Genomic DNA, 56,345 nt, shown 5'->3' with positions numbered 1-56,345 from the left:
ACGAACAATATCGCCATTGCGGATTTTTCCAATCGCGCCACCGTCGAGAGCTTCCGGTGTCACATGGATGGCCGACGGCACCTTGCCGGATGCGCCGGAAAGACGGCCGTCGGTAACGAGTGCAACACGCTGTCCGCGATCCTGCAAAATGCCAAGCACAGTCATCAGCTTGTGCAGTTCGGGCATACCATTGGCTTTCGGCCCCTGATAGCGAACAACTGCGATAAAGTCGCCGGTGAGGTCGCCAGCCTTGAAGGCTGCCTGCAATTCGGCCTGATCGTTGAAGACTTTCGCTGGTGCTTCAATGACATGGCGGTCAGGCTTCACGGCGGAAACTTTGATGATCGCATTGCCGATATTGCCGGTCAGAACTTTGATGCCGCCTGTCGGTTGGAAAGGCGAATGGATCTTCGCCAGAACCTTGTCGTCGCCACTCTTTTCCGGAACCGGTTCTCGAATAACAGTGCCATTCGCACCGAGTTTTGGTTCAATCGCATAAGGGCGCAAACCTTCACCCCAGACGGTGCGGACATCTTCGTGCAAAATTCCGCCGTCGAGCAATTCGCGGATCAGGAAGCCCATGCCGCCAGCAGCATGAAAATGGTTCACATCGGCAAGGCCGTTCGGATAGACCCGTGCCAGAAGTGGAACGACATCCGATATTTCCGAAATATCCTGCCATGTGAGCTTAATGCCTGCGGATGCCGCCATTGCGATCAGATGGATCGTATGGTTGGTCGAGCCGCCCGTGGCGTTTAACCCGATGATACCATTGACGAAAGACCGCTCGTCCAGCATCTCGCCAACAGGCGTGTATTCATTGCCGCAAGCCGTAATCGCCAGCGCGCGCTTGGCAGCTTCGCGGGTGAGGGCATCGCGCAATGGCGTGCCGGGATTGACGAAGGATGAGCCGGGCAAATGCAGGCCCATGATTTCCATCAGCATCTGATTGGAATTGGCAGTGCCATAGAAGGTGCATGTGCCGGGGCCATGATAGGATTTTGATTCAGAGATCAGCAATTCTGCGCGCCCGACTTTGCCTTCGGCATAAAGCTGACGGGTCTTTGCCTTTTCGTCATTTGGCAGGCCGCTCGTCATCGGACCGGCAGGAATGAAGACCGCTGGCAGATGCCCGAAGGTCAGTGCGCCGACGATCAGCCCTGGTACGATCTTGTCACAGACGCCGAGATAGACTGCAGCATCGAACATATCATGCGAGAGGCCGACGGCTGCTGCCATGGCAATCACTTCGCGCGAAAACAGCGAAAGCTCCATTCCGGCAAAGCCTTGTGTAACGCCATCGCACATTGCAGGCACACCGCCTGCAACCTGTGCTACACCGCCTGCTTCGCGCGCGGCTTTGCGGATCAGTTCAGGATAGGTTTCAAACGGCTGATGCGCCGAAAGCATGTCATTGTAAGCGGTAATGATGCCGAGGTTAGGCACGACGTCGGCGGTGAGAGCCGCCTTGTCATTCGGGCCGCAGGCTGCAAAACCGTGGGCTAGATTGGCGCATCCAAGGATTGAGCGATGCGGCTTGCGGGAAGCCGCCTCGCGCACGCGCCCAATATAGGCTTCGCGGGTCGGTTTCGAGCGCTCAATGATACGCTCGGTGATGGCCTTGATATGGGTATGCGCAGTCTGCGTCGTCATGGGTATCACCTGCTGTAATATTGCCAGGCTTGCCTGTGGCTAATTATAAAACCCACAGTCCCAAACGCAAACTGCTGCGTTCGATGGGACTGTTAGCTCGTCCAGTAGAGTTGTATCGGCTTGCGGGCGTGGTGGAACACGGCGCGAACCGGCATTTCATTTTCGTCGTCGTTGGCGAGTGCTTTCTCAAGCGTTGCCTGCTTGGCAGCGCCTTCGATATGCAGAACAAGCATGTCTGCTTCGACCAGCAGCGGCAAAGTCAGTGTCAGACGCTTTTCGCCTGCGCCTTCCGCATGAATTGGCAGAACGACGGCCTTGGTCTTTGGATCGATGGCCTGATCGAGCCTGTCAGCATTCGGGAAGAACGAGGCCGTATGGCCATCATTACCCATGCCGAGCACAACGACATCGAAAGGACGGCGCAATGCGTCGATGCGATTTGCTGCTGCAAGTGCAGCGGTTTCTGCGGTCGCTGCCGGATTATAGAGGCCCACAAACTTCGCAACGCCTGCGTGATCGCGCAACAGGTGGTCGCGCACCAGCTTTTCGTTGGAACGCTCGCTGGTCGGTGCCACAAAACGCTCATCGACGAGCGTGATTGTAACAAGCGTCCAGTCGATCATCTTGCGAGACAGGATGTCGAACAGCTTGAGCGGCGTTGTGCCGCCGGAAACAGCGAGCGTCGCTTGCCCCCGATCAGCAATAGCGGCAGCCAGCTTGTCCGCAATCGCTTCAGAAAGCGACTGTGCCAATTCCGTTCCGCTGGTAAAATCGTGCCGTTCGATGCTCATGCCATACCTTTCAAGTCAGGACAGAGCGAGCACCCCCTACCAGGTATTCGCGCTCGCTCTTTCTTTTTGGCACAAAGACTGATCCGGAAATGTCTGTCAACGTCTCCGGGTCTTTGCTTTATCAGCTTTCGTGCCAGGTCCGTCCATCACGCTCGATAAGAGCGATCGAAGACGACGGACCCCATGTGCCTGACGTGTAGCCCTGAACCTGCTGGTTGTTCACATCCCAACCCTTGAGAATAGGGTCAACCCAGCGCCATGCAGCTTCAACTTCGTCGCGGCGCATGAACAGGGTCTGGTTGCCACGAACAACGTCCATGATCAGGCGTTCATAGGCATCCGGGTTACGTTCATTGAACGACTCGGCGAAGCTCATGTCGAGCGGAACGTGACGAAGACGCATTCCGCCCGGACCTGGATCCTTAATCATCAGCCACTGCTTCACACCTTCATCAGGCTGCAGACGGATGACGAGCTGGTTGGCGACGACCTTGCCAGCATTTTCGCCGAAGATCGAATGCGGGATCGGCTTGAAGGTGACGACGATCTCCGAAACGCGCGATGCAAGACGCTTGCCCGTGCGCATATAGAAAGGAACGCCAGCCCAACGCCAGTTGTCGATTTCAGCCTTCAGCGCAACAAAGGTTTCGGTGTTGCTGTCGTCGCTGCCGAGATCTTCGAGGTAGCCCTTAACAGGGCCGCCTGCGGATGCACCGGCGCGGTACTGACCGCGAACCGTAACGTCTTCGACATTGGCCGTGGTGATTGGCTTCAGCGAACGCAGCACCTTGACCTTTTCGTCATGCACGGCATCTGCTTCGAGCGACGAAGGCGGCTCCATGGCGACGAGGCAGAGAAGCTGCAGAATATGGTTCTGCACCATATCGCGAAGCGCGCCTGCGGTGTTGTAATAGCCTGCACGGCCTTCAAGGCCGACGGCTTCGGCAACCGTGATCTGCACATGATCGATATGCGCGGAATTCCACAGTGGCTCATAAAGAGCATTGGCAAAGCGCAGAGCCATCAGGTTCTGAACGGTTTCCTTGCCCAGATAATGGTCGATACGGAAAATCTGGTCTTCGCGGAAAACGCTGCCGATCGTGTCGTTAAGCGCGTTGGCGGATTCAAGATCGCGGCCAATCGGCTTTTCAACGATGATGCGCGTGTCGCGGGTGATAAGGCCATGCGACTTGAGACGGTTAGCAATGTCACCAAACAGTGTTGGGCTTACAGCAAGATAGAAAGCGCGGATCTTCTCCGGCTTTTTGCCAATAGCTTCCTTGAGAGCGGCCCAACCATCTTCGGATTTCGCATCAACTGCGACATAGGTAAGGCGCGCAATAAATGCTTCGACTTCCTTGGCGTCGATTTCTGAAGCCTTCACATGCTCGTTGATCGCATCCCGTGCAAACTTGCGATATTCCTCATCTGTCATAGCGCTACGCGACGCGCCGATGATGCGTGTCGGCTCACTGAGCTGACCTGCACGCTGACGTTGATACAGCGCAGGAATCAGTTTGCGTTCGGCAAGATCGCCGGAACCGCCAAAAACGATGCAATCGAAGGGCTCTACCGGTATTATCTGGCTGGTCATATATTGCTCTCTTCCACTTCTGACGCAAATCACTTCGCTAATAGCAGATTGCGATTTTCGTGCAGCCTTTGTCTATAATCTAATCGATTTAAATTCAACCATCCAATGTAACATTCTCGCGAATGTTGCCAATTACAGCTGTCATTGCATCTCGGTTAACCGCATATGCATAGATGACATGTTCAACATAGAGCCATATTCAGGCATGAACACAGCAGTGCTGAACAAAGTTTTTACTGATTTGACGGGCGGATCATATCCCACATCCGCAAAGGAGAATGACATGAAGAGGCTGCAGGACAAGGTTGCGATTATCACAGGCGCTGGATCGGGTTTCGGTTCAGCCATAGCGCGCCGATTTGCAGCCGAGGGTGCCAAGGTCGTGCTGGCCGATGTGAATGTGAAACGTCTGGAAGACGAACTTGCCGATATCGGTAAAGATGCGTTGTCCGTGCAGGCCGATGTGTCACGCAAGGACGATATGGAGCGGCTGGCACGTGCGGCATTCGACAAGTTCGGTCGCATCGATATCATGGTCAACAATGCCGGTTTCACGCATCGCAACATGCCGTTGACGGAAGTAGATGAGCATAGTTTTGATCTCATCAATGCGGTTAACATGAAGGCGATTTATTATTCGACATTGCTTGTCGCGCCGATCATGGAACATCAGGGCAGCGGCGTGATCATCAACACGGCATCTGCAATGGCCAATCGTCCGCGCAAAGGTCTTACGTGGTTTGCAGCTTCCAAAGGCTGGGTTGTGAGCGCGACCAAGGCGATGGCGCTTGAGCTGGCCGAAAAGAACATTCGCGTCAACTGTATCTGCCCTGCTGAAAGTGACGGCGAAGCTTTGGGGATGTTTCTCGCAGAAGACACCCCCGAGGCACGCGAGAGCCTGAAAGGCTCAATCCCGCTCGGACGGTTTTCCAAACCGGAAGATATTGCGGAAGCCGCACTCTTTTTGGCGTCGGACGCATCATCGATGGTGACCGGAACCGCACTCAGCGTCGATGGCGGTTATTCAATCTAATAACCCGCTTCGCTCAGGAAGTCGTTGAATATGGCTTCCAGTCTTTCGTGGCGTTCCGCCGCCATCTGTCTTCCGGTTTCAGTTTTGAAACCGGAGGCAAGTTTGAAAAGCTTGGTGCGGAAGTGATCCAGCGCATAGCGTTTGTCGTCAAGAGGGCGGTTTTCGGCCTTTGGGTCTTGCCAATCATAAAGTGCGCTGCCCATGCGGCCTGCAATGTAAAAGCAGCGTGCGGCCCCAATGACGCCGATTGCATCGAGCCGGTCCGCATCTTGTAAAATCTTAGCTTCAACAGTACGTGGTTCAATATTGGCTGAGAAGCTATGTGCCTCGATTGCATGAGCTGTTGCTGCGATCCGTTCTTCATTCCATCCAAGCTCACGCAGGAGATTGGCGGCTTTTTCTGCGGCTAATCCTGATGCGCGATGGCGATCCGGTGAGTTCTTTTCGACGCTGACGCAATCATGGAGCAGGGCTGCTGCGCATAATATTTCGGCGTCTCCGCCCTCAGTCTGCTGAATGAGGGCCGCATTTTTCCATACGCGAGCAAGATGGGACAGATCATGTGATCCGTCCTCATGGCTGTCGATTGCGTGTGGCAAAAGCTTGGCTGCAAGAGCATCGTAGGGCGCAAAAATATGTGTCGTCATGGCTTGTCTCAAAGAATCGGGGAATGAGGGTAATTATCGCCCTCATGCATCAATTCTGTGAAGCTTTTCTCAGAACACCCCAGTTATAAATTGCTCCCGCACCCATGAGCGCGCATGTGCAGAGGAATACTGCGGGCATTCCAAAGCGACCGCCAATAAACCCGCCAGCAACGGGACCTGCGACCTGACCCACATACTGCGCCGAAACTGAAAGCCCGAGCACACTGCCTGCGACCCGGTCGGGAACATTGTGGCGGATGACGCTGCTGATACAGGGTAAAAGGCCCCCCAATGCCAGCCCCATCAGAAAGCGCAGGCCAATCAGCTGCCAGGCTTGCGTGACAAAGGCTTGCGGGATCAGCAGGAGCGCTGCAACGGTCAATGCGCCGATGATAACGCGGGTATGGCCGATACGGTCTGCGAGACGGCCAAGTCTGGAGGCAGACAGTATGCTGCCGAGCGCTGCAACAGCCATTACAACGCCGGAAATCAGCGTCACTTTGGTTTGGTCATCCATCAGTTGCATGACATAAACGGTGATGATCGGTTCAATAGACATATTGGCGAACATCAACAGCATGCCTGTTGCGAGCATCGCAATAATTGGTTTGCGATCTGGAATGGCAGCCCAGACCGATTCCTTGTTCTCTTCCTTGCTGCGCTTGGGTGGTTTCCGTTCCTCACGGATCAGAAACGTGGTGGCGAGGAAGGTGAAAAAAATCACGCTGCCGGCCAGCCAGAAAGTCGCGCGGATACCGATCAATGGCGGCAGCGCGCCGCCGAGCAAAGGGCCAGCCAGGTTGCCGCCCATAATGCCTGCCGAAAGTGCACCCAGCGCCCAGCCAGTTTTGTCTTTAGGCGTTTGCGTAGCGACGAGGATCATCGAACCCGACGAGTAGCCCCCGGCAACGCCGACGAACAGTCGCAGAGCTACCAGTTGCCAGATATCTGTGACCATGCCCATCAGCGACATGGCAATTGCCATGCCAAGGCTCGCCCGGATCAGCATCAGCTTGCGGCCATAAAGATCGCCGAGCTTGCCCCAGAACGGAGCTACAATTGCGGCTGCGAGAAAGGTAGCGCCATAGGCAATACCGGACCATTGCACGATAGCGGCGTGATCGGCGACGCCGAGTTGTTCCACGTAGAGCGGCAGAAACGGCAGAAGTAACGACATGGCAACAAGCGTCGTAAAGGAGCCAACGAGGCAGATAATAAGGTTCTGCTTCCAATAGCGTTCCTGATTCTCGTCATTTGCAATCGCGGCTGACGATTGTGTCGTGGCCTTGCCGCCGCTTGTGGCGTGCTGGGTGCTCATGCTGTGTTCCGTGTCTTCTATGCGTGATTGCATTGTATGCCATTTTGGGATACCAAAACGGAATACACACATGCGCCTGTCCTGACGGCTTGTCAATCAGCCGCTAGCGTGGGGGATTTGAAGTTCCTGCAATTTGTATTGCATTCACGTTTAGGAACTTCAAATCCGTAACCCACGCTAGATTCAAAACTTTACTAGTATGGCTTTGGGCCCGAAATTCGCTCAGGTGGCTGCGTTGCAGGGATGCGAATTTCGGGTCCGCCATACTAGCCAGAATTATCGAGGGTCTAATGTCACAGATGCGTCAAGTCGAAGAACAGCTTCGCGATATGATCCTCGGGCTTGAATTGGGGCCGGGCGAGCGGCTGACCGAACGCTGGATCGAAGCGCAGTTTAATGCTTCGCGCACGCCAATCCGGGCAGCACTTTTGCGTCTTGAGGCCGAAGGGCTTGTCGGGCGGGAAGGGCGCGGCTGGACTGTTTCGCCGATCAATCTCGCGGAAATTGAACAGATCGGCGTTTATCGTGAGGCACTGGAGATTGCCGCCCTCAATGTCACTTGCGCGCTGGAAGATCGCAGTGGCGTCGAGGCAATTGCCGAAATGCTGAACAGTTGCGATGCCAAAAGCACACGCGAGGAATGGCATCGTGTGGGCATGGATTTTCACATCGAACTTGCGCGACTTTCAGGCAATGAATTTCTGAGCCGTGGTGTTCGCGATGCCATGCAGCGGCTGTCACGAGCGCGCTGGCTTGAAGTGCGCGACGCGGACGCGCTGGCGCGTGCGTGGCAGCAGCATCGCGCAATTCTTGATGCAGTGCGGGAAGGAGATGCGTCTCAAGCCACGGCTCTGATGACATCGCATCTGGGAGGAAGCCGGTCGCGCCTGATCGATAATCTGCGCGAGGACCGGCGGGGTTTGAAAGCGCGTGGCTTTGCGGTGGTTAGCGGCTAAAAGCATTTCCAGTAAAAGTGCGAAGCGCCTCCGCAGGAAAATCAGTTCACCGGACTGATTTCTTTTCCTGCTGCGATGCATAGGATAATGCGTAAAAACAGTAAATTCACCATTCAGGCAACTTGTGTCCGTCACGGTCAAAATGGGATGGTCGTCCTTCTTTGATGCCCACGTCGCGCAGCAAATATTCCGGCGAATTTTCGCTGATGACGTAATGGCTCGGCTTCCGCTTGAACAAGCGTGCAATCCACGCGTGCAGGCCGGAAGAGGCCATTTTTTCAGGGCAAACAACGGCAATCGCTGATGAGTTGATCTCAACATCACGCATGGTCGGTCTCGATTTTTTCTGAGCTTAAAGCCTAGTGGGAAGCTGGGCTTTCGGTTAAACTGTACCTATAGTTATGACAGAAAAACGCGTTGTTTTCCAATTGAACGTCGATTATGATGTATAAGGAGAATTTATGCATCATGACGTCGCCCTTACCGCCACTCTCAGCCATTCGCGTTTTTGAATCCGCTTCCCGCCATGCGAGTTTTACGCGTGCTGCGGAAGAGCTTGGAATGACTCAGGCTGCCGTCAGCTATCAGATAAAATTGCTGGAAGAGCGCGTCGGTGCGCCGCTGTTTCTGCGAAAGCCACGCCAGGTGGAATTGACCGAACTGGGCAAGCGTCTCGCACCTTCCATCAATGAAGCTTTTGAAGCCATGCGGACGGCATTTGCATCGGCACGCGAAGACACACAGGGTGTTTTGACGATCAGCGCTGTAGTGACTTTCGCGTCCAACTGGCTGGTTCAGCGATTGGGGTCGTTCCAGATGCAGCATCCGGCGCTAGCTGTGCGGCTGGATACATCGAATGATATGGTCGATTTTTCGACCTCGAATGTCGATATGGCTATCCGCAGCGGAAGTGGTGACTGGCCCGGTATGATCTCGCATGAGCTGATTAAAGCGCAGTTCACGCCAATGCTCAGCCCTAAGCTTATGGAGTCGGTCGGGGGTATTAAAGAACCTGCTGATCTGTTGCGTCTTCGCGCTGTCGATCCCACCGATCCATGGTGGAATATCTGGTACAAGGCTGCCGGAATTGAAAACCCGGAAATAAAGGGTAACGCATTCAGCCGTTATGGTGCGCAACATCTCGAAGGGCGAGCAGCCGCTGCCGGGCAGGGTGTGGGCATCCTTACGCCTGCCTTTCACGCGGCAGAACTGGCATCCGGGCAATTGATCCAGCCCTTTGATCTTCTTTGCGACGATGGACGAGCCTATTGGCTGGTCTATCCCAAAGTGCGAAAGAATATGCCCAAAGTCCGTGCCTTTCGTGAATGGATTTTGAGCGAGCTAAGTTAAAGCTTGCAGACGAATACCAAGGTCTTCGATTTCCGTATCTGCGAAAACTTCGATGCCATGGCCGCGAAGAAGAGTGGCGGTGACACCGGCACCAGAATGCTTCTGGCCGATGAATTTGCCATCATAGATCGTGCGACTGCCGCAAGATGGGCTACCATCGATTAACAGAGCAAAGCGGCAATCATTTGCTTTTGCCACGGCAAGCGCGGCCTGAGCACCGGCGACAAATTGTGCGGTTACATCGCCGCCGGTTTCTTCAATGACGCGGCCTTTTCCGGAAAGAACGGCCTCACCATCGCCTCCCGCAGCGATTTCTGCAGGGAGGCGCGGTACGCTGAAGCCCGCCATCAATTCGGGACAAACGGTCACGAGTCGCCCTTCGGCACGCCACTGATCAACAAGTGGATGCGCAAGCGGCTTTGCTGATCCGTTGTAACGGACTGGATGACCCGCAAGGCAGGCGCTGATCAGTATTTTGCCGCTCATGGCATCGACTTTCTTTATGGATGTGGATTTGGGAAACCGTGCCGCTCAGCAAGCACTGCGAGAATCGCATCCTTGTCGGAAACGAAAGCATTGCCCTCATTCTCGCCGGTCTGGTGGACCGAGCGATCACCTTTCGCCAATATGAACAAAGGCAAAGACTGGTTTTCTTCCCCTACAAGCGCAATGACTTCATGCCTCGGTCGCGGCCAGGCGATCCGCTTGATGTCTAGGTTTTTTCCGAGTTCAGGAAATGAAGCCAGAACACCTTCCATCAAGGCGCAATGCTCGCAATAGAATTTTTGACCGGGATAGGCCGGGTCCTCAAAACCCGGCTGCAAAAGGTAAAGCGTATCGCGATTTATCATCTCAACTTCCATTATTGAAACAGGACGCCATCGTCATGCTTGAGGGACTCGGCTAAGTTCTTCGTTCACATTAGCAGCCAGTTCGAAAAAGCGCTGACGAATTTGCGGTGCAAAGTCATTTGCACGTTCGATGGCATGGAAAACCTCCGGTGCATCATGGCGCACCATGCTCACCGCTTGCATGATGAGATCGAAGCTCTTCGTCGTCATGCGCGTGGGCAATGGCTCCATCTGCACCAGCACTTTTGCGATCAGATGTGTCAGCCCCTGAACCATGGCCGCATCGCGATCATGGTCTTCGGGCGTTGTTACGATGACATCAAGCGCCAGATGCTTGCGCAGGAATGCGCCTATGCGAAGTGCTTGCGTGCCACGAACCGGGCAAATTGCAATCTTCAGACCAGAGATCCCGTTGCGTGCGCTTTGCGGGCCAAACAGCGGATGCGTGGCGACAATATCGACATGATCCGGCAGACCTTTGAGCATGATATTGGCTGGGACAACCTTCACCGATCCGACATCCATAACCAGCGCGCCGGGCCGCAGATGCGGCGCAATTGCTTCAACGACTGCTTCAAGGTTTGATACGGGTGTTGCCAGAATAACGATGTCGCAACGGGCTGCATCTTCGATTGCCGCAAGTGTTACGGAAAGCGCGCCTGCAACATTATCCAGTCTGGCGACAGGATCATAAGCATACAGCCGGTAATACGGGCTCAGGTAACGGGCGATAAGTTGCCCGAATGCACCAAAGCCGATAATGCCGATTGTTTTATGCTGATGATTTTCGTCGAAAGACATAGACTGACCTCTGAATGGCTGGATCGCCAGAGGCACTGTCTTCAAACTAAACCGCTGGCAATGCAGCGGTTGAACTATGACAAAGCAAACCCGCCGCTATATGAGCGGGGCGTAATAAGACCGGGTGTTGATGAGCGCTTTAATCATGGTGCTTTGCTATTCCTGCCGGGACGCATTGTCAATGACTTGAATGCGCCCCGACGTTCAATCGTTCAAAGGTTGCTGACGCCGCCGTCAACCTGAATTTCCGAGCCGACAACGAATGTCGATTCATCGGAGGCGAGAAACACCGCAGCTTTGGCAAGCTCAACGGGCTTGCCCATCCGTCCAATTGGCACGAGCTTGCGTATATCCGCACGCAAGGCTTCTTCTTCATCGGCAGCAAGTCCCAACTTGCCAAAAGCCGGCGTTTCCGTTGGGCCGGGACTCAGACCATTTACACGAATGCCGCGATCGACAAGCTCGCCGGAAAGTGTCCGTGCGAGCGAAAGAATCCCCGCCTTGCTGGCAGCATAGACACTGCTTTGCGGTAAGCCGATATGTGCGCTGGCCGATCCGCATAGGATGACGGATGAGGGGTTGGCAAGAAGTGGTAGCAAAGCTTTGATGAGAAAGAATGGCCCTTTCAGATTGATCGCCATCAGTCGGTCATAGGCTTCTTCGGAAAAGTCCTGCAGCGGGCTATGGGTGACGTCGCCCGCATTTATGTAAAGGGCATCAAGGCGTGGCCATTGTTCTGCAAGCGTCTTTGCAAGCTGCTCCTGTGCTGCAACATCTCCTGAATCACTTTGGATTTTGAGAACACTGTCAGGCAGCTCGCGAGCCGCGTCTTCCAGACCTTCCGCCTTACGGCCTGTAATGGCTACGGTCGCGCCTTCAAGGGCAAATTGTCTGGCTGTTTCAAGCCCGATACCGCTCGTACCGCCTGTGATAAGCGCATATTTTCCTTCAAGACGACCCATAATTCACCTTTCTGCAGCCGAAGCATTTTCGCTTCCGAGAGAAAGGACATTGTGTCTATTAGTATCCAATGTATAGTAGGCACCAATTTGGTACTAAAGGAATAATTTTCCAATCTGGAGATCACGTTCATGGGTGACATATCGAGTGAGGTGTCCACCGACAGTCGGTGCCCCATGGTTGATTTCGTCAATCTGATTGCTGGAAAATGGGCGATACCGATCCTGTATCGGCTGATTGTCACGGATGGTCCCATCCGTTTTGGTGAATTGCAGCGTGCTGTCGCGCCGATTACACAGAAAGAACTGACGCGGCAGTTGCGGTTGTTTGAAACGCGCGGTTTGATCACGCGTGCCGTTTACCCGGAAATGCCGCCAAGAGTGGAATATGAAGTGACGCCGCTCGGCAAAACATTGCGCGGCACGCTTGATTCACTTGCCTGCTGGATGCAGGCAAATGGATCAAAGCTGAAGGTTTGACAGACACGTACCAAGCGGGGTGGCGACTTTGACAGTTGTAGGAGCGACATTCGTTTCCTCAAAAATGTCGCCGATGATGAAAACCGGACCCTATCACCCGTTTAAGATCAGTTCTTTCTTGGCCGACATTACCGATTGGACTTTCCCTTGAGTCCTCCTCATTCCAGCGATGTGAGAAATTATGGAGCAGATAAATCTGCTCCTTACTTAACCCCGATCAATTTGTGAGCCTTCAAATCGCTCCAATTCGTGCCGAAATATCCAACTTTCGAAGTAGATCTTACGTCTATTCGTGGAGGCTTTCGCCCGGATTGCTGGAATATTTTCAGATGGATCATCGGGTATGATCAGATTCGTAGTCTTGGGGCGAAGCAACTGAAGCAGACTATCTGCGCAACACGGATTGAAGCTTCAAATTTTTGATTTGGTGCATCGTGCTTTGCTAAATCCAAGCCGATTTGAGCCCGATGCCAGGCACTCGAAGAGCGGAGGGATACATGTCAGCAGATAATAACTCGCACTCGCCTCGCAATCGTGCGCGACGGCATTTTCTAGGGGCTGCCGCAGGAATGGCCGCGAAAGCTGCAGCACTTGGTGCGTTGGCTTCGTCCCTGTCATCGCTACCAGCACGTGCTTTGGGTACGAAATGGTGGGAGCATGGCGGCGGTTCCGGCAGCAATTGTCTCCTCAAAGGCACGCTCATCGATACACCAAAAGGACCTGTACCGGTCGAAAAACTGGCTATAGGCGATCTGGTGAAAACGGTTCGCGGTGAAACGCTGCCGATTAAATGGGTTGGGTGGCAATGCCTCGTAAGCTCCGGCACGGATTGGAATGAAAGCATCATGCCAATCCGCATCGAGCGTCACGCACTGGGTGGCAAGCTTCCTCGGCGCGATCTTTATCTTTCGCCAAACCATGCGCTGTTTATCGACGGCGTTCTCATCCGTGTAAAAGATCTGGTGAACGGGCATTCAATTGCGCGCATTTCAGAAGATGATGCCATCGACTATTACAACATCGTGCTCGACAGCCACGAAGTCGTCTTTGCAGAGGGAATGGCGGTTGAAACCTATCTGATGCGCGGTGAGAGCTATATGAGCTTCACGAACTTCACTGAATATCAGCAGCTTTATGCTGATGAACCGCTGGTTACCATGAAGCCTTTCGCGCCAATCATGGGTTATGAAGGCGCGCGGGAACATATGCACGCTCTGATGTGTATGAGTGGCGTGCTCCCTATGCGGGATGTCGTGGAAGAAACCTATCAGCGACTGGCAACAGCATCGGCCCAAAAATCGATTTCGATTTTTGGAAAGCACGTTGCGTAATTCATGAAATCAGTGTGCTCGAGTAAGTGTAGTTTAGAGTATCAGAGCATGAAAAGCAGCAGGCGGTACATCTTCTGATGTTCCGCCTGCTTTATTAGAGCATAATCCGACCGGTGTGAAACGAGGATAGATAAGACTATGCTTAAAACAGAACAAGTTAGAGCGCCGATCTGATCCAAAATCAGATCGAAACGCGCTCTAAATGCGATCCATCAGCGCATACCACGACAGCGCGACGAAGAGGAGGGGCGCCCGGAACGTGCGGCCGCCCGGAAACGCAGGAATGCGCAACTCTTCAAAGAGTCTCAGACTTTCACGCTTACCGCTGATGACCTCTGCGTAAAGCCTGCCCATATAGTTGGCCAGCATCACACCATGGCCCGAGTAGCCGCCTGCCGAAATGACGCCGGGCATCACCTCGCGTACAAAGGGCTGGCGTGGCATGGTTATGCCAACCGATCCGCCCCAGGCTTGCGTGATTTCGACCTTGTCCAGCGCTGGGTAGATTTCCGCGATCTGTCGGCGGATATGTTCGCTTATGTCGCGAGGATTGTCGGCCGTATAGGCCTCGCGACCACCAAACAGCAGGCGACCATCCTTGGATTTACGGAAGTAACGCACAACGAAACGCGAGTCATCAACCGACTCTCCGCCGGGAATGACTGGACTGTCATCACCCAGAGGCGCTGTTGCGCCAATGAATGACCTGATCGGCATCACATGTGCAGCACTCACCGGCTCCAGATCGCCGCCGTGAGCATTTACGGCAAGAAACGCATTCTTTGCTGAAATCGTGCCTCGCGGTGTTTCCACTTCGATGCGACCGCTTACCGTGCTGATCTTTGTGGCCCTGGTGTTCTCAAAAATATGTGCACCGGCCTCAGCGGCAACTCTGGCCAGCCCAATCAGCAATTTCAGCGGATGAATGTGACCTGTGCCGGCATCATAAAGGCCACCGTGATAGCGGCTTGAACCAAGCAGTGTGGCCATTTCCTCCCGCTCGACGTAATGAACATGCGGATAGTTGAAGCGCGTCGCCATCAATTCCGCATGTTCCTGATAGTGCTTGAGATAACGTGGCTTGTGCACGGCAGAGATCTGGCCAGGCACATATTCCATGTCGATATTATGTTCGCGCGCAAAGCCGAGGAGATGTGCCTTAGCTTCTTCCGCTATGTTGAAGAGAGCTTTCGCGCGTTCAAAGCCATATTGCTTTTCGAGATCTTCTGCCCAAGTTCGCTGGCCCGTACCAAACTGCCCGCCATTGCGCCCCGAAGCGCCATCGCCGAAGCGAGCAGCTTCAATCAGGACAACGTCAGCTCCCTGCTTTGCCAGATGATAAGCCGCTGAAAGCCCTGTGTAACCGCCTCCAATGACGACGACATCCGCCTGTCGTGCACCATCCAATTCGGGATATTGCGGACGTTCTGAAACGCTCGCTTCGTACCAGGAGAAGCCGGGCGAGATTGGGCTTTGATAGGACATGTGGAACCGGTCAGACGTTGAGCAGCAGGAACTCACGCTCCCACGGGCTGATGACTTCCATGAAGGTTTCAAATTCGGCACGCTTGATCGCTGCGTAAGTGGTTACGAACGAGCTGCCGAACAGGTTGCGCAATTCCTGATCGTTTTCAAACAGTTGCACTGCTTCAATCAAACCACGCGGAAGGTCGATCTCCTTGGTGTTGACGCTGGTCGATGCGGGCTGATCCGCTTCGATCTTGTTGACCATGCCGATCAGGCCGCAGGCAAGCGAGGCAGCAAGTGCCAGATATGGATTGGCATCTGACGATGGAATCCGGTTTTCAACGCGTCTGCCGCCAGGCTCTGAGCGCGGCACACGGAATGCCGTTGTGCGGTTGTCATACCCCCATTTGACGTTGACCGGAGCGGAAGCGTCTGGCGTCAGGCGGCGATAGGAATTTACATAAGGGGCGAACATCACAAGCGCGTTAGGCACATGCCGCTGCATACCGCCGATGAAGTGGCGGAAGGCTTCGCTTTCACTGCCATCTTCGTTGGAGAAGATGTTGCGACCAGTTTTCTTATCGACAATTGACTGGTGGATATGCATGGCCGAACCCGGCTGGCCCTGAATAGGCTTGGCCATGAAAGTTGCATACATGTCGTGCTTAAGCGCTGCCTCACGGATCGTGCGCTTGAACATGAAGACCTGATCAGCTAGCTCGACCGGATCGCCGTGGCGCAAGTTGATTTCAAGCTGGCCAGCGCCTTCTTCGTGGATCAGCGTATCAATCTCAAGGCCCTGACCTTCAGAGAAATGATAGATGTCGTCGATCAGTTCATCGAACTCGTTGACGCCCGCGATCGAATAGCCCTGACCGCCGCCAATGGCGCGGCCGGACCGGCCGACCGGAGGGGTCAGCGGATAATCCGGGTCTGGATTTTTACGTACCAGATAGAACTCGATTTCCGGCGCGACCACTGGCTTGAGGCCGCGCTTGTTGTAAGCAGCCACAACTGAGCGCAGCACATTGCGCGGAGTAAACTCCACCGCACGACCATCCTGATAAACTAGGTCGCAAATGACCTGTGCCGTCGCATCAGATTCCCATGGTACAGTGCAGAGGGTCGAAAGATCGGGCATCAGTTTCAGATCGCCGTCGTCTTCCGGATACTGGAAGCCATGGCCATCTTCCGGGTAATCCCCTGAAATCGTGGTCATGAACACGGCTGATGGAAGCGCCAGCGAGGTGTTCGACGTGAACTTCTTCGATGGCATCATCTTGCCGCGGGCAACGCCAGCCTGGTCGGGGGTGATGCATTCGATGTCTTCAATGTCGCGCCATGCCAGCCATTCTGTGGCTTGCTTCCAGTTCTTCACGCCGCGAAGCGATTTGACATAAGCAGGCGTACGGCGACGCGGCGCACGCGTTACCTTCTTTTCCGTCGTATCAGCAGACATCCAACACCAAAAAATGATTTCGTATGGCGTCATGATAGCGGGGCTAGGCCCTGTTGACAAATGAAGCTTTGCTCAAAAATACAAGTATATTCGGGGGATCAAGGTGGTTCTGCTATCGTTTTGCCATGATTGCTAAAATAGGTTGCGATCAGACATTATGAGGAGTGTTCTGATGCTGAAAACAAGAGCCGATGCTACCCGTCTGGCGGCGGCATCGCTTGCTATTCTGCCACTTTTGGGCGTGCAGGCGCACGCCTATGAAAAGACGATGGCTTGCATGCTGGTGGTGGAAGCTGACAGCGGTAAAGTGTTAACAAAAGAAGGTGCAGGTTGCGCAACCCGCATCAGTCCTGCATCGACTTTCAAAGTTCCTTTGGCCGTCATGGGGTTTGAGAGCGGAATTTTAAAAGACGGACATGATCCGGTCTGGCCCTACAAGAAAGAATATAAGGCTGAGCTTGAGTTCTGGCGCCACGATACAGATGCGACCCGGTGGGAAGAGAAATCCGTTGTCTGGTTTTCGCGTGAGCTGACGAAAAAGCTTGGAATGAAGGACTTCCAGAAATTCACAGACAGCTTTGATTACGGCAATCGAGATTTGTCCGGTGATAAGGGCAAGAATAATGGCCTGACGCAGTCATGGATCAGTTCGTCACTTGAAATTTCACCGGAAGAACAAGTCGCTTTCCTACGCAAATTGCTTGCCAGGCAATTACCGGTCTCGGCTCAGGCTGCAGAAAAAACGATGAGCATATTGCCAATCGAGAAGCTCGATAATGGTTGGACGGTGCATGGCAAGACTGGCTCCAGTGTTGAGCGCGACGCACAGGGCAAAATCGACCGTAGCCGTCAATTTGGCTGGTATGTTGGCTGGGCGGAAAAAGATGGCAAGCAAGTCGTCTTTGCAAGGCTTAACCGGAATGCCGAGCGCCAGAAAGGTGGTATGGGTGTGCCGACAAAAAATGAGACGTGGGACGCATTGGAACATTTGTTAAAGTAGTACTGGTGTTAAAGTAATACTGGCGGACGGCGGAAAATTGGGAGTATAGGCTGTGCTCCCAATCGTCTTCTGGACAAAATGCAATGATCGTTCGCCCGCGCCCGCCCTTGTGGAAACTGTTCTTCATCCTCAAAGGCTCCATCGTCACGCGAATATTGCCGCAGATATTTGCGGTCTTCGCGCTATCGTTCATCGTCGTTTGGGCGCATCGCGCTTTTCCGGGTTGGGTGCCAGCATTCAATAATGGCACGGCATTCGCGTTGCTCGGTATTGCGCTTTCGATCTTCCTCGGTTTTCGCAACAATGCCTGCTACGACCGTTGGTGGGAAGCGCGCAAAGTTTTTGGCAAGCTGGTCTATGTCACGCGCGGTTTTGCTCGTGAGACTTTGGTTCTCAATCAACTGCCCGGAGTGGATGGCACACGCGAGAAACTGCTTCGCTATGTTATAGCATTTACGCAATCTATGGTGCCGCATCTTCGCCCGGGTGATGGGCAAACAAAGGCGCTTAAGTGGCTGACTGCTGACGAACAAAAGGCTTTTGAAGCAAGCCGTAACGGGCCTGATCTCATCCTGCGCAAGATCGGCGAGATGCTAGCAGAACTGCGCGGTACCGCGCGCATCGGTGCCATCGATTTTCAGACGTTCAATGCATCAGTGAATGGGTTGGCGGAAGTGCAGGCCGCCTCTGAGCGTCTGCGTTTTACGCCGGTCCCTTTCGGCTATACTTTGCTTTTGCACCGCACAGCCTATCTGTTCTGCTTTTTCATTCCCTTTGGCTTTGCCGATATGCTCGGCTGGGGTACGCCTTTTGCAACCACTCTGGTTGCTTACACCTTCTTTGGCCTGGATGCTCTGGGGGATGAGCTGGAAGAGCCATTCGGCACGCTGCCCAACGATTTGCCGATTGGCGCGATCGCGGATACGATTGAGATCAATTTGCGGGAAGCTATGGGGGAAACGAATTTGCCAGACCTGCCGCAGCCGAAAAACTACCTGCTCATGTAAAAAAGAACCCGACTGGCAGAGCCAGCCGGGGAGGTCAGTCAGGTCAATCCAACATGAATGAACTGGTATATCAAGTTCTAATATATGCTCTTTGAATGAAACGACCGGAGTGAGACATTTCGCTCGTCATACCCCGTCACCACAGCTTCGCCGAGGCGAATAACACGGTGACGACGGCGATTGTCGAGAATGTCATCCTTTTTCGTGGGTGACGATAACCGGGATCAGAAGATCACCCCAGTTGCCGTCGCCGTTCTCGTGTTGCCGAAGGCACACAAAATGAAGGAACATGGCGATGACGGCGATTGTCGAGAATGTCATCCTTTTTCGTGGGTGACGATAACCGGGATCAGAAGATCACCCCAGTTGCCGTCGCCGCCATGATGACGAGCCGAGCGGACCAGTTCCACGGAAACGCCTGCCTCGACCGCCTTCATGACGGTGTAGTTGAGGCGATGCAGATCGTTGGCGAGCATACGGATAACGGTCTGCTGATCCGTGGTCATGCTTGAAGATTGTTCTTCTGCTCTTTCCTTGACGCGTGCTGGCGAATTCATGGAACTATTCCTCCTATTTGATAACTGACTGCTACTCGGCAGCCGGTCTGAACTGTGCTGTTTCAGTCGATTCCTTCATGGCGGTGGTCGAAGACTGGCCGCCGGTGATTGCGAGCGACACGGCATCGAAATAGCCGGTGCCGACTTCACGTTGATGCTTGGTCGCGGTGTAGCCGTTGGCTTCGGCTGCGAATTCCGCCTGTTGCAGTTCGGAATAGGCTGCCATCTGCCGGTCCTTGTAACCGCGTGCCAGTTCGAACATGCCGAAGTTGAGCTGGTGGAAACCAGCCAGCGTGATGAACTGGAACTTGTAGCCCATCGCGCCCAGCTCGCGCTGGAACTTGGCAATCGTGGCGTCGTCGAGGTTCTTCTTCCAGTTGAACGACGGCGAGCAGTTATAGGCGAGCTTCTTGCCCGGATGCGCCTTGTGCACGGCTTCCGCGAAGCGGCGAGCCTGTTCGAGATCGGGCTTGGATGTTTCCATCCAGATCAGATCGCAATAGGGCGCATAGGCAATTGCGCGGGCAATGCATGGCTCGATGCCGTTCTTCACCTGATAGAAGCCTTCAGCCGTGCGGCCTGCATCGTAATCGACGAAAGGCTGATCGCGCTCGTCGATGTCCGAGGTCAGAAGTTTGGCGGCTTCCGCATCTGTGCGGGCGATAACCAGCGTTGCCGTTCCCATCACGTCCGCAGCCAAACGTGCCGCGTTAAGATTGCGGATATGCGCTGCTGTCGGGATCAGAACCTTGCCGCCAAGATGGCCGCACTTCTTTTCCGAAGCGAGCTGGTCTTCATAGTGAACACCGGCTGCACCTGCCTCAATGAATGCCTTCATGATCTCGAAAGCGTTCAGCGGCCCGCCGAAGCCTGCCTCAGCGTCGGCAACAATGGGAGCAAACCAGGTGTCGACCGAAAGTCCCTTGCCTTCGGCAGTTTCGATCTGGTCGGCGCGCTGCAACGTCTTGTTGATGCGCTTTGCCAGTTCCGGGGCGGCATTCGCCGGATAGAGTGACTGGTCCGGATACATGCTCGACGCCGTATTGGCATCTGCTGCAACCTGCCAGCCGGAAAGATAGATCGCCTTCAATCCGGCGCGAACCATCTGCATGGCCTGATTGCCGGAGAGCGCGCCGAGCGCATTGACGAAGTCTTCCTCGTGGATCAGCTTCCAGAGGCGCGTTGCACCCATCTCGGCCAGCGAGTACTTGATCTCCACCGAACCGCGCAGCCTTTTTACATCTTCGGCCGTATGTGCCCGCTGGATGCCGTCGAAGCGGCCTTTTGGTGCCGAAGGGATAAGGCTGTAAAAATCTGTCATTTCGGTGTCTCCTCACACTCTAATCAGGTTCTGGAAGAGCAATCTGCCTGCGCTCTTTCTGTGACCAGATTTACAATTGGCTTTCGCAGAGCACCAGAAAAACCAATAAAATGGGCTTATAATTGAGGTAATGGTGTCGGAGTTTTGACTGGACGGCGCTGTAAAATTGTAAATATTGTCAAAGTGAAATTTTGACGCTATTTTGTCATGAGTTGTAAATAGTCGTCTGTCGGGTTGGGAGGACCATGATGAGCGAGCGCAAGATATTCGCCGGGCCACGCATCAGGCGCATCCGCAACGAGCGAGGCTTGACCCAGACGGCCATGGCCGAGGCGCTTGGCATTTCGCCGTCTTACCTGAACCTGATTGAGCGCAATCAACGACCACTGACGGTGCAGCTTCTGCTGAAGCTCGCCAGTGTTTACAAGCTAGATCTCGACAGTCTTCAAGCTGAAAGCGGCTCCACGATCACGGGTCTGAAGGAAGTCTTTTCCGATCCGCTGCTGACCGGCGAATTGCCAGGCGATCAGGAGCTGGTCGAAATAGGCGAGGCCGCGCCCAATGCTGCCGTCGGTATCATGAAGCTTTACCGTGCCTATCGCGAACAGCAGCAACGCCTCTCCGATCTGTCGCAATTGCTGTCGCATGAGGGAAGTGGGGCGGAGCTTTCTGCGACGCGCCTGCCGCTCGATGAAGTGCGCGATGTGATGGCGCGGCGCGCCAATCATTATCCACGTATCGAGGAAGAGGCGGAGAGCTTTTACGCATTGCTTAAGCCCGAAGGTGATTTGTCGGGTGCGTTGAAAGAATGGTTACGGCGTGAGCATGGCATCACCGTGCGCACGTTGCCGGTCGCCACCATGCCAAACTGGCGCAGGCGTTATGACCGGCATTCGCAGCGACTGTTTATATCGGAGCGATTATCGCCTTTTGATCAGTTGCTGGAAATTGCCATGGAAGCGGCACTCATCCGTATGCAGGTGATGATCGGCGCTGAAACGGAAGGGCTGAAACTCTCGTCCAGTGAAGCAAAGCGCATCGCCCGGTTCGAACTGGCACGCTATGCGGCGCAGGCCTTAATGATGCCCTATCGCCAGTTTCGCGATACAGCCGTGCGTGCGCGCTATGATGTTGATGTTTTGCGCTCGCGCTTTGGCGTGTCGTTTCAGCAGGCGGCAAGTCGGCTCACAACGCTTCAGCGACAGGGTAATTCTGCTTTGCCGTTTTTCTTGATGGAAATCGACCATGCGGGCAATCGCTTGCGCATGGCTGGTGCCGAAGGGTTTCCCGTCCGATTTGGTGGGCAATGCCCAAAATTGCCGGTCTATTCAGCTTTCGCGCAGGCAGGGCAGGTGCTGGTTGAACCGGCAGAGCTGCCGGATGGTTCCGCTTTCCTAACGATAGCGCGAACGCTTGAAGGTCCGCAGGGCGCTTTCAACGAGCGTCCCCGACGAACGGCTATTCTTCTTGGTTGCTCGCTCGATGGAGGTGCAGAGACGATTTATGGTACGAATAATGCTCCTAGCACGGAAATTGGTCCGGCCTGTCGGCTTTGTGAGCGGCAGGGCTGTATCACGCGTGCGGAGCCTCCGCTTACTCGCCCATTAGGACTTGATGAAATGGTAGCGGGACTTTCAGCTTTCGACTTCCAGTAGAGCCGCGATATTTCGGCCCGGAGCGTGTGCGCCACAACTTTTTATGTTCGTCTTGTCATCAGCCGGTTGACGAATGCTGCACAATCTAAAAAGGTAGTAACTGAAACAGTTTACCCACCCTTGAGCTGTGCCGGGAATGACGGTGCAGAATGGAGCACGCGATGAGGATGAAATCCTTTCTTCTGGCGACAACTATGGTCTCTGGCCTTGTAGCCGCCGCCGTATTTCCCGCAAGTGCGCAGGAGCGGGTGGTCAATATCTATAACTGGTCGGATTATATCGACGACTCGATCCTTAAGGATTTCACCAAGGAAACGGGTATCAAGGTCGTTTACGACGTTTATGATTCCAACGAAATTCTCGAAACCAAGCTTCTCGCAGGTGGTAGCGGCTACGATCTCGTCGTGCCGTCAGGTGAATTTCTTGGCCGTCAGATCCCGGCAGGCGTGTTTCTGAAACTCGACAAGGACAAGCTCCCGAACCTCAAGAATATGTGGGACGAAATTTCGACCCGCGCTGCGACCTACGATCCGGGCAACGAATACTCCATCAACTACATGTGGGGCACGACCGGTATTGGCTACAACAAGGCCAAGATCAAGGAAGCACTCGGCACCGATACGATTGACTCGTGGGATGTGCTCTTCGATCCGGAAAAGTCGGCAAAACTTAAAGGCTGCGGTATTTACCTGCTCGACTCAGCCAGCGAAATGCTGCGTCCGGCTTTGAATTATCTGGGTCTGGACCCGAATTCGCCATCACCCGACGATCTGGAAAAGGCACAGGAACTCTATCTGAAAATCCGTCCAAATATCCGCAAGTTCCATTCGTCGGAATATATCAATGCGCTGGCGAACGGCGATATCTGCATGGCGGTCGGTTATTCGGGTGATATCTTCCAGGCCCGCGACCGTGCCGAAAAGGCCAAGCAGGGCGTAGAGATCGGTTATTCGATCCCGAAGGAAGGCGCGCTGATGTGGTTTGACCAGATGGCGATCCCGGCAGACGCAAAGAATGTCCCTGAAGCGCTCGAATTCATGAACTATATCATGCGTCCGGAAGTAGCAGCCAAGGCGTCGAATTTCGTATTCTATGCGAATGGTAACAAGGCCTCGCAGGAATTCATCGACAAGGAAATTCTTGATGACCCGGCAATTTATCCGAGCGACGAAGTGCTGAAGAAGCTGTTTGTGCCGACGCCTTATGACACCAAGGTACAGCGTGTTGTTACACGTGCCTGGACCAAGATTGTCACAGGCCAGTAATAGTTAAATCGTAAGACGGCTATATCAGCCGATGCGAGATAATCGTTGGAATTTGGGAGCGGCTCACTGTTAACGCAGGAGAGCCGCTCTATGTCTTACCAATCTACATCAATGGCAGGCTGCGGTCTGTGGATCGGGTTCCTGATAAGTCGATAGGGGAACGGAATGGAATCTTTTGGCAGCTTTCGCCGCAAATTCGCACCGTGGAATGATCCGGCAGCGAAGCCTTATATTTCTTTTGAGAATGTGACGAAGGTATTTGGCGATTTTACCGCCGTCGATAATCTGTCACTCAATGTCTTCAATCGTGAATTCTTTGCGCTGCTTGGTGCTTCGGGCTGTGGCAAGACCACGCTGATGCGTATGCTGGCAGGCTTTGAAGAGCCGACGTCCGGACGCATTACGCTCGACGGGCAGGACATGCGTGGTATTCCTCCCTATAAACGCCCGGTAAACATGATGTTCCAGTCCTATGCCCTGTTCCCGCATATGACTGTTGAAAACAACATCGCGTTCGGTCTCAAGCAGGACGGAATGGCGAAATCGGAAATCGATGCACGCGTCGCTGAAATGCTTAAGCTTGTGAAGCTTGAGCAATATGGCAAGCGTAAGCCGCATCAACTTTCCGGCGGTCAGCGCCAGCGCGTGGCGCTTGCGCGCTCCGTTGCCAAACGTCCCAAAGTCCTGCTGCTTGATGAGCCGCTTGGCGCACTCGATAAGAAGCTGCGTGAGGAAACTCAGTTCGAACTGATGGATTTGCAGGTCAAGCTCGGCATGACCTTCATGGTCGTTACCCACGATCAGGAAGAAGCGATGACCATGTCCGACCGTATCGCGGTGATGGACAAGGGGCGCATCATGCAGGTTGCAACGCCTGCGGAAGTTTACGAAGCACCGCGTTCAAAGTTTGTGGCCGACTTCATCGGCAATGTGAACATCATTGAAGGTGAGGTGGTAAAAGCTGCGAATGGCGAGGCGGAAATCGCCACTGAAAAATTCGGCTTCCATATTCACACCGAAACCCGTGAGCAGCTTAATCCGGGCCAGAAGGTCTGGTATGCAGTACGGCCTGAAAAGACCCGTATTACCCGCGACAAGCCGGAAGATGCATCGGTAAATGCGGTTGAAGGCGAGTTGTGGGATATCGCATATTTCGGCGATATGACCGTATTCCACGTGCGCCTTGAAAACGGACGCACCATCAAGGCCGCAAGCCTCAATGCCGTGCGCAAGACCGATAACCCACTTGGCTATGATGATCGTGTCTGGGTCTCATTCGATACCGACGCCGGTCTGGTGCTAACGGCTTAAGGAGGGGACGCGCATGCAAAAGCTGATCGCCTCCATAACCAGTCGCCTCGTTATTGCAGTTCCATATTTTTGGCTGCTGCTGTTCTTTTTGGTTCCGTTTTTCATCGTCTTCAAGATTTCTCTGTCTGAAGTCACGATGGCGATCCCGCCCTATCAGCCAACTGTTGATATCACACAAGGTTTCGCGCTTGCTTGGGAGAAGGTGAAACAGTTCTCCTTCGACAATTATTTCTGGCTACTGGATGATCCGCTTTACTACAAAGCGTATCTGTCGAGTGTCCGTATCGCAGCGATTTCAACCGTACTGACGCTGTTTGTAGCTTATCCGATGGCCTACGGTATAGCGCGTGCACCAACATCAATCAGACCCACACTTCTGATGCTGGTGATCCTGCCCTTCTGGACATCGTTCCTGATCCGCGTTTACGCATGGATTGGCATTCTGAAACCAGAAGGCTTGCTCAACCAGTTTTTAATGTGGTTGAACATCATCGATACACCGCTCACCATCCTCAATACGGACACAGCGGTGTATATCGGTATCGTTTATTCCTATTTGCCGTTCATGGTTCTGCCAATCTATTCGTCTCTCGAGAAGATGGACTACTCGCTGATCGAAGCGGCACAGGATCTTGGTTGCACCGCTATTGGCGCGTTCTGGAAAATTACTTTCCCTCTATCGCTTGCGGGCGTTCTTGCCGGCTGCTTCCTTGTCTTCATTCCCGCTGTGGGTGAGTTTGTTATCCCGGATCTGCTAGGCGGTTCACAGACGTTGATGATCGGTAAGACAATCTGGAGTGAGTTCTTCTCCAACCGTGATTGGCCGGTTTCATCAGCCGTTGCGGTCGTGCTCCTTCTGTTGCTGATCATACCGATTGTGATCTTCCAGCAAGTACAGGCGCGTCAGCAGGAAAAGGGGAAATAGGCCATGAACACGAATTGGTCCCGTTTCAATATTGCCTCAGTCGCACTTGGCTTTGCCTTCCTTTATCTGCCGATTGTTCTGCTGGTGATTTACTCGTTTAATGAATCTCGTCTGGTCACTGTTTGGGCGGGCTTTTCAACGAAATGGTATGTCGAACTGTTCCGCAATCAGGCGCTGATGGATGCGGCGTGGGTGACAATCCGCGTTGGTCTTCTGTCGGCAACGGTCGCTACCGTACTTGGCACGCTGGCAGCGCTTGCATTGACCCGTTACACGCGGTTTCGTGGTCGCATTCTGTTTTCAGGTATGGTCTATGCACCGCTGGTTATGCCGGATGTCATCACGGGTCTGTCACTGCTTCTTCTGTTCGTTGCGATGAATTTTGACCGTGGTTTCTGGACGGTAACACTTGCGCACATCACCTTCTCAATGTGTTTTGTGGCGGTTGTTGTGCAGTCTCGACTGGTGAGCTTTGATCGCTCGCTGGAAGAGGCGGCAATGGATCTCGGTGCGCCGCCGGTCACGACCTTCATGAAGATCACCTTGCCGGTGATCCTGCCTGCAGTGGTTTCTGGCTGGATGCTGGCCTTCACGCTCTCGCTCGATGATCTGGTGATTGCAAGCTTCACGTCTGGACCGGGTGCAACCACGCTGCCGATGAAAATCTACAGCCAGGTTCGCCTTGGGGTTACGCCTGAAATCAATGCGGTCTGTACGATCCTGATCGCTCTGGTGACAACGGGTGTTATCATCGCTTCGGTTGTTAACAAGCGTCGCGAAGTGCAGCGCCGCCGCGATGAGCAAGCTGCATTCAGGCTGGGATAACTCTTAAGCGTAATGGGGCGGTTTTACTGCCCCGTTGCACTTCCTGTCGATGATGGGGAGATAAATGGCCTATCCCATGAGCCGCCGACAAAGAAATGCAACGGTGGCTTGGTGGGCGCTGCGCCGACCTGCTGGCCGTCGGTGTTTTCTTGCTGTTGCTGCGGTTGGCTTTCAGGGAAGATCACTTCGCCGCTAAGTGCCAGACTGCGATCAACAAACGGAACAATACCAGCAAGATTAAGTGTGCCGTCGGTCGTTCCAAGGCGGGCATTTTCGAGTGTTGCTACGCCGTCAGAAAGGTTGGCTTTGAGGTCAAGGCGATTGAAGGCGAGCGAAACATTTTCCTGCCGTTCAAGTGCGAAGAAGCCCTGACTCTGAGCCTTCGTTAGAAAATCATGTACCGAGAAGCCTTGCATCTGGCCATTGTTGAGCTGCACGGAAACATTGCCCTGCGCACCGGTCAACAGAGCAGACCAGCGGTTTGCCGGGCCTTTCATGAATAGTGAGACATTGCCTTTGCCATTGACGAATGGCTTGTCGAAGCCCAGCGCTGCGAAGAGCTGCGAACTATCGATATCAGACACGTTGAAACGGAGTTCTCCAGTGGCAGTTTTAAGATCGCGAACGATCTGCAGATTAGCCTGAAGTATGCCGTTAAAAGCCTTGGCGTCGCCAATATCGAACATCGCGCGGCCGCCCCTGATCTGCACAGCCGCCGCTACGCCGGTCATGGATACGGGACCAGCAGTGGCCGTTTGTGCTGATAGGCGCAGGTCAAGTTCAGCGCGATCGATAAAGCTGGTATCGATATTGTCCTGCCCGCTCTGATCGCGCTCATTCGGCGGGCGAGGCCGGTTGTCTGGCAACGGCACGAAGATGGAAAACAGCCGGCGCAGATCAAGCTTATCAAATGCAAGCGTGCCGGTTACAGCGGGGGTATCTTGCTCAAATCCGATTTCGATCACGCCTTTGGCCGGGCTCTCATCTGTGGTCATTTCCACATTATCGAACTTCAATCGACGAGGTGTTGAGGTGATCGTTGAATCGAGAGAGAAGACACCAACTTCCGTGCTACCCGCGACAGGAGGTAGTCCTAGCCAGCGAACTGCATTGCTTAGGGAAGGGGTTTTGGCACTCAACGCGCCTTCAAAGAAGCGATCGTTGGAGATGTTGGCCTTGCCTTCAAAAGTAATGTTGACCGGGGTGGAAGTGAAACTCGCCGTAACATCAGACGTACCGCCGGCAAGGAGTGGCAAAGCCTGCGATGCAGTCACGTTGAACTGGGTGTTCTCCCCGCGCCATAACGCGCTGCCACGGAGTGTCGCCGCGCTCGACGTGCGGGGCCATTCCAGAGTAGCGTTCAATTTGGTAATCTGTTGATCTTCCTTCGGTTCCTCATCGGAATCTGGACGATTGAACGAGACCGTCCCATCTCGGATTACAACGCGGCCGAAAGGCTGTGAAGCTTGCTGTGCAGCAAGCGTTTTGTCGTTCTCGCCACTCTGCTGCAATGCACGCTGAGCACGGATCGCCGTGCCAAGACGTCCGTTGGAATTTGCAATCGCATCGAGAAGACCGGAGAAGTTATCGACTGGACCACCGATGTTGAAATGCGGTCTCACAATCTGTGTTTCTGAGAATGACAAACGCCCCATCAGTGCATCAAGGGGCGATAGTTCGACCTCTATCCGGTTGGCGCTCATGAATGGCTTGGCGCCTTGCTCGGAAAGCTTGCTGAGTGTCACGCCTTCAAGCGAGGCACGCAAAACCGGGAACACGCGAAGACGCGGTGCTTCACGCAATTCAACACTATAGCCGGTCCACGCACTGATTTCCTGCGCCACTCGAATACGGATTGAATCTGTAGAGACGATAAAAGGTATAAGGGCCAGCAGCGTTGCCACGGCCGCCGCGCTAAGAATGATGATCGCAACAATAAGGCGCGTAAATCTGGGCCAGCGCATCAACCATCCTATCAGTGAGAAACAATACGTAATCTAAACCAGCACTGTGGCAAAGCAAAGCCGTCCATGCTGATTCTGACATATGGTTAAACAATTGCTTCCAGGAAATTAACCCTGATTTTACAGGAGTTTCCAATGTATAAATTCCGAACCTTGATTTTAACAGGCGATTAACCGGCTATGCGTCATAAAAAGTGCAACACTGAGTAATGATCGAGCTGCCATCAGGCCTCATTCGCGATTGCTTTTGTGTCTCTTTGTCTCTGATATTCTCCAACGCTGGTTTTTACCGGCGTTTTTTTTTGATCAGAGCGCTGTGTTCACAAAAGATCGCTCTAAGGGCTTAAATTGTGCAGAAGTAAAAAAGCCCTCCATACGGAGGGCTTAAAATTGTTAATCCGCGAGAACACGGGTCGGCGGAAAGATGATTTCCACCACTGTGCCACGTCCGGGTGTCGAATCTATCGCAAACTGCGCACGGTTCGCTTCAACCATCGCTTTTGTAAGTGGCAGGCCTAAGCCCGTACCTTCATTACGCCAGTCTTTTGCGCTTTCGGTTTGTCTGCGTTGCATGGCGTTGACCTGACGGAAGGGTTTCAGCGCCTGCTCGACTTCAGCCTTTGTCATGCCTACGCCCGTATCGCGAACGCGCATGACGACATCGCCGTTCAGTTCATAATTGGTCGAGACGATCACTTGTCCGCCGGTTGCAGTGAAGCGAACCGCATTAGACAACAGATTGAGCGCTACCTGCTTGATCGAACGTGCATCGGCAACGATATCAGGCAAGTTCGACTGGAAACTCGAGCGGATAATGACGCGTTCACGGTTTGCCTGCGGCTGCATCAGAGCAATGGCTTCACCAATCGCATCATTGAGCGAAACCGCCTCAAATTGCATATCGAGTGCGCCGGCTTCGATCTTGGAGATATCGAGCAAGTCATTGACCAGTGCCAGCACATGATTGCCTGAACGGTTGATGTCGCGCAGATAATCGCGGTAGCGATCATTGCCGATCGTGCCGAACTTCTCGTCGGCCATCAACTCGGAAAACCCGATAATCGCGTTAAGCGGCGTGCGAATTTCGTGGCTGATACGGGCCAGAAAGTCAGTTTTCTGGTTGGATGCGCGCTCAGCTTCCTTGCGCGCATTCGTCAGCTCTTCTTCTGTACGTTTCCATTGCGTGATGTCGCGCAGCACAGCACAGAAACCGCTCGTGTGCGGAAGTTTGCCCATGGTCATGAAGAGTGGGATGAACCCGCCCTGAGCTTCGCGACCGATTACTTCTCTACCGTCGTTCAAGACGCTGAGGACACCGTTTTCGGACAGCCCGTGCAGATAATCCATCGCTGCACGCTGGCTCTCGATTGCAAACAGCATCGAGAAGAATTTGCCTTCGGTGTCGCTCCGGTCATAGCTGAAAAGAGCAGCGGCCGAATGATTCATCGAGCGAATGCGACCTTCCGGATCAATCAGCACAACGCCATCTGTCGCCGTGTCGAGAATAATCTTAAGTTCTTCGACCTGTGCTTTAAGCGCCTGCTTTTCGATATGTTCTTCGCTTGAGGTCTCAGTCTTTGCTGGCACCTCAACTTCGATAGAAGCTGGAGCAACTGGCATAAGGCTTAACATAAGCGCACGACCGTTGCGCCAGCCAATGGCGTTCAGATGCGCATCCACAGGTTCTTCACTGCCATCTGCACGGCGCAATACCATACCCTGAGGGCTGCCGCCTTCATCGCTGTCACTGTTGAACAATGCCTGGACGCCACCTGCATCATGGATGTCTTTGAGCGTTTCATAACCTGTCAGGTCAAGAAGTGCCTGATTGACATAATGAACCTCGTCGCCCGAATGGATGATGACGGGGATAGGCAGATTAGCGAGCAGTGCCGTCTCGTCGGCACGGTGTTTCTGGTCTGGCTTTGCAACTTCTGATCTATCGTCCGCTGCAGGCAAAATTTCAGATACTACAGCAACGGGCGCGGTACGCTCTGCTGCTGGTTGCGGTTGTTCAATCTTTTCTGCTGGCTTTTCTACTGGCTTTTCGAGAGATGCATCGCCGTCCTGACGAGAATTTGCCAGTCCCTGCTTGCGCAGACGGTCAGCAATTTCTCGAAATGCATTGCGCTCGGTCGCGGTCAACCCGCCTTCGGGGCGCTGCTCTTTGCCCTTGAGCTGCTTTGCCTGATCCGCTTCCACTTTTTCGCGTGCGACTGCATTCAGAAGCTCAATGACCTTGTCGGACTCACGACGACCGGGGTTCGGCGTCAGCTCAAACGGCAGGGTCGTTGTAGCTGTGGTCTGGTGTTGAGTATCTGGATGATCGTCATTGGCAACTTCCTCAGAAAGCGCCAGAACATTGTCGTCGCCATCGGCGCTCAACACATCTTGTATTGAGGGGGGCGTTTCGCGCTTCTGCGGAATACCACCAGCGAGCACAAGGCCGAGTGTCTCGGGGTCTTCTTCCGCATCTTCAGGGCGAACAAGGCCAAACCCACGGAAGCCGATGAATTCACGATCACGCGAATAAACGGGCAGGGCGGCAAGCTCAACCGGCACACGAAGATTGGTGCCCTCCACAGGCCAGAGCAGCTTTTTGCCGGACCAGGTGTCGCGCTTCTCCAGAAGCGAGCCGATGCTGCCATCCGTATCGAAGGCAAAAACATTGGCGACTTCCGCAAAGCGTCTGCCAATCACATCAGCCGCGTTTGGGCCGATGATGACGCCGAGTTCCGGTGAAATTTCCGTAAACGTTCCAGCCGCATCAGTCTTCCAGATAAAGCGGGCAGGCGGGCCGTTGCCATCGAAGACAAAGCTTTTCGGCTCAGTTCCCTTTGCTGCAGTCTCATCCTCATCCATAACTACTTCAGTAGTCGCTTGCGCATCATCGGTCTTTGCAGGCGCTATGGCTGCTTCGCCGACAATGCAGATAAGATGTATGGCTGGATTATCGGTAAGCCGTGCAATTGCGCCCGGAACGGAGCTTTTACCTGCACGAATGCGGCGCTTTACGATCCGGTCACTGGCATCGCCTGCTTCAACAATAAGATCTTCAAGCGTTGACGCGGAAATATCGAGGGCTGCGAAGCGCGGACTTGACGCGACGACCTTCGCTTCAGCATCGACCAGCGCTACATGTGTCGCGTTATCCCCGAGACCGGAAATAATTACGTCAGGGGCTGCATTCTGTTTTTCGACAGCGAGCAACAGAGCTTCGATGCCGTCGGGCATTGTGAGGTGGGAAACTTGAAGGCGAGTGAGTTCTGAACGCATGCCAGCACCAAGACGCACAGCAACTACGCGCGGTGCGATGTCGGCTTCGTTGCTCGAGCTCATGATTTGACGACGGGTTGCAACTGGTAGATCGAGTTCGTCACCGATGACGTCTTCGATCCGTTCATAACCGAACAGTTTGGCACCTGGACCATTGATCCATAGAACGGTTGAAAGGTCGCGCGTCAGTACGAGCTGCGCATCGCCCTTGGCAAAGCCTTCGCGGACATGATCCAGCGCGGCAATGTCGATGAAGGGGTATGATCCTGACATACCGGTCCTTTACCTGTTCTTCCGACCACCCAAAGTGCCCTTTAACGACCTGTTAATAAGCTTCTTGCGGGTTCGGGTCCATATTCCCATTCGATATGGACCTCATTTTCTGTTCCATTAGTTAATGCGGGCGCGGCAATTTTATGTGTCGAGCCATTATCCAGCTTTGTGCACAGGCATGCATAAAACATGGTAATCAAAACCCGTCTAATTTTAACGATTGGGCCGCTTTGGCTAACAAACGTGGATTTCTTCAAAAAAGATCATTGTAATCACTTGCAATGTGGATCGATTCTCCGTATGTGACCCCCTGTCGACGGACACCACAAGCGAGTTCGTTGAGATTTAGGTACGCGGTCGTAGCTCAGTTGGTTAGAGCGCAGGATTGTGGCTCCTGAGGTCGGTGGTTCGAATCCACCCGTCCGTACCATCTAACCTCGATAAGACCTTGATTTTATTGCGCAAAAAGATCTGCGCAAAGCGCATAACATGTAAAGTCTTATGTTTGCGTCATACGCATCAAAGCTATTTATTGATTTGCAAACCTCTCAAGTGCTTGCTCTAAAAAATGATAATGCTGCGAAATAGTATTTCGGCGGTGCCTTCACGTCTTGAGAGAACAACTCCTTTTTCTTCGAAGCTGCCTTTACCCGTCGTACTCGGCTGAGGTGATCACAAGCGGTGTTGCATCGTTGGTTGCGGCCATCAACCAGACCAGAGGCATAGGGCTTTGGCATATCGGAATCATGGCGACAGTCATTGCCGTCGCCATGTTGATCCTTGTTGGCAAACTGGAGCAAAAAGTTCCTTCGGACAACAGCGAGCCGAGTTGAACACCTCGCTTATAAGAAGCGGCTTAAAGCGGGGCGAGAGCCTGTTCGATTGTGTCCTTGAGCGCGAGCCGTTGTTTGCGCAGGTTTGTCTCTTCTTCCTGGCTGACAGGTGCGATCTTGGTTTCCGCGCGGTGGATACGGTCATTCACCGAATCGTACTCTTCAAGGATGCGGGCAAAGCGCGGGTCTGCTGCCTTCAACGCATGAATCGTCACTAGCTTTCCTGGAAACTCCTCACCGAGAGTGTGTGGTGTATTGGACATGTTGTTCTCCTTCCTTTGATAGGAAACAGGTTGGCAGTTGTCCGACGGAGTCTCATTGATCCCGATCAATAGGGAGGAATATCAGCACATGCAGATAGCGCATGGCTGGCATGCAAAGTTTGATGTTCAAACGGAGGTTGAACATTACCATCTTTAGGGGGCGGACCAGTAGAGCGTCCGTGATGGAGATGAAAATGTTTGCCCGTTTTAACAACCGTTTCGGTCGTGCTTTTGCGCAATTCGGCAGTGCCGTCCGCGCGTCTGCTGCCCTGCGTGTCGGTCATCAGCCGATGGCAAGAGACCTTGAGACGCTCGGCATCGATGTGGCTCAGTTCCGTAAAATTCATGACTAAGCTAATAATTGCTTATTGAGGTAAAGCCCCGGTTTCCCCGGGGCTTTTTGCTTTTTAGTCTTCGTCGGTTGCCATCTGCTTGAGCAATTCGCCCTTGCCACGTTGACGCATAATCATGGGCACGACCACCGCAGCGATTGCCAGTGCGATCAATGTCACTGATACCCATGAGTTTACCAGCGTCATCGGATTTCCCTGACTAATCTGCAGTGCTTGGCGGAGACTTTTTTCTGCCATCGGTCCGAGGATCAGTCCTACAACAACCGGAGCGATTGGATAGGAAAAGCGGCGCAGCACATAACCGAGCAAGCCGAAAGCCAGAAGCAGGCCCAGCTCAAACGATACCGGAAGGCCGAACAGTATCGATGTCGATGCATTAGCGCCGATGGTGCCGAGTGTGGCGAAGACCAGAATGCCCGCATAGAGCCAGTGGCGCGGGATAGTGAGCATTTTCACCCATAGGCCGATAAGTGGTAGGTTCAGAACCAGCAGCATCAGGTTGGCGACCAGAAGACTTGCGACCAAGCCCCAAACCAGTGGCGCATTGGTCACAAAGAGCAATGGTCCGGGCTGTAGCCCGAATTGCTGAAAGCCAGCAAGCATGATTGCAGCCGTCGCTGTCGTTGGCAGGCCGAGCGTCAGCAGTGGAACAAGCGTACCGGCTGCTGATGCATTGTTCGCCGCTTCAGGCCCCGCAACGCCTTCAATCGCGCCTTTACCGAACTCCTCGGGATGTTTGGAGAATTGACGTTCTGCCGAATAGGAAAGGAAACTCGACACGTCTGCGCCGCCTGCAGGCATAGCACCAATCGGAAAGCCAATTGCCGTTCCGCGCAGCCATGGCATCCATGAGCGCTTCCAGTCGTTCCTGGTCATCCAGACAGAGCCTTTGACGGCGATGACTTCATCGTCGGGGCTCAATTTCTTGGAAACCACGGCCAAAGTCTCACCAATGGCAAACAGTGCCACTGCAAGCGTGGTAACATTGATGCCGTCAAGAAGGTTCGGTGTGCCCATGACCAGACGTGCCTGTCCGGTCAGCTGATCGATGCCAATCAGGCCAAGCGTCAAGCCTATGAAAAGCGAGGTGAGGCCGCGCAATGTGGAATCGCCAAATGCTGCCGAAACTGTCATGAACGCGAGCAGCATCAACGCGAAATACTCGGATGGACCGAAGGAGAGGGCAAATTTCACCACCCACGGGGCCACGAATGCCAGTGCCAGAGTGGCGATAAGTCCTGCAATAAAGGAACCGATGGCGGCGGTTGCAAGTGCTGGCCCGCCGCGCCCCGCTCGCGCCATTTTGTTGCCCTCCAACGCCGTGACGATGGAAGCACTTTCTCCGGGCGTGTTGAGCAGGATCGACGTGGTTGAACCGCCATACATACCACCGTAGTAAATACCGGCAAACATGATGAGCGATCCGGCAGGATCAAGTTTATAAGTGACAGGTAGAAGCAATGCCACAGTCAGCGCCGGGCCGATGCCCGGCAGTACGCCAACAGCCGTACCAAGTGTGACGCCAATCAGCGCATAAATAAGGTTTGCCGGTTCAAGCGCCACCAGAAGTCCGTTGGCGAGAAGAGTGACAGTATCCATTGTTGTCTCGCTCTAAACCAGATGCTCAAGCCAGCCTGATGGCAGCGAAAGCTGCAGGCCGCGCGCAAAAATGAACCAGATGACGAATGCAAAGACGATGCCGACAGGCACGCTGATCCAGAACTTGCGATAACCAAATCCGCGCGCCGTTGCCGCAAAGAGTAGCCCCGTTGCGATGGAAAATCCCAAAGTTTTCATCGTCAGCATCTGAATAACCAAGCCACCGACGATCCAGGCCATAGGCGCGATTTCCTGATGTTCGCGCTCTGGAAAGTCGCCTTTAATAGCACTGATCACCGTCCATATAGACAGGATGAACAACCCGGCGGCAATGATATAGGGCACAGTTTTTGGCCCAACTGGCGAATAGGAAAGAACGTTGTTGCCATAGGCGGTTGACCAGGCAATCGCGATAGCGACCGCTCCCAGAATGAAGGCGATCACAAGAGCTGCATAATCCGGCGCCGTTCCAGTGGAACGGCGCTCTGCCTGCTGTTCAGATCCTGTCATTTGACGAGGCCGATTTCCTTGAGGATGGTTTCAGTGGACGCCACGTCTTTGGCGAGCTGTTCCTTGAACGCATCGCCTGCCAGATAGGTGTCGGCCCAGCCTTTATCCTTAAGTGCCTTCTGCCAGGATTCCGATTTCACCATCTTCTCAACATCGGCATTGATGACGGCTACTTGTTCCGCAGTAATATCGGGCGCAGCGCCAATCATACGCCAGTTCTGGATTGAAACATCAACGCCGCTTTCCTTGAACGTCGGAGCATCGATGCCTTCAATGCGTTCGTCACTGGAGATGCCGATGATGCGCAGCGTGCCAGCCTTGATCTGCGGATCAAATTCACCGTAGCCGGAAATACCCACAGTCACCTGATTGCCAAGAATTGCTGCAAGTGCCTCACCGCCACCGGAAAAGGCGATGTAATTGACTTTGGTCGGGTCAACGCCAACGGCTTTGGCGAAAAGGCCGGCCGTAATGTGGTCCGTGCCGCCAGCAGAACCGCCGCCCCACGAGACAGAACCTGGGTCGGCTTTCAGTTTGGTGACGAGATCACCAAGATTTTGAATGTCGGATGATGCTGGAACGACGATAGCTTCATATTCGCCGGTGAGGCGAGCAATTGGCGTGATCGCGTCAAGATTTACCGGCGAATTGTTGGTCAGGATCGCGCCGACCATAACATAGCCGCCAACGATGAGCTGGCTCGGATCGCCTTTATTCTGATTGACGAACTGCGCGAGGCCAATGGTGCCACCTGCGCCCGGAACGTTGATAACCTGAACGCTGCCGGAAATCTTTTCATCCTGAAGCACGCTCTGCATGGTGCGTGCTGTCTGATCCCAGCCACCACCCGGTGCTGCTGGTGCCAGTACTTTATAATCTTCAGCCGAAGCCGCGCCTGTCATTGCAAGCGCTGCCACAGACGAAATGGCCAGAATCCATTTACGCATAAATCCTCCCTGAATGCACTTTGCGTGCAATTTTCTGCTGTCTTTTGACAGCCCTCCTCAAAACCCTCTGCTTCCCAGTCAGAGACTCCTGATCTGGAGACTACAGCAGAGAATTGCAATATACCAGCAAGCAATGCCGCTCGTTTTACTTGCAAGATCGTATTAGCAAAAAGTCTTATGTGGCGCTTTTATATAGCCGAATAAGCGTCCGGCTTCGCTTGACGTGTCCAAAGGTGCGATGTAATAAAGTTACGACGGTTCCCCCGACCGAGAGTGAAGGGGATTAATAGGGAACACGGTGAGGACGACCCAAAAGGGGCCGAAACCGTGGCTGCCCCCGCAACTGTAAGCGGATTGCCGTTCATCCTTGTGATGCCTCAAAAGCGTCATGTCACTGGGCTTGTTACAAACAGCTCGGGAAGGCAGATGAACAGCGAATATCTGCGAGCCAGGAGACCTGCCGTCTAACGTAGTCCATTGTCACGGGCGGGGATGCCCGGAGCAGGAGTTGGTTATGACAGCTTTAAACGTCGCAAGACGTCGTCTCCCATTGTCATTCATATCCCCGGATATGTCCGTTCTCTTTAAGCGCCGGATCGCTTCCGCCGTTTGATGCGGCTTTTTCTCATATCATTTCGGGGATTTAGATGAAAATTTCAGGCCAAGTGCCATTTAGCGCACTTCTGGGCGCAGTCGCTCTTTTCGCAACCGGTTTCGCGGCGCAGGCAGCAGAAACCCAATATCCGCTGACGCTGAAAAACTGCGGTCGCGATGTAACCTTCAAACACGCGCCGGAGCGGGCAGTCGCCGTTGGTCAGAGCAGCACGGAGATCCTCTACAGCCTTGGCCTCGGCGACAAGGTTGTGGGTACGGCTGTTTGGTTCGGCCCGGTCCTCAAAGGCTTTGAGGAGGTGAATGCCAAGGTAAAGCGCCTGGCTGATAACGATCCGAGTTTTGAAAGCGTACTTACGCAAAAGCCAGACATTGTTACGGCGGATTTCCAGTGGCATGTCGGGCCGATGGGCATTGTGGCCAAACCGGAACAATTCGAAGAATTGGGTATTCCTGCCTACACATCGCCTTCCGATTGCGTCGGCAAAGATAATTCTGGTGGCGGCGATGGTGTTCGCACAGCGCCATTCACGATGAATATCGTCTATCAGGAAATCGGCGAACTGGCTCAGATATTCAATGTACAGGATCGCGGTGAAAAGCTGATCGCAGAGCTCAAGGCACGTGAAGATGCAGCCCGCAAAAAGATCGGTTCCGCAGATGGAAAGCTTTCGGCTGTTGCCTGGTTCTCCAGCACACAGGTTGATGCTGATCCTTATGTTGCTGGTAAGTTCGGCGCTCCTGCCTACATCCTTTCTGCGCTCGGCATCAGGAATGTGATTGAGAGTGAAGAAGAATGGCCAGCGGTGGGTTGGGAAACAATCGCCAAGGCGGGCCCATCGATGATCGTTGCAGCGAAGCTTGATCGTCGTCGTTATCCTGCCGATGACATTGCGGTCAAACATCAGTTTCTCAAGACCGATCCTGTGACGAAATTAATGCCTGCTGTTGAAGGTGGATATGTTTTCGATATCGATGCACAGTCGATGAGCACGTCGTTGCGAGTGATCGAGGGCATTGAAACGCTGGCTGCCGATATTGCCGGTTCGGATCTGAATAAGTGATGTCAAAGGCAGCCATAGCAGGCATTTCACTGAAAACCACGATGAGTTCCCGGGTGCTTTTGGGAGTACTTGCGCTCGTCCTGCTCTTCGTTGCTTTGTGGCTGGGTGCTGCCATTGGTGAAACTGCCATACCTCTGGACGTGGTGGCGAAGACCATCGCCAACCGCGTCTGGAATGCCGGCTATCCTATCGCGCCGATTGATGAAGGCATCGTTTGGAGCTATCGGCTGAGCCGGGCTGTTGTCGCAGCTTGCTGCGGTGCGGCGCTGGCCTTGTCGGGCGTGGTTCTGCAATCGCTTCTCCGCAATTCGCTGGCCGATCCCTATATTCTGGGTATTTCTGCCGGGGCTTCTACCGGGGCAGTGAGCGTTGCTATTCTCGGAATTGGTGCAGGTGTGCTCTCGCTGTCAGTGGGAGCGTTTATCGGTGCGATTGTGGCTTTTGTTCTCGTTTCCCTGCTCGCATTGCGGGCAGGGCGCGGTAACAGTGCGATCATTCTGGCCGGCATTGCTGGTTCGCAGCTTTTTAACGCGTTGACATCTCTCATTGTCACGAAGGCAGCAAATGCCGAACAGGCGCGCGGGATTATGTTCTGGTTGTTGGGCAATCTTTCAGGTGTCCGCTGGCCGGACGTTGCGCTCGCCTTGCCCGCCTGTGTGGTGGGGCTTCTTATCTGTCTTTGGCATGCCCGTGCGTTAGATGCTTTCACTTTCGGTTCGGAATCTGCTGCATCGCTTGGTATTCCGGTGCGGCGCGTTTATGCCGTTTTGATTGGTGTGAGCGCCATGATGACGGCCGTGATGGTGTCGATTGTCGGTTCCATCGGCTTCATTGGTCTGGTTATTCCTCATGCTGCGCGCATGCTGGTCGGTGTACGTCACGGCAGGTTGTTGCCTGCGGCGGCGCTCATCGGTGCAATCTTTATGATCCTGGCCGATATTGTGTCTCGCATTATTATTCCCGGTCAGGTTTTGCCTATCGGAGTCATTACGGCATTGGTCGGTGCCCCGGCATTTGCGCTGCTGCTTGGACAGAGAAGGGCACAATCATGATGCTCTCTACAAACAACGTCAGTTGGTCAGCAGGAGGCGTTGATATCCTGCGTAGCGTTTCGCTCGATGTGAAAGAGGGAGAATTCCTCGGTATCATCGGGCCAAATGGCTCAGGCAAAACAAGTTTTCTGTCTCTGCTTTCAGGTGTACGACGCAGTCGTTCGGGAGAAGTAAAACTTTGCGGTAAGCCGATCCAAAAATTTAATCGGCGCGAGATTGCGCGCAAACTGGCACTTGTTGAACAACAGGCGGGCACAACAGAGCGCATCACCGCAAGGCAGGCGGTGGAGTTGGGGCGCACGCCATATCTTGGCGCTCTGTCTCCCTGGTCAGAGCAGGACGATGCCGTTGTCGATCGGGCGCTGGCCAATGTTGATATGGCACATCTGGCAGGTCGTTATTGGCACACGCTCTCAGGCGGGGAGCGCCAACGTGTGCATATTGCCCGTGCTTTAGCACAGGACCCGCAGATACTGCTTCTGGATGAGCCGACAAATCATCTCGATATCGGTCATCAAATCGGATTGCTCGATCTTGTCAGGCGTCAGAAATTGACCGTCGTCGCCGCACTGCATGACCTGAACCATGCGGCCATGTTCTGCGATCGTATCGCAATCATGAACAAAGGACAGATTGTAGAATTAGGGACACCGCGCGAGGTTTTACGAGCCGAATGTATTCGCAGTGTTTTCGGTGTTGAGGTGGATGTCGAATATCACGGTGTGCATGGATGTCATATTCGTTACCGTGTACCAGGTTATGCGGCTCTGGAGCTGAAGCAATCAGCATAACGACCAGGAAATCATTTATTCGGTTTTGTTAATATTCATTGAATATGATCGAAATAAATATGAATTTATAAGGCAAATGCTAATATATGGAATGGTTGTTTTCTACTAAGTTTGTGAAAAATTTCACTTTTTGCTTAAGTTTATCACGGCGATGTGAGTGTTTTTGTTGACAAACTGTTTCCATTTGATTGACGGTTTGTTTATATGGCCGCATGTCGCATTTGGAAAGGCGCTCTCTCGATTGTTGAAGGTTGAGGTCGCATTGCCGGAGTGATCGATGCAATCATATTGCGGATGTGTCGTTATTTCGGGTTCCGGATGTGTGAACCTAAATCGGTTTCCATGGGTGATTTTGTGGAGCGGTGGTGGTTCGGATTTGAACAAGGTATAGATATTGGCATGCCTGTCCTGCAGGGCAGAACCAAAAACGGGCATGTGGCTAATTTAATTTTTCAAATGAATTAGTGTAAGCATTATTCAGCGGCGACCATCTTTTTCGGGTGGTCGCCGTACTTTATTCAAGGGTGCTGTGCACCCGTGACGGTCAAATAGACCGCATAGAGTGATCTCGTTGCCGCAATGAAAAGACGGTTGCGGCGAGGGCCACCAAAGGTCACATTTGCCACCGTTTGCGGTGTCTTAATCTTGCCGAGAAGTTCACCCTGCGGTGAGAAACAATGTACGCCATCGCCAGCACTGGTCCACAAATTACCTTCGGTATCAAAACGGAATCCGTCCGGCAGGCCATTATCGATGGTGCAGAAAATCTTACCGCCGCTTACGCGCTTGCCGTCGTCTGTGACATCAAAGACCCGGATATGACGTGGCGCTTGTTCGTCGTGGCTATAAGCGCTGTCGGCAACAAAGAGCTTGGTTTCATCCGGTGAAAAGGCGAGGCCGTTTGGCTGCACAAAGTCCGTGACAACCGCTGTAAGTTCACCACTTCTCGGTTCAAGTCGATAGACATTGCGGGTTGGTTGTTCAGGGTCGGCCTTGTAGCCTTCATAATCCGCAATGATGCCGTAGGTTGGATCAGTGAACCAGATGGTGCCATCGGAGCGCACAATGACATCATTCGGCGCGTTGAGTTTTTTGCCCTGATAGCTGTCCGCAAGCACTGTGATACTGCCGTCGAGTTCCGTGCGAGTGACCCGGCGTCCGCCGTGTTCACAGGAAACAAGTCGTCCTTCGCGGTCACGCGTATTGCCATTGGCAAAATTTGAAGGCTGCCGAAAGACAGAAACGCCGCCTTCCGGCACCCAGCGCAAAATACGCTGGTTTGGAATGTCACTCCAAAGCAGGCAGTTCAGATCGCCAAACCAGACCGGGCCTTCGGCCCAGCGACAGTCACTGTAAAGTTCATCGAGACCGGCGCTCGATACAATCATCTGCTTGAAGCGTTCGTCGTGAATTTCGTAAATCGAATGATTTTGAGACAAGGAAATTACTCCGGGGATACTGTTTAACGCTCGGATCTGCGACTGCTGGCGAGGAAAATCACAGCAATGATGGTGAGCCCCGTCAGGACCAGACGAACACCGGCACCGAAGCCATAGGTGTTGAGCATTGAGACTATGAGGAACATGAAGAGTGCGGCACCCCAAATACCGGGGATGTTGGAATCGCCACCTGCTACGGCCGTGCCACCAATGATGACGACTGCAATCGACATCAGCAGATATTCAGCGCCCATATTGAGTGCTGCGCCACCAGAAAAACAGGCAAGCAGGAAGCCGCAGAGCGAAGCCAGAACTGCGCAGAGCAGATAGGTGACGAAGCGTGTGCCATCAACCGGAACACCTGCCATACGTGCTGCAAACGGATTTTGCCCGATGGCTGAAATCCAGCGGCCATAAATGCTCTTCTTGAGAAGCACCCAGCCTAAAACCGACAGGAGTAGCGCGACGATTGCAACATTGGGAATGCCAAAGACAGAGGAGGTGGTGAACTGTGCCAGAACTTCGGGCGGCTTCACGCGCAGGCCGCGATTGCTCCAGATGGCGGTCGACTGGATCAGGAAGCTCATCGATAGGGTCGCGATGATTGGAGGGATGCGCAGCAGCTTGATCAGCGCGTAATTGCAGATGCCAATTCCAAGCCCGATCAGGAGGGCAACAGCCAAGCCTGCCAGCACCATGCTGTCCTGTGAGTCCATCAGCTTCAAAGCCAGTGTCGCAGCAAGGGTCATGGTTGCAGGAACTGAGAGGTCGATATTGCCGGGGCCGAGTGTGATCACGAACATTTGGCCGAGGCCGACAATTACCGAGAAGGATGCGAAGGTGAAAGCTGCGTGAGAAAGTCCTGCGGCACCCGCGCCGCCCGTAAACAATACGGTGATGATCCAGACCGCAACGGTTGCGATGAACGACCATATCCATGGACGACTTGTGAGAACGGAGATAGCGCTCATTGCTTTTTCTCCCGGCGGTCGAGGCGATTAAGGAAGAGGCGAAGCGCCAGCACGACGATGAGAATTCCGCCCTGCGCGCCAATCTGCCAGTCGGGTGAAATACGCATGAAAGAGAGGAATGAACCTGCAAGTGTGAGCGTCAACGCACCGATGACGGCACCGATTGGCGAGATGCGCCCGCCTACGAATTCACCACCACCCAGAATGACACCGGCAATGGAAAGCAGGGTATAACGCAGCGCGATATTGGCATCAGCCGAGGTGGTCAGACCGACAAGAGCGATACCGGCCAGCACCGCAAAAAAGGCAGCAAGCGCGTAGGTTCCGGCGCGGATTGCGGTGATCGACCAGCCCGCACGCTCAATGGAGCGGGCATTGCCACCTGCGCCACGCATCAGCACACCGAAGGTTGTGCGCATGACGATGAAATGCGTGACAATGGCAATCAGAATGCTTGCAACGATTGCCATCGGCACAAATGGCGGTTTCGTGGTCATAATCCAGCGCGCCCAATCAGGTGCCTGGCCGCCGGGTGAGGGGAGTAACAACACGGCCAGCCCACCCCATACAAAACTCATACCAAGCGTGACGACGATGGACGGCAGATTGCGCAGGTGGATGATCGCGCCAAGTGCTGCATAGGCTGCAATTGCTGCTGCGAGGATCAGAACACCGATGATGGGATTGGTGTTGAGATAGGTCGCAGCTACACAGACCACGAAGCTAACGAAGGTTCCCATCGACAGATCAAGGTCATTGACCGCCATGATGAGCATCTGAGCAATGGTTGCGAGTGCAATCGGTACTGCGAGATTGAACAGGAGATTGAGGCCGGTATAGCTCATGGCACGCGGCTGCATGTAGAAAACAGCGGCCAGCAGCAAAGCAAGCGAGAAAACCGGCGTAAGCAGGCGGAGAGATGAAGCGGAGAGACGCATTATTCGTGTCCTCCCTCAAAGGATGCAGCAAGCACGTTCTTTTCCGTGATTTCGTCGCCGACGAGTTCTGTCACGATTGCACCGTCGCGGAAGACATAGACACGATCGCACAATTCGATCTCGTCCATTTCGGTGGAATACCAGACAAAGGTGCGGCCATTTTCAGCTTCATGGCGCAGGATTTCATAAACTTCCTGCTTGGTGCCGACATCCACACCACGCATGGGGTCGTCCATCAGAATGGCATCGGCAGTGGTGGCAAGAGCACGGGCAAACAGCACCTTTTGCTGATTGCCGCCTGAAAGCGACAGGATGCGATTGCCCATATCCGGCGTGCGGATCTGAATCTTGTCTTTCCATTGTGCGCCAAGCTGATCTTCACGGCTCTGATCGACAAGCTTCAGCGATGAAAGGCGATCAAGCGAACCTATGGTGAGATTGTGCAGGATGCTCCAGAGAGGAAACGTGCCGTTAAGACTGCGATCACCCGCCACAAACGCGATTTCGCATTTGCGTGCAGGCAACCAGTTTGGCCGACGCGCATAATAAAGATCGAGCAGCATCTTGGTTTGACCATGACCGGCAAGCCCAGCGAGGCCGATAACTTCGCCCTTAAAAGCCTGAAACGGCTTGCTGTCATGGGGCCGCTTTTTTGCAGAGAGAACAGCTGTACCCGTCGTGTCGGCTTGTGCCACGCGGCGTGCCGCTTTTTCACGTTCGACACTGCCCATGGCTTCGACAAGGCTGCGGTTTGTAAAATCGTCTGCTGTGCGATTGGCGACGACCTTACCGTCTTTCATCACGACGATGCGGTCGGAAGTCGAGAGGATTTCACCAAGCATATGCGAAATGAGGATGACGGAGCCACCCGTGCCGACAAAGCGACGGACATAGGCCATCAGCTGTGCAGCAATGCCTGCATCGAGCGATGAGGTAGGCTCATCGAGAATGACGAGCTTCGGCGGTGTGCCGGGGGCGGTGAAATTGATGGCGATTTCAACCATTTGCCGTTCGGCAATGGACAACTCATCAACAGTTGCGGAGCAATCGATCTTGTGGTCGGGGAAAATCTCGCTGAGTTTGTTCGAAATCAGATCAACAGCCTTGCCGCGCCAGTTCGTGCCCATAAGGTCGCGCTGCATGATGCGGACATTTTCCGCAATTGTCAGATTGGGGAAAAGCGACAGCTCCTGAAAGACGCAGCGAATGCCATGTTTGCGTGCTGTCGCCACGCCATGGCCTGCCTCACCGTGATAGGAGAGGCTGCCTTCATGCGGGGTAAGGCCGCCATTGATGACATTGACGATGGTGGATTTGCCCGCGCCATTATGGCCGACAAGTCCGACGCATTCGCCTTCATGGATCACAAGTTCAGCGCCATCCAGTGCCTTTACCGCACCGAACTGCACGCGGATATTGCGTGCGGTGATGACTTCGCGTTTGTCGATTGTTTCAGACATGCACCCGGACTGTATTAGAGCATTTCCAGCAAAAGTGCGAAGCGGTTTTGCGTCGGATAATGCGAAAAAACAAAGAGATAGAGCATTTTCAATGATTCAATAAAAACAGGAAATGCTCTAGAGATAAGGGAATAGGAGTGGACATCGGCAATGCCAATGCCCACTCTTAAAAGAAAAGGCTTACTTCGCTTCCGCGATAACCTTCTGCGCGTCTTCCAGGGAATACTCGACATTCGCAACGCCACCCTTCTGGGTATTGCCGAGGTCCTTATCGAGCGTTTCCTGGCTCACGCTCAGAAACGGAACGACGAGGTCTTTCTTGACTTCCTTGCCGTCGAGGATCTGCTGCGCGACCCAGAAAGCGAGTGTTGAAACGCCCGGCGCGATCGAAACCGACATGGTTTCATAGCCGTTGGCGTCTTTCTGCTGTTTCCACCACTGCAGCTCGTCTTCACGGTTGCCCATGATGATGATCGGTGTTTCGCGCTTTGCTGCGGCAAAGGCCTGTGCAGCACCATAACCGTCGCCGCCCTGTGTTACCACGGCGTCGATCTTAGGCAGGCTCGGCAGCACGCCTGCGACTGCGCGCTGTGCAACATCAGCTGCCCAATCTCCATGGACCGAGCCAACGATCTTGAAGTTCGGATGCTTCTTCACGCCGTCTTGAATGCCTGCATGAATCTGGTCATCGACCGAAACACCTGCAAGGCCACGGATTTCAAGCAAATTGCCGCCGTCAGGCAGGCGCTTGGCGAGATAATCAACCTGACCTTCGCCCATAGCCTTGAAGTCAACCGCAATGCGCCAAGCGCAAGGCTCGGTGACGATGCCGTCGAATGAAACGACGGTGATGCCGGCATCGCAAGCTTCCTTGACTGCACCATTGAGTGCCGTAGGCGATGCCGCATTGATGACGATGGCATCATACCCCTGCAAGATCATATTCTGGATCTGCGCAGCCTGTTCTGTCGCCTGATTTTCTGCGGTGGTGAATGCATCGGCTGCAGAAACCGTACCCGCTGTGACGGCTTCCTTCGTCACCTTGTCCCAGCTCTGCAACATGGCCTGACGCCACGAATTGCCAGCATAATTGTTCGAGAAAGCGATCTTCTTCGACGACGTGTCGGCAAATGCGCTACCAGTCGTCATCAGGGTTGCGAGTGCGGCGGACGCCAAAAGAATTTTGCCAAGCTTCATTTCATTCCTCCCAGTTACAAATTTGCGGCACCGCAGCGTTCTCAACGCTTCGGTCCGTTTGAATTCTTTTTGTGCGAAGCCTCCCGCACGACCGCTCCTCAACGGTCCCAGTTTGCGCATCACATTACCTATTGTCTTGCGGGCAATTTTCTGGTGAAGCGAGAATGAAATAAATGCGTTGCTCTGTGAAGGCTGATCGAAGCAACCATGGTGCGGTTTGCCGCAGCAAAATTGCGGGAACCCGCAAGACACGCCGGTGGAGAAGCGGCGTATTATAAGAGTAAAGCAATCTGTCTTTGGGAGGAGAGTCGCTTGCTGGAGCTATCGCCTGCGCGCCTGCTGGACCGCTATCTGAATATATCCAGATTGCTGGCAGGGCAGCTCGATTTCGATTCCATCATTCAGGCCGTTGCTGCCGAGATTAATCACATTCTGCCCTATGACCATCTCGATGTCTGTATCAAGATGATCGATGGCAAATTTCACATCGCCTATGAAAGCGGGATAGAGACGGCCTGGAGTCGCAACCCGCCAGCACTTTTATCAGGAAGTCCCATTCGCACCCTCCTGTCTGGAGAAGTTGAATATTTGCTGACGGATGATGCACGCACTGACGCTCGGTTTCATTTTGAGGGATCATTCTCAACACCGATTATCGAACATGATCTCAAGGCCCGCCTCCATGTGCCGCTAAAGGCGCAAGGTGACATTATCGGGGCGCTGAGCTGCTCCAGTTTGCAATCGGGCTGCTATTCGGCGCGCGACGTGGAAAATGCGCAATCGATTGCCGATCTTCTGGCCCCATATTTCTTTGCAATCCGTGCTGCGGAACAGGCCAAGCGCTCGGCGATTGTCGAAACAGAAGCGCGGGCGCGCGAAGAGGGCTTGCGTTTTGGCGCGCTCAAACTCACTGAGGCTCTGGAGATCGAGCGGCATCGTATCGGCATGGATTTGCATGATCAAACGCTGGCCGATCTGACCCGGCTGGCGCGTCATGTCGAACGGCTGACGCGTGCCCCCGACCTTTCCGGTGAGCAACTGGAACCACTGTTTCGTGGCTTACAGCACTGCATGCAGGATTTGCGTCAAATCATTGAAGAAGCGAAACCTTCGGTGCTTCAACTTTTCGGTTTTGCGCAAGCAACTGAGAACCATCTTGATCGCTCGATCCGCGAAAGCGGTGCTTCCATCGAATGGTTTCTGGATGATTATAGTGAAGGCATGACGGAGAAGCTGGAGGAGACGGTTGCAACCTCGCTTTTCCGCATTGTGCAGGAAGCAATCAACAATGCCATCCGTCACGCTCTTGCCGGGGAAATCCGCGTTCGTCTTCGTGACAAGGGTGGGCGGCTTCTTGTTGAAGTCATGGATGACGGCATTGGCATGGACCGGCAGGCACAGCGTATTGGTCATGGCATTGATAATATGCGCACGCGGGCGCGCCTGATTTCGGCAAGCTTCGCCATCAGGAAAAATACGGAGGGTAGCGGCACATGCGTGACGATCCATCTGCCGCCGGAAATGTGTGAGCCAAATGGAGGGTAAGATGCAGGTTCTGATCGTGGAGGATGATCCGTTGCATCGCACCTATTTAGGCGAGGCAATTCGGGCAGCATTGCCTGAGTGCAACGATGTGTTGGAGGCCGACAACGGTTCGGCGGGTGAGAAACTGGCACGGATGCATCGCTCTGCCCATATTGTGATGGATTTACAAATGAGCGGACGAAATGGCATCGAGGCAGCCCGCACAATCTGGAAGGAAAATCCGGAAACCCGCATTCTGTTCTGGTCGAATTATGCCGACGAAGCCTATGTGCGGGGCGTTTCGCGCATCGTGCCGGAAGGGGCTGCCTACGGCTATGTGCTGAAGTCGGCGTCTGATGACAAATTGCGGCTGGCATTGCGCAGCATTTTTGTCGAAGCGCAGTGCGTCATCGACCGCGAAGTGCGTGGGTTACAGCAGAAGAGCCTTGGTCACGCCAGCGGGTTCAGTGAAAGCGAATATGAAATTCTGATCGATATCGCACTTGGTTTGACTGACCGTGTTATTGCGCGTCGCCGCAATCTGTCGCTCAGAAGCGTTCAGAACAGATTACAGCAACTCTATGAAAAGCTGGGTGTTTATCAGGATAAAGGCGAGCCGGAGGAAGGACGTTTCAACCTCCGTGCTCGTGCAGTAACTGTCGCGCTTCTGCGCAAGCTTTTGAATTACAGCGCGCTTGAACGCGCCGAAATTGAGCTGAATGACTGGATCAGCCGACAGCCGCCTTCAGGCGACGCTGCTCCAGATCGAGGCCGAGTTCCTTCGCGCGAGCAATGATGGGTACGAAGCGGCGCTGCTTCTTTTCTGCGTGATTTGAAGCAATGTCCGCGATGCGGTGCTTGAGGAATGGATTGAGGAAGCGCTCGCGAACGGTAATAGCATAGGCTTCCGCCTGTTCGCCGAGGCCATCAGCGGCAAAAACCGGCAGAACTTCTTCGCGCCAAAGCGCTTCGAGTTCATTGCGGATCGTTTCGTCATTCATGGCTTCCAGCACGATTTCATCCTTCGGACGATTACCGTTCAGCCATTGCTCGGCAATGAAAGTGTGACCGAGATTCAGCAGATAGAGCTTGAGGCGCTCGTAAAGCGCAAGATTGTTCGTCACGACGATGTCGGGATGTGTGCAGGGGAGCGTGAGTCCGTCAGCCTGCTCGATGGCCCAGATCGCATAAGGTTCGGCGATGGCTCCGACCGGATCGATTGGTTCTGATACGATACGATCAACGAGGCTATTGGCAAAGACGCATTTGCTTTCAATCCATTGCGTGAAAGCCTTGGGCAAGCTCCAGCTTTCTGCAAGATCAAGCATAATCGAACGTAATCTGTCGCCATTGCGCGAGATGAGCTCGCAAGGGAAAATCGACAACGGCGCATCTGGATTGACCTGCCAGCGATGGTGCAGCAACACAAGCAGCTTCGCAGGGAAGCTTTTCGGCAGGCGGTCGGTCTCGGTGAGCAGAGAAACATCATCGCCGATGTCGAGCTCAAAGCCTTTGTCGCCGGTATTGGACAGGATCACCTGAACCTGTGCAGCAAGGTCGCGGATCGTCTGCCAATCCGTATGAGCCGAATAGGCGGCAGTCACGCTTTTGGCTTGATGTTTCTCATCAACCGGTTCTCCACCCGCCAGGCCGCGAATAATGACCGGATAGCCTTCGCCGCTGTTGAGCGCTGCGATACGTCGCGCACTTTCTGGATTGGATGTGGTCTGTACGATTGCGACCGTGCCAATGGCATTGCCCTTTGCGAGCGCTTCCGAGATGAAGAAATCCGCATGTCCGAGCAGAAAGCGGCTCGTTCCGAACTGCAGAATCGATGGTTGATCGGTCATGAATTCCTCCCTTGAATATGCTGGAATAGCTATTGCAGTGGGCAAAATTGGTCAAGCCACTCTTTAAAAGCGGTCTAAAGCGAACTGCGACAAAACTGACGAAATCATCAATATGTAGTAATAACAATGATATAGGTAATATTGCACTTTCGGTCTCTTCAAAATATGGTAAGGCCAATTTGGGAGAGAGCATGAGCGAGCATATCGGCTCCGTGGAACCACGGAGGCTTTACCAACAGATTGCCGACCGGGTCAGGCTGCTGATCCGCGAAGGGCATTTTCCGGCGGGAAGCAGGCTTCCCGCTGAACGCGAACTCGCGCATCAACTGGGCGTGTCGCGCCCGTCATTGCGTGAAGCACTCATCGCACTTGAAATTGCAGGTAATGTCGAAATCCGCATGGGTTCCGGCATCTATGTTGCTGCCGAAGAAACGCGGCTTCCGGCACAAGGCGGCTCAATTGGCGAAAGTCCACTTGAAATCATGCAGGCGCGTTCACTGGTAGAGGGTAGCGCTGTGCTCATGGCTTGCAGCCATATCACACTCGACGCGCTGGAGCGGCTGCGCGGTAATCTCGATGCCATGCGGTTGCAGATCGAGGCTGAACGCAAACCTATTGAATTGGATCGGCAGTTCCATCTCATTATTGCCGAGCAGTCCGGTAATTCGGTTGTGACGCGTATTATACGCGACCTGTTTGACGAGCGGCATAGTCCGCTCACGGCGCAGATGCGTACGCGTTACGAGAATGCCGAAACATGGGCATTTGCTTTGGCGGAACACGAGAAGATTTTTGCTGCACTGGAGGCGCGGGATCCGCTTCTGGCACAGGCAGCGATGAGAACACATTTGGATACATCAAAGCAGCGATGGATGGAAAACGAGCCCAGATAATGAGGCTCATATTGGTCGCTGTGGCGGTTTTGGGAGTGAGGTCAGAACAATGAACGATAAGGCTGTCTCGGCTGTAACGCCGGTAATCCTTTTGCATCCGTCCGACGATGTGGCGGTCGCGCGTATTTCGGTCCGTGCAGGCGACCCGATTGGACTTGGCGACGTTATTGCACGCGATCTGATTGGACGTGGTCACAAAGTGGCTTTGCATGCCATTCCGCAAGGCAAGGAAGTGCTCAAATATGGGCAGATCATCGGTGTTGCTACGCAGGATATTGCGGTTGGCGAGCACGTGCATCTGCACAACCTCGCAATGCTGCCTTCCGAGCACGAACACCAGTTTTCTGTCGATATCGAAGAACGCGGGATGCTGCCGGAAGAGAAACGTCGCCAGTTCATGGGTTATGATCGCGGCTTCGGTGGTGTCGGTACGCGTAACTATATCGGCGTCATTTCATCGGTAAACTGCTCGGCCACGGTTTCGCGCTATATTGCGGATTATTTTAACCGCATGGGCGGTCTCGATGGTTTTGAGAACGTCGACGGCGTGGTCGCACTGACGCATGGCAGCGGTTGTGCGCTCAACACCAAGTCGGAAGGCTATCGCCTGTTGACCCGCACCATTCAGGGCTATGCCAAGCATCCGAATTTCGGTGGCATTTTGTTGATCGGTCTTGGTTGCGAAACCAACCAGATCGCGCCGATCATGGAACATTATCGCATGGAAGAAGGTGCACGCCTTCGCACTATGACGATCCAGCAGCATGGCGGTACGCGCAAGACAATCGATCATGCGATTGCCGAGATCAAGGAAATGCTGCCGCTCGTGAATTCTGCCAAGCGCACGCCGCAGCCTTTATCGAAGCTGAAAGTGGCGCTCGAATGCGGCGGCTCGGATGGTTATTCCGGCATTTCTGCAAATCCAGCTCTGGGCTATGCCTCCGATTTGATCGTACGCAATGGTGGCACCACCGTTCTGGCAGAAACGCCCGAGATATATGGCGCTGAACATCTGCTGACACGGCGTGCGGTAACACCAGCAGTTGCGGAAAAGCTGCTTCACCGCATTGACTGGTGGCGCGATTACACGGCTCGCAACGGTGACGAGCTCAACAACAATCCATCGCACGGAAACAAGCTTGGTGGCCTGACCACTATTCTCGAAAAATCGCTGGGTGCCGTTGCCAAGGGCGGCTCCATGCCTCTCAAGGCTGTCTACGAGTTTGCCGAAACCGTAACCGAACAGGGTTTCACTTTCATGGATACCCCGGGTTACGACCCGGTGGCCGTGACCGGGCAAGTGGCGGGCGGTTGTAACGTGATCTGCTTTACCACAGGACGCGGATCGGTTTCAGGCTTCAAGCCTGCACCCTGCATCAAGATCGCAACCAATTCCGAAATGTACGAGCACATGAAGGAAGACATGGACTTCAATTGCGGTGGCATCGTCACGGGCGACGAAACCATCGAAGAGTCCGGCACGCGCATTTTTGAACACATTATCGCGGTGGCTTCCGGTGAGCAGACGCTGAGCGAAATCTACGACTATGGCGATAACGAATTCGTGCCGTGGCAGGTCGGAGCCGTAACCTGATCCGCCCCATGCAATAAAAATGACAGGAATATTCTGATGGTCAAAGCTCTGCGTATCGAGAGCGAAAACGTTACCCGTTTTGCTGAAATTCCCGAAGCACCACTTCTGCCGGGCCATGTCCGTATCAGCGTGCGTCACGTGGGACTTTGCGGCAGCGATCTGAATACGTTCAAAGGGCTAAATCCACTCGTGGAACTTCCCCGTATTCCGGGTCACGAAATTGGTGGCGAGATCATCGAGGCAGGTGAGGGCGTGAGTGCTGCCTACGCCAAGGGCAAGCGCGTTATCGTGCTGCCTTACACCAATTGCGGCACCTGCTCGTCGTGCCGAAAAGGCAGATTGAATGCCTGCCGTTACAACAAGACGCTCGGTGTTCAGCAGAATGGTGGACTGGCAGAACAGATCGTACTGCCTGCCGAAAAGCTGATCCTGAATGATACGCTTGCGCCGCGTCATCTCGCACTGGTCGAACCGCTTTCGGTTGGTTTTCATGCGGTAGAACGCGGACGCGTTCAGGCTGGTGATACGGTCGCGGTTCTTGGCTGTGGCATGATCGGCATGGGCGTGCTCATTGGTGCGGTTGCACGTGGTGCCAAGGTTATCGCGATTGATCCAAGTGCGGAAAAGCGTGAACTGGCTCTGAAGTTAGGCGCAACGCATGCTCTTCCGGGTGGCGAGGATGTCGTTGCCAAGGTGCAAGAACTGACCAACGACGATGGCGTTGATGTGGCCTTTGAAGCTGTCGGATTGCCGATTACCTTCACGCAGGCTGTTGATCTGACGGGCTTTGCCGGTCGGGTTGTTTATGTCGGCTATTCCAAATCGCCGGTGACCTATCAGACCCAATTCTTCAATCTCAAAGAACTCGACATCATGGGATCGCGCAATGCGACACTCACTGATTTCGAAGCCGTTATCGCGCATCTGGAAAAGCTGGGGAACGACGCCGACCAGCTTATCTCGAAGGTGTTCCCCTTTGAGGATGCCGAACAGGCGCTGCCTTATTGGGATGGCGACCGCAACGTTCTGAAGATCATCATCGAACGTTACTGAAATCGAAGCGCATCTCCGTGCCAGGGAAGGAACGGCATGGAGATGATGCGGAGGAAACCGGCCTTAAGGCCATAAGTTGAGGACCCTAACGGGAGGATACCCATGAAGAAGTTTGTTACCGGCGCGATCGCGGCTGGCATGTTGCTGGCTGGAAGCATCGCTGCATATGCTGCGAATGTCTCGATCAAGGTTGCCTATGAAAACAATCCCGGCGAGCCTTTTGATCAGGTTATGCATTATTGGAAAGACGATCTCGCAAAGCGCAGCAATGGCGAAATCACGCTTGAGCTTTATCCAAGTTCGCAGCTCGGCTCCAAGAAAGATGTGACCGAGCAGGCCATGATGGGCCTCAACGTCGTGACCATTTCCGACGTCGGCTTTCTGGCCGAATATGACCCAGACCTCGGCGTGCTCTACGGTCCGTTCCTGACCGATGATCCGGCACAGCTTTTCAAGGTTTATGACGGTCCCTGGTTCAAGGAGAAGAGCGAAGAACTGAAAAAGAAGGGCATTCACATCGTAATGCCGAACTATCTTTACGGTATTCGCCAGATCATTTCCAAGAAGCCTATCCGTACGCCGGAAGACCTCAAGGGTATGAAGATCCGCGTGCCTAACAACGTCATGCAGATCAAAACCTTTGAAGCTATGGGTGCAACACCGACGCCGATGCCTCTGGGCGAAACCTTCCCAGCGCTCGCGCAGGGCGTGATTGATGGCGTTGAGAACCCGATTTCGGTTCTTTACGGCCAGAAGTTCCAGGAAGAAGCCAAGTATCTGAGCAAGGTCGGCTATCTGACCAACGTCGCTCTAATTGTCGGCGGTGAAGCCTTTTTCTCGACGCTGCCGGAAGATCAGCTCAAGATGATCCATGAGTCCGCATATGATGCAGGTCTCTACAGCCAGAAGCTGACGATCGAAAAAGACAATGAAATGATCGAAAAGATGAAGGAAGCCGGTGTCGAGGTGATTGAAGTCGACCGTGCTCCTTTCAAGGCGCTTGCTGAAAAGGTCTACACGCAGTTCCCAGAATGGTCGCCAGGTCTTTACGAAAAGATCAAAGAAGAGCTGAAGAACTGATCCATCTTAATTCGGATATTGCCATGTCGCAGTCTTACTGCGGCATGGCTCGATTATGGAATTTAATCCGATGAAACTTTTTGAAAAACTGATCGACTGGCTTGCAGCCGCTCCGCTGTTCATTCTGCTCGCGCTGTTTAATGTGGCGGTGGTGATGCGCTATTGGTTGCACCAGCCACTGCAATGGACGGAAGAAATTTCCGGCTTGCTGATGATCTGGATCATCATGCTTGGCAGTGTCGCAGCGGAACGAGACAATCAGCATCTTGCTATTCCGATGCTTGTAGAGATTTTGCCTGAAAAGACCCGCGATGTGATTAATTCAATCATCTCGATCCTTTCTGGTTTGTTTCTGCTCTATGTGTCCTATGCCGGATACAAGCTGTCGGTTGCGGCTCAGTTCAAGGTGACTGACGTGCTGCGGATTTCCTATTACTGGATCGATATCGCAGTGCCTGTCGGTTTCGTCATCATCGCTCTTTATATGTTTACTGGCGCTTTTAAAACCTTGCGCGCCGCTTTTGCGGGAGGCAAGGCATGAACCTGACCACCATCGTTCTCATCATGCTGGCGTTGATCGCGCTCAACATGCGCCTTTACGTGGCCATTCTGATTGCGGTCTTTACCTATTTTATCTTCTTCAATCAGATGCCGATTGCAATCGCAGTTCAGCGGTTCATCAGCCCTGCCCAGAACACGTCGCTGCTTGCTATTCCGTTCTTCATCATGCTCGGCACAGTGATGTCGCATACGGGCATTGCCGAGCGTTTGATCAAAGTTGCGGATATTCTGGTTGGCCGTATGCGCGGCGGCATGGCGCTTACCAACATCATGGTTTCGACCCTGATGGGCGGTGTCAGTGCATCCAATCTAGCAGACAGCGCCATGTTGACCCGCATGATGGTGCCGGAAATGGTCAAGCGTGGCTATGACAAGGCATTCTCATGTGCGGTCACAGCAGCTGGTTCGCTTATCACTCCGATCATTCCTCCGGGCATTGCGCTGATCATCTACGGCCTGATTGCGGACGTTTCCATCGGCAAGATGTTCATGGCCGGTGTCATTCCGGGTATTCTCGGTGCCGTCATCCTGATGTTTGCTGCTTATATCACCTCCGTGAAGCGTGGCTACAAGCCAAGTCGCGAGAAGCGAATGAGCGGTGCCGAGGTTGCATCCACACTTGCCTCTGCCTGGCCTGCTGTCGTGCTTTTGCTTGCAATCATTGGTGGTATTCGCCTCAACATCTTCACGCCGACAGAAGCCGGTGCTGTAGCGGTTACTCTGGTGCTGATTATCGGTTTTGTGATCTATCGCGAAATGCGCGTATCGCATGTGGTGGATTCCCTGATCGAAACTGCCAAGTCCACAGCTTCGGTCATGCTGGTTATCATGGCGTCGTCAGCACTTGCCTGGGTGTTCTCGCTTGAGCAAGCCGGACAGTCGCTGATGCAGCTGATCTCCTCTTTCACCAGCAATCCCTATGCGTTTCTGTTGGCAGTCAATGTGATCCTGCTCGTGCTCGGTGCGCTGATTGAGGGCACTGCCCTGATGATCGTTCTGGTGCCGCTCCTGATGCCAACCGTAAAGGCGCTTGGTATTGATCCGGTACATTTCGGTATTATCGTCATTGTGAATCTGTCGATTGGTACGCTGACACCACCGGTTGGTACGGTCATGCTGATGGTGTGTAATATTGCGAAGGTCAGAGTGGGCGATTTCACCCGTCAGGCTTTCAGTATGTATCTGGGGCTGTTTATTTTGTTGGCTCTGATTACATACGTGCCTATGATCTCAACATTCCTGGCGCACTAAAAAGTAAAGCGCGGGCAATTTCCCGCGCTTTCTAGGGCATTTCCTGTTTTTCTTGAATCATTGGAAATGCTCTATCTCTTTGTTTTTTCGCATTATCCGACGCAAAACCGCTTCGCACTTTTGCTGGAAATGCTCTAATTCTATTACCAAGGGTTATCGACACGCGGCCATATTGGCCGCGTCATTTTTTGGTAATTCGTAGCTCTTGGATTGACCGGATAAGAACTCGGTGCGTCGACATAGATGATCTCGGCCGCAATCGGCGCAAATCCCGCATGAAAATGATTGGTTGATTTGACGACCAGAATGTCTTTTAGCATCGGATCAATGCCGATATTGGAGAAAATATCCGGCTCGAATGTTTGCGTGCGGTTGGTGTTGAGAATGACATCTATCTCTGTCCCCTCAATTCGCACGACTGCCGAAGGTCCGAGCGTGACG

General features: G+C 53.7%; 52 protein-coding genes, 1 tRNA gene and 1 riboswitch (2 of these 54 cut by a window edge). Of the genes, 25 read left to right on the top strand and 28 right to left on the bottom strand.

What is annotated here, in order from left to right; all coding sequences use genetic code 11:
- The 3 genes from edd to zwf form a co-directional block, all read right to left on the bottom strand.
- Positions 1 to 1,653, bottom strand: the 5' portion of a protein-coding gene (gene edd, locus ACSME1_RS18480) for a phosphogluconate dehydratase (RefSeq protein ID WP_435655164.1). The gene continues 171 nt to the left of window position 1, outside the view; only the first 1,653 of its 1,824 coding nucleotides appear in the window; its start codon is at positions 1,651 to 1,653; the stop codon falls past the left edge of the window.
- Positions 1,654 to 1,745: 92 nt separating this feature from the next.
- Positions 1,746 to 2,444: a 6-phosphogluconolactonase gene (gene pgl, locus ACSME1_RS18475; protein WP_435655163.1), complete on the bottom strand. Its 699-nt coding sequence runs from the start codon at positions 2,442 to 2,444 to the stop codon at positions 1,746 to 1,748.
- Between the two features lie 121 nt (positions 2,445 to 2,565).
- Positions 2,566 to 4,038: a glucose-6-phosphate dehydrogenase gene (zwf, locus tag ACSME1_RS18470; protein WP_132227934.1), complete on the bottom strand. Its 1,473-nt coding sequence runs from the start codon at positions 4,036 to 4,038 to the stop codon at positions 2,566 to 2,568.
- Positions 4,039 to 4,321: 283 nt separating this feature from the next.
- Between zwf and ACSME1_RS18465 the strand changes: the two genes are divergently transcribed.
- Positions 4,322 to 5,071 carry an SDR family oxidoreductase gene (locus ACSME1_RS18465; RefSeq protein WP_105706185.1) on the top strand — a complete coding sequence of 250 codons (750 nt, stop codon included), beginning with the start codon at positions 4,322 to 4,324 and terminating at the stop codon, positions 5,069 to 5,071.
- On the opposite strand, the gene ACSME1_RS18460 is transcribed toward ACSME1_RS18465, so the two are convergent.
- Positions 5,068 to 5,718, bottom strand: a complete 651-nt coding sequence (locus ACSME1_RS18460) for an HD domain-containing protein (RefSeq protein WP_435655162.1) — start codon at positions 5,716 to 5,718, stop codon at positions 5,068 to 5,070. The two genes, ACSME1_RS18465 and ACSME1_RS18460, sit on opposite strands and share 4 nt — an antisense overlap.
- 49 nt (positions 5,719 to 5,767) lie before the next feature.
- On the bottom strand, positions 5,768 to 7,036 hold the full coding sequence (locus tag ACSME1_RS18455) for a multidrug efflux MFS transporter (protein WP_435655161.1): 1,269 nt from the start codon (positions 7,034 to 7,036) through the stop codon (positions 5,768 to 5,770).
- A 290-nt stretch (positions 7,037 to 7,326) separates the two neighbouring features.
- Here ACSME1_RS18455 and ACSME1_RS18450 point away from each other — a divergent pair, with 290 nt between their 5' ends.
- Positions 7,327 to 7,992 (top strand): GntR family transcriptional regulator, encoded by a 666-nt coding sequence (locus ACSME1_RS18450; RefSeq protein ID WP_424577640.1) that lies wholly within the window; start codon positions 7,327 to 7,329, stop codon positions 7,990 to 7,992.
- Positions 7,993 to 8,098: 106 nt separating this feature from the next.
- On the opposite strand, the gene ACSME1_RS18445 is transcribed toward ACSME1_RS18450, so the two are convergent.
- Positions 8,099 to 8,320, bottom strand: a complete 222-nt coding sequence (locus tag ACSME1_RS18445) for a hypothetical protein (protein ID WP_435655160.1) — start codon at positions 8,318 to 8,320, stop codon at positions 8,099 to 8,101.
- 140 nt (positions 8,321 to 8,460) lie between these two features.
- Between ACSME1_RS18445 and ACSME1_RS18440 the strand changes: the two genes are divergently transcribed.
- Positions 8,461 to 9,342: a LysR substrate-binding domain-containing protein gene (locus ACSME1_RS18440; RefSeq protein ID WP_100556889.1), complete on the top strand. Its 882-nt coding sequence runs from the start codon at positions 8,461 to 8,463 to the stop codon at positions 9,340 to 9,342.
- Here the strand turns inward: ACSME1_RS18440 and ACSME1_RS18435 are convergent.
- The 4 genes from ACSME1_RS18435 to ACSME1_RS18420 form a co-directional block, all read right to left on the bottom strand.
- Entirely contained in the window at positions 9,334 to 9,828 is a 495-nt protein-coding gene (locus tag ACSME1_RS18435; protein ID WP_424577642.1) for a DUF523 domain-containing protein, read from the bottom strand. The two genes, ACSME1_RS18440 and ACSME1_RS18435, sit on opposite strands and share 9 nt — an antisense overlap.
- 14 nt (positions 9,829 to 9,842) lie before the next feature.
- Positions 9,843 to 10,190, bottom strand: coding sequence for a DUF3088 domain-containing protein (locus tag ACSME1_RS18430; RefSeq protein ID WP_435655463.1), 348 nt, complete (start codon positions 10,188 to 10,190; stop codon positions 9,843 to 9,845).
- A 36-nt stretch (positions 10,191 to 10,226) separates the two neighbouring features.
- A complete protein-coding gene (locus tag ACSME1_RS18425; RefSeq protein ID WP_424577643.1) occupies positions 10,227 to 10,994 on the bottom strand; it encodes a prephenate dehydrogenase/arogenate dehydrogenase family protein in 768 nt (255 codons plus the stop codon).
- Between the two features lie 212 nt (positions 10,995 to 11,206).
- Positions 11,207 to 11,956, bottom strand: a complete 750-nt coding sequence (locus ACSME1_RS18420; protein ID WP_435655159.1) for an SDR family oxidoreductase — start codon at positions 11,954 to 11,956, stop codon at positions 11,207 to 11,209.
- A gap of 129 nt (positions 11,957 to 12,085) precedes the next feature.
- On the opposite strand from ACSME1_RS18420, the gene ACSME1_RS18415 reads away from it, so the two are divergent.
- The gene (locus tag ACSME1_RS18415; RefSeq protein ID WP_435655158.1) at positions 12,086 to 12,433 is read left to right on the top strand and encodes a winged helix-turn-helix transcriptional regulator; all 348 of its coding nucleotides are present in this window, start codon (positions 12,086 to 12,088) and stop codon (positions 12,431 to 12,433) included.
- 497 nt (positions 12,434 to 12,930) lie between these two features.
- Complete coding sequence (locus ACSME1_RS18410; RefSeq protein WP_424577645.1) at positions 12,931 to 13,764, top strand: Hint domain-containing protein; 834 nt, start codon at positions 12,931 to 12,933, stop codon at positions 13,762 to 13,764.
- 198 nt (positions 13,765 to 13,962) lie between these two features.
- On the opposite strand, the gene ACSME1_RS18405 is transcribed toward ACSME1_RS18410, so the two are convergent.
- Entirely contained in the window at positions 13,963 to 15,249 is a 1,287-nt protein-coding gene (locus ACSME1_RS18405) for an NAD(P)/FAD-dependent oxidoreductase (RefSeq protein WP_424577646.1), read from the bottom strand.
- 10 nt (positions 15,250 to 15,259) lie between these two features.
- Entirely contained in the window at positions 15,260 to 16,690 is a 1,431-nt protein-coding gene (locus ACSME1_RS18400; RefSeq protein ID WP_024896409.1) for a glutamine synthetase family protein, read from the bottom strand.
- A gap of 172 nt (positions 16,691 to 16,862) precedes the next feature.
- Between ACSME1_RS18400 and blaOXA the strand changes: the two genes are divergently transcribed.
- The gene (gene blaOXA / locus ACSME1_RS18395; RefSeq protein WP_424577647.1) at positions 16,863 to 17,690 is read left to right on the top strand and encodes a class D beta-lactamase; all 828 of its coding nucleotides are present in this window, start codon (positions 16,863 to 16,865) and stop codon (positions 17,688 to 17,690) included.
- An 83-nt stretch (positions 17,691 to 17,773) separates the two neighbouring features.
- Positions 17,774 to 18,697: a bestrophin family protein gene (locus tag ACSME1_RS18390; protein WP_435655157.1), complete on the top strand. Its 924-nt coding sequence runs from the start codon at positions 17,774 to 17,776 to the stop codon at positions 18,695 to 18,697.
- A gap of 192 nt (positions 18,698 to 18,889) precedes the next feature.
- On the opposite strand, the gene ACSME1_RS18385 is transcribed toward ACSME1_RS18390, so the two are convergent.
- From ACSME1_RS18385 to aceA, 3 genes are read right to left on the bottom strand one after another with little or no spacing between them, the layout of a single operon-like run.
- Positions 18,890 to 19,018, bottom strand: a complete 129-nt coding sequence (locus ACSME1_RS18385) for a hypothetical protein (RefSeq protein WP_435655156.1) — start codon at positions 19,016 to 19,018, stop codon at positions 18,890 to 18,892.
- Positions 19,015 to 19,254 (bottom strand): SMc00767 family acetate metabolism repressor, encoded by a 240-nt coding sequence (locus ACSME1_RS18380; RefSeq protein ID WP_024896406.1) that lies wholly within the window; start codon positions 19,252 to 19,254, stop codon positions 19,015 to 19,017. The genes ACSME1_RS18385 and ACSME1_RS18380 overlap by 4 nt, the downstream gene beginning before the upstream one ends.
- Positions 19,255 to 19,285: 31 nt before the next feature.
- Positions 19,286 to 20,575: an isocitrate lyase gene (aceA, locus tag ACSME1_RS18375; RefSeq protein WP_435655155.1), complete on the bottom strand. Its 1,290-nt coding sequence runs from the start codon at positions 20,573 to 20,575 to the stop codon at positions 19,286 to 19,288.
- Between the two features lie 248 nt (positions 20,576 to 20,823).
- Here aceA and ACSME1_RS18370 point away from each other — a divergent pair, with 248 nt between their 5' ends.
- The 5 genes from ACSME1_RS18370 (at position 20,824) to ACSME1_RS18350 (ending at position 26,556) form a co-directional block, all read left to right on the top strand.
- Positions 20,824 to 22,230: a helix-turn-helix domain-containing protein gene (locus ACSME1_RS18370; RefSeq protein WP_435655462.1), complete on the top strand. Its 1,407-nt coding sequence runs from the start codon at positions 20,824 to 20,826 to the stop codon at positions 22,228 to 22,230.
- Positions 22,231 to 22,391: 161 nt separating this feature from the next.
- Positions 22,392 to 23,495 (top strand): polyamine ABC transporter substrate-binding protein, encoded by a 1,104-nt coding sequence (locus ACSME1_RS18365; RefSeq protein ID WP_024896403.1) that lies wholly within the window; start codon positions 22,392 to 22,394, stop codon positions 23,493 to 23,495.
- A 165-nt stretch (positions 23,496 to 23,660) separates the two neighbouring features.
- Positions 23,661 to 24,806, top strand: a complete 1,146-nt coding sequence (locus ACSME1_RS18360; protein WP_024896402.1) for an ABC transporter ATP-binding protein — start codon at positions 23,661 to 23,663, stop codon at positions 24,804 to 24,806.
- A gap of 13 nt (positions 24,807 to 24,819) precedes the next feature.
- Positions 24,820 to 25,731, top strand: coding sequence for an ABC transporter permease subunit (locus ACSME1_RS18355; RefSeq protein ID WP_024896401.1), 912 nt, complete (start codon positions 24,820 to 24,822; stop codon positions 25,729 to 25,731).
- Between the two features lie 3 nt (positions 25,732 to 25,734).
- A complete protein-coding gene (locus ACSME1_RS18350; protein WP_024896400.1) occupies positions 25,735 to 26,556 on the top strand; it encodes an ABC transporter permease in 822 nt (273 codons plus the stop codon).
- A gap of 23 nt (positions 26,557 to 26,579) precedes the next feature.
- Here the strand turns inward: ACSME1_RS18350 and ACSME1_RS18345 are convergent, their stop codons facing one another.
- Positions 26,580 to 28,520 (bottom strand): AsmA family protein, encoded by a 1,941-nt coding sequence (locus ACSME1_RS18345; RefSeq protein ID WP_435655154.1) that lies wholly within the window; start codon positions 28,518 to 28,520, stop codon positions 26,580 to 26,582.
- A gap of 393 nt (positions 28,521 to 28,913) precedes the next feature.
- Positions 28,914 to 32,069, bottom strand: coding sequence for a cell-division control histidine kinase PdhS (pdhS, locus tag ACSME1_RS18340; RefSeq protein ID WP_435655153.1), 3,156 nt, complete (start codon positions 32,067 to 32,069; stop codon positions 28,914 to 28,916).
- Positions 32,070 to 32,422: 353 nt separating this feature from the next.
- Between pdhS and ACSME1_RS18335 the strand changes: the two genes are divergently transcribed.
- Positions 32,423 to 32,499 (top strand) — tRNA-His (locus ACSME1_RS18335).
- Between the two features lie 426 nt (positions 32,500 to 32,925).
- On the opposite strand, the gene ACSME1_RS18330 is transcribed toward ACSME1_RS18335, so the two are convergent.
- Positions 32,926 to 33,165, bottom strand: a complete 240-nt coding sequence (locus ACSME1_RS18330) for a YdcH family protein (protein ID WP_100556899.1) — start codon at positions 33,163 to 33,165, stop codon at positions 32,926 to 32,928.
- 194 nt (positions 33,166 to 33,359) lie between these two features.
- Between ACSME1_RS18330 and ACSME1_RS18325 the strand changes: the two genes are divergently transcribed.
- Positions 33,360 to 33,518 carry a hypothetical protein gene (locus tag ACSME1_RS18325; protein ID WP_162531416.1) on the top strand — a complete coding sequence of 53 codons (159 nt, stop codon included), beginning with the start codon at positions 33,360 to 33,362 and terminating at the stop codon, positions 33,516 to 33,518.
- A 54-nt stretch (positions 33,519 to 33,572) separates the two neighbouring features.
- On the opposite strand, the gene ACSME1_RS18320 is transcribed toward ACSME1_RS18325, so the two are convergent.
- From ACSME1_RS18320 to ACSME1_RS18310, 3 genes are read right to left on the bottom strand one after another with little or no spacing between them, the layout of a single operon-like run.
- Positions 33,573 to 35,117 carry a tripartite tricarboxylate transporter permease gene (locus tag ACSME1_RS18320; RefSeq protein WP_435655152.1) on the bottom strand — a complete coding sequence of 515 codons (1,545 nt, stop codon included), beginning with the start codon at positions 35,115 to 35,117 and terminating at the stop codon, positions 33,573 to 33,575.
- A gap of 12 nt (positions 35,118 to 35,129) precedes the next feature.
- The gene (locus ACSME1_RS18315; RefSeq protein WP_100556900.1) at positions 35,130 to 35,627 is read right to left on the bottom strand and encodes a tripartite tricarboxylate transporter TctB family protein; all 498 of its coding nucleotides are present in this window, start codon (positions 35,625 to 35,627) and stop codon (positions 35,130 to 35,132) included.
- Positions 35,624 to 36,574: a Bug family tripartite tricarboxylate transporter substrate binding protein gene (locus tag ACSME1_RS18310; RefSeq protein WP_024896394.1), complete on the bottom strand. Its 951-nt coding sequence runs from the start codon at positions 36,572 to 36,574 to the stop codon at positions 35,624 to 35,626. Before ACSME1_RS18310 ends, ACSME1_RS18315 begins: the two co-directional genes overlap by 4 nt.
- 238 nt (positions 36,575 to 36,812) lie before the next feature.
- Positions 36,813 to 37,053: riboswitch (cobalamin riboswitch) on the top strand.
- Positions 37,054 to 37,221: 168 nt separating this feature from the next.
- Here ACSME1_RS18310 and ACSME1_RS18305 point away from each other — a divergent pair.
- The 3 genes from ACSME1_RS18305 to ACSME1_RS18295 are packed head-to-tail and all read left to right on the top strand — an operon-like array spanning position 37,222 to position 40,093.
- Positions 37,222 to 38,250 (top strand): ABC transporter substrate-binding protein, encoded by a 1,029-nt coding sequence (locus tag ACSME1_RS18305; RefSeq protein ID WP_024896393.1) that lies wholly within the window; start codon positions 37,222 to 37,224, stop codon positions 38,248 to 38,250.
- Between the two features lie 41 nt (positions 38,251 to 38,291).
- Complete coding sequence (locus ACSME1_RS18300; protein WP_036566776.1) at positions 38,292 to 39,302, top strand: FecCD family ABC transporter permease; 1,011 nt, start codon at positions 38,292 to 38,294, stop codon at positions 39,300 to 39,302.
- A complete protein-coding gene (locus ACSME1_RS18295) occupies positions 39,299 to 40,093 on the top strand; it encodes an ABC transporter ATP-binding protein (protein WP_435655151.1) in 795 nt (264 codons plus the stop codon). The genes ACSME1_RS18300 and ACSME1_RS18295 overlap by 4 nt, the downstream gene beginning before the upstream one ends.
- A gap of 518 nt (positions 40,094 to 40,611) precedes the next feature.
- Here ACSME1_RS18295 and ACSME1_RS18290 read toward each other — a convergent pair.
- The 5 genes from ACSME1_RS18290 to ACSME1_RS18270 all read right to left on the bottom strand — a co-directional run bounded on the left by ACSME1_RS18290 (position 40,612) and on the right by ACSME1_RS18270 (position 46,098).
- Positions 40,612 to 41,481 carry an SMP-30/gluconolactonase/LRE family protein gene (locus ACSME1_RS18290; protein WP_424577656.1) on the bottom strand — a complete coding sequence of 290 codons (870 nt, stop codon included), beginning with the start codon at positions 41,479 to 41,481 and terminating at the stop codon, positions 40,612 to 40,614.
- A 74-nt stretch (positions 41,482 to 41,555) separates the two neighbouring features.
- Positions 41,556 to 42,503: an ABC transporter permease gene (locus ACSME1_RS18285; RefSeq protein ID WP_435655150.1), complete on the bottom strand. Its 948-nt coding sequence runs from the start codon at positions 42,501 to 42,503 to the stop codon at positions 41,556 to 41,558.
- Positions 42,500 to 43,441: an ABC transporter permease gene (locus tag ACSME1_RS18280; protein WP_435655149.1), complete on the bottom strand. Its 942-nt coding sequence runs from the start codon at positions 43,439 to 43,441 to the stop codon at positions 42,500 to 42,502. Before ACSME1_RS18280 ends, ACSME1_RS18285 begins: the two co-directional genes overlap by 4 nt.
- The gene (locus ACSME1_RS18275; RefSeq protein ID WP_435655148.1) at positions 43,441 to 44,901 is read right to left on the bottom strand and encodes an ATP-binding cassette domain-containing protein; all 1,461 of its coding nucleotides are present in this window, start codon (positions 44,899 to 44,901) and stop codon (positions 43,441 to 43,443) included. The genes ACSME1_RS18280 and ACSME1_RS18275 overlap by 1 nt, the downstream gene beginning before the upstream one ends.
- Positions 44,902 to 45,081: 180 nt before the next feature.
- Positions 45,082 to 46,098 (bottom strand): ABC transporter substrate-binding protein, encoded by a 1,017-nt coding sequence (locus ACSME1_RS18270; RefSeq protein WP_424576775.1) that lies wholly within the window; start codon positions 46,096 to 46,098, stop codon positions 45,082 to 45,084.
- 312 nt (positions 46,099 to 46,410) lie between these two features.
- Between ACSME1_RS18270 and ACSME1_RS18265 the strand changes: the two genes are divergently transcribed.
- On the top strand, positions 46,411 to 47,643 hold the full coding sequence (locus ACSME1_RS18265) for a GAF domain-containing sensor histidine kinase (protein WP_100556908.1): 1,233 nt from the start codon (positions 46,411 to 46,413) through the stop codon (positions 47,641 to 47,643).
- Position 47,644: 1 nt separating this feature from the next.
- Positions 47,645 to 48,418, top strand: coding sequence for a response regulator transcription factor (locus ACSME1_RS18260; RefSeq protein ID WP_100556909.1), 774 nt, complete (start codon positions 47,645 to 47,647; stop codon positions 48,416 to 48,418).
- Here the strand turns inward: ACSME1_RS18260 and ACSME1_RS18255 are convergent.
- Entirely contained in the window at positions 48,351 to 49,472 is a 1,122-nt protein-coding gene (locus tag ACSME1_RS18255) for a mannitol dehydrogenase family protein (RefSeq protein WP_435655147.1), read from the bottom strand. The genes ACSME1_RS18260 and ACSME1_RS18255 overlap by 68 nt on opposite strands.
- Positions 49,473 to 49,663: 191 nt before the next feature.
- Between ACSME1_RS18255 and ACSME1_RS18250 the strand changes: the two genes are divergently transcribed.
- From ACSME1_RS18250 to ACSME1_RS18225, 6 genes are all read left to right on the top strand, one after another.
- Positions 49,664 to 50,365, top strand: coding sequence for a FadR/GntR family transcriptional regulator (locus tag ACSME1_RS18250; protein WP_424576778.1), 702 nt, complete (start codon positions 49,664 to 49,666; stop codon positions 50,363 to 50,365).
- Between the two features lie 49 nt (positions 50,366 to 50,414).
- Positions 50,415 to 51,959 (top strand): UxaA family hydrolase, encoded by a 1,545-nt coding sequence (locus ACSME1_RS18245; protein WP_024896381.1) that lies wholly within the window; start codon positions 50,415 to 50,417, stop codon positions 51,957 to 51,959.
- A gap of 36 nt (positions 51,960 to 51,995) precedes the next feature.
- Positions 51,996 to 53,012 (top strand): zinc-binding alcohol dehydrogenase family protein, encoded by a 1,017-nt coding sequence (locus ACSME1_RS18240; RefSeq protein WP_435655146.1) that lies wholly within the window; start codon positions 51,996 to 51,998, stop codon positions 53,010 to 53,012.
- Between the two features lie 102 nt (positions 53,013 to 53,114).
- Positions 53,115 to 54,092 carry a C4-dicarboxylate TRAP transporter substrate-binding protein gene (locus tag ACSME1_RS18235; protein WP_207489007.1) on the top strand — a complete coding sequence of 326 codons (978 nt, stop codon included), beginning with the start codon at positions 53,115 to 53,117 and terminating at the stop codon, positions 54,090 to 54,092.
- Between the two features lie 70 nt (positions 54,093 to 54,162).
- On the top strand, positions 54,163 to 54,633 hold the full coding sequence (locus tag ACSME1_RS18230; protein WP_424576781.1) for a TRAP transporter small permease: 471 nt from the start codon (positions 54,163 to 54,165) through the stop codon (positions 54,631 to 54,633).
- Positions 54,630 to 55,904 carry a TRAP transporter large permease gene (locus ACSME1_RS18225; protein ID WP_111787071.1) on the top strand — a complete coding sequence of 425 codons (1,275 nt, stop codon included), beginning with the start codon at positions 54,630 to 54,632 and terminating at the stop codon, positions 55,902 to 55,904. Before ACSME1_RS18230 ends, ACSME1_RS18225 begins: the two co-directional genes overlap by 4 nt.
- A gap of 143 nt (positions 55,905 to 56,047) precedes the next feature.
- On the opposite strand, the gene ACSME1_RS18220 is transcribed toward ACSME1_RS18225, so the two are convergent.
- A protein-coding gene (locus tag ACSME1_RS18220) for a M81 family metallopeptidase (protein ID WP_435655145.1) crosses the window boundary here: on the bottom strand, positions 56,048 to 56,345 show its end. Its footprint extends 1,172 nt past the window's final position; the window shows 298 of its 1,470 coding nt (coding positions 1,173-1,470); its start codon lies beyond the right edge, outside the window; its stop codon occupies positions 56,048 to 56,050.

Source organism: Brucella pituitosa, assembly GCF_965577835.1.
Classification (GTDB): Bacteria; Pseudomonadota; Alphaproteobacteria; order Rhizobiales; family Rhizobiaceae; genus Brucella; species Brucella pituitosa.
Note: the sequence above shows the minus strand (reverse complement) of the source record. Positions and strands in the feature narration are given on the sequence as shown.

Excerpts from the sequence above, each read along its gene's own strand:
- pgl (WP_435655163.1), bottom strand. The coding sequence starts at position 2,444 with ATGAGCATCGAACGGCACGATTTTACCAGCGGAACGGAATTGGCACAG.
- zwf (WP_132227934.1), bottom strand. The coding sequence starts at position 4,038 with ATGACCAGCCAGATAATACCGGTAGAGCCCTTCGATTGCATCGTTTTT.
- ACSME1_RS18465 (WP_105706185.1), top strand. The coding sequence starts at position 4,322 with ATGAAGAGGCTGCAGGACAAGGTTGCGATTATCACAGGCGCTGGATCG.
- ACSME1_RS18460 (WP_435655162.1), bottom strand. The coding sequence starts at position 5,718 with ATGACGACACATATTTTTGCGCCCTACGATGCTCTTGCAGCCAAGCTT.
- ACSME1_RS18455 (WP_435655161.1), bottom strand. The coding sequence starts at position 7,036 with ATGAGCACCCAGCACGCCACAAGCGGCGGCAAGGCCACGACACAATCG.
- ACSME1_RS18450 (WP_424577640.1), top strand. The coding sequence starts at position 7,327 with ATGTCACAGATGCGTCAAGTCGAAGAACAGCTTCGCGATATGATCCTC.
- ACSME1_RS18445 (WP_435655160.1), bottom strand. The coding sequence starts at position 8,320 with ATGCGTGATGTTGAGATCAACTCATCAGCGATTGCCGTTGTTTGCCCT.
- ACSME1_RS18440 (WP_100556889.1), top strand. The coding sequence starts at position 8,461 with ATGACGTCGCCCTTACCGCCACTCTCAGCCATTCGCGTTTTTGAATCC.
- ACSME1_RS18435 (WP_424577642.1), bottom strand. The coding sequence starts at position 9,828 with ATGAGCGGCAAAATACTGATCAGCGCCTGCCTTGCGGGTCATCCAGTC.
- ACSME1_RS18425 (WP_424577643.1), bottom strand. The coding sequence starts at position 10,994 with ATGTCTTTCGACGAAAATCATCAGCATAAAACAATCGGCATTATCGGC.
- ACSME1_RS18420 (WP_435655159.1), bottom strand. The coding sequence starts at position 11,956 with ATGGGTCGTCTTGAAGGAAAATATGCGCTTATCACAGGCGGTACGAGC.
- ACSME1_RS18415 (WP_435655158.1), top strand. The coding sequence starts at position 12,086 with ATGGGTGACATATCGAGTGAGGTGTCCACCGACAGTCGGTGCCCCATG.
- ACSME1_RS18410 (WP_424577645.1), top strand. The coding sequence starts at position 12,931 with ATGTCAGCAGATAATAACTCGCACTCGCCTCGCAATCGTGCGCGACGG.
- ACSME1_RS18405 (WP_424577646.1), bottom strand. The coding sequence starts at position 15,249 with ATGTCCTATCAAAGCCCAATCTCGCCCGGCTTCTCCTGGTACGAAGCG.
- ACSME1_RS18400 (WP_024896409.1), bottom strand. The coding sequence starts at position 16,690 with ATGTCTGCTGATACGACGGAAAAGAAGGTAACGCGTGCGCCGCGTCGC.
- blaOXA (WP_424577647.1), top strand. The coding sequence starts at position 16,863 with ATGCTGAAAACAAGAGCCGATGCTACCCGTCTGGCGGCGGCATCGCTT.
- ACSME1_RS18390 (WP_435655157.1), top strand. The coding sequence starts at position 17,774 with ATGATCGTTCGCCCGCGCCCGCCCTTGTGGAAACTGTTCTTCATCCTC.
- ACSME1_RS18385 (WP_435655156.1), bottom strand. The coding sequence starts at position 19,018 with ATGACATTCTCGACAATCGCCGTCATCGCCATGTTCCTTCATTTTGTG.
- ACSME1_RS18380 (WP_024896406.1), bottom strand. The coding sequence starts at position 19,254 with ATGAATTCGCCAGCACGCGTCAAGGAAAGAGCAGAAGAACAATCTTCA.
- aceA (WP_435655155.1), bottom strand. The coding sequence starts at position 20,575 with ATGACAGATTTTTACAGCCTTATCCCTTCGGCACCAAAAGGCCGCTTC.
- ACSME1_RS18370 (WP_435655462.1), top strand. The coding sequence starts at position 20,824 with ATGAGCGAGCGCAAGATATTCGCCGGGCCACGCATCAGGCGCATCCGC.
- ACSME1_RS18365 (WP_024896403.1), top strand. The coding sequence starts at position 22,392 with ATGAGGATGAAATCCTTTCTTCTGGCGACAACTATGGTCTCTGGCCTT.
- ACSME1_RS18360 (WP_024896402.1), top strand. The coding sequence starts at position 23,661 with ATGGAATCTTTTGGCAGCTTTCGCCGCAAATTCGCACCGTGGAATGAT.
- ACSME1_RS18355 (WP_024896401.1), top strand. The coding sequence starts at position 24,820 with ATGCAAAAGCTGATCGCCTCCATAACCAGTCGCCTCGTTATTGCAGTT.
- ACSME1_RS18350 (WP_024896400.1), top strand. The coding sequence starts at position 25,735 with ATGAACACGAATTGGTCCCGTTTCAATATTGCCTCAGTCGCACTTGGC.
- ACSME1_RS18345 (WP_435655154.1), bottom strand. The coding sequence starts at position 28,520 with ATGCGCTGGCCCAGATTTACGCGCCTTATTGTTGCGATCATCATTCTT.
- pdhS (WP_435655153.1), bottom strand. The coding sequence starts at position 32,069 with ATGTCAGGATCATACCCCTTCATCGACATTGCCGCGCTGGATCATGTC.
- ACSME1_RS18330 (WP_100556899.1), bottom strand. The coding sequence starts at position 33,165 with ATGTCCAATACACCACACACTCTCGGTGAGGAGTTTCCAGGAAAGCTA.
- ACSME1_RS18325 (WP_162531416.1), top strand. The coding sequence starts at position 33,360 with ATGTTTGCCCGTTTTAACAACCGTTTCGGTCGTGCTTTTGCGCAATTC.
- ACSME1_RS18320 (WP_435655152.1), bottom strand. The coding sequence starts at position 35,117 with ATGGATACTGTCACTCTTCTCGCCAACGGACTTCTGGTGGCGCTTGAA.
- ACSME1_RS18315 (WP_100556900.1), bottom strand. The coding sequence starts at position 35,627 with ATGACAGGATCTGAACAGCAGGCAGAGCGCCGTTCCACTGGAACGGCG.
- ACSME1_RS18310 (WP_024896394.1), bottom strand. The coding sequence starts at position 36,574 with ATGCGTAAATGGATTCTGGCCATTTCGTCTGTGGCAGCGCTTGCAATG.
- ACSME1_RS18305 (WP_024896393.1), top strand. The coding sequence starts at position 37,222 with ATGAAAATTTCAGGCCAAGTGCCATTTAGCGCACTTCTGGGCGCAGTC.
- ACSME1_RS18300 (WP_036566776.1), top strand. The coding sequence starts at position 38,292 with ATGAGTTCCCGGGTGCTTTTGGGAGTACTTGCGCTCGTCCTGCTCTTC.
- ACSME1_RS18295 (WP_435655151.1), top strand. The coding sequence starts at position 39,299 with ATGATGCTCTCTACAAACAACGTCAGTTGGTCAGCAGGAGGCGTTGAT.
- ACSME1_RS18290 (WP_424577656.1), bottom strand. The coding sequence starts at position 41,481 with ATGATTGTATCGAGCGCCGGTCTCGATGAACTTTACAGTGACTGTCGC.
- ACSME1_RS18285 (WP_435655150.1), bottom strand. The coding sequence starts at position 42,503 with ATGAGCGCTATCTCCGTTCTCACAAGTCGTCCATGGATATGGTCGTTC.
- ACSME1_RS18280 (WP_435655149.1), bottom strand. The coding sequence starts at position 43,441 with ATGCGTCTCTCCGCTTCATCTCTCCGCCTGCTTACGCCGGTTTTCTCG.
- ACSME1_RS18275 (WP_435655148.1), bottom strand. The coding sequence starts at position 44,901 with ATGTCTGAAACAATCGACAAACGCGAAGTCATCACCGCACGCAATATC.
- ACSME1_RS18270 (WP_424576775.1), bottom strand. The coding sequence starts at position 46,098 with ATGAAGCTTGGCAAAATTCTTTTGGCGTCCGCCGCACTCGCAACCCTG.
- ACSME1_RS18260 (WP_100556909.1), top strand. The coding sequence starts at position 47,645 with ATGCAGGTTCTGATCGTGGAGGATGATCCGTTGCATCGCACCTATTTA.
- ACSME1_RS18255 (WP_435655147.1), bottom strand. The coding sequence starts at position 49,472 with ATGACCGATCAACCATCGATTCTGCAGTTCGGAACGAGCCGCTTTCTG.
- ACSME1_RS18250 (WP_424576778.1), top strand. The coding sequence starts at position 49,664 with ATGAGCGAGCATATCGGCTCCGTGGAACCACGGAGGCTTTACCAACAG.
- ACSME1_RS18245 (WP_024896381.1), top strand. The coding sequence starts at position 50,415 with ATGAACGATAAGGCTGTCTCGGCTGTAACGCCGGTAATCCTTTTGCAT.
- ACSME1_RS18240 (WP_435655146.1), top strand. The coding sequence starts at position 51,996 with ATGGTCAAAGCTCTGCGTATCGAGAGCGAAAACGTTACCCGTTTTGCT.
- ACSME1_RS18235 (WP_207489007.1), top strand. The coding sequence starts at position 53,115 with ATGAAGAAGTTTGTTACCGGCGCGATCGCGGCTGGCATGTTGCTGGCT.
- ACSME1_RS18230 (WP_424576781.1), top strand. The coding sequence starts at position 54,163 with ATGAAACTTTTTGAAAAACTGATCGACTGGCTTGCAGCCGCTCCGCTG.
- ACSME1_RS18225 (WP_111787071.1), top strand. The coding sequence starts at position 54,630 with ATGAACCTGACCACCATCGTTCTCATCATGCTGGCGTTGATCGCGCTC.